The following is a 52,579-nucleotide window of genomic DNA, read 5'->3' as shown; positions in this document are numbered from 1 at the left end:
ACGAGGGGCTGCGTCGAGGCGGCGAGCCGCTCCGGTCCGAGCGCCGCGAGCAGCCCGGCGCCGACGACGGTGTAGAGCAGGACCGCGAGCACGAGGGCGCCGAGGATCGCGCGCGGGATCGTGCGGGCGGGGTCGCGCACCTCCTCCCCCATCGTCGCGAGGCGGGCGTAGCCGGCGAAGGCGAAGAACAGCAGACCGGCCGACTGCAGCACGCCGTAGGCGTCGAACGGCCGATCGGCGCCGGTGACGGACGCCGGTCCGGACGCCGCTGCCGCCGCCATCGCGACGACGAGCACCACGAGCACGATCGAGAGCAGGATCCGCGTCGCGAGCGCCGTGCGGGTCACCCCGAGGACGTTCACCGCGACGAGCGCCACGACCGCGGCGACCGCGACCGGTCGCTCCCAGCCCGCGGGCGCGGCGTAGGCGGCGACGGTCAGCGCCATCGCGGCGCAGCTCGCGGTCTTGCCGACGACGAAGCTCCAGCCGGCCAGGAAGCCGGGCCACTCGCCCAGCCGCTCCCGGCCGGAGAGGTAGGCGCCGCCCGAGCGGGGGTACTGCGCGGCGAGCTGCGCCGTGGAGGAGGCGTTCGCCCAGGCGACGATCGCGGCCAGCGCGAGGCCGACCAGCAGCCACGGCCCGGCCGCCGCGGCGGCGGGGGCGAAGGCCGAGAAGAGACCGGCGCCGATCATCGAGCCGAGCCCGATCACGACGGCGTCGCGGAGGCCGAGGCGGCGGGCGAGGGAGGCGTCGGCTGTCACCGGACCGTCTTAGCGCACGCGGGGAACGCGCGGGTTAACCTGGGCGTCCGCGCCGAGACCGGGAGGCTCCCATCCGCATCCTCATCGTCGACGACGAGATCAACCTGCTGGGCGCGCTCGAGGCGGGACTGCAGGGCGAGGGCTTCGCGGTCGACACGGCGACGAACGGCACCGACGCGCTCTGGCTCGCGCAGGAGGCGGAGTACGCGGCGATCGTGCTCGACCTGATGCTCCCCGACATCAGCGGCTTCCGCGTCTGCGAGCGGCTGCGCGCGGCCGAGGACTGGACGCCGATCCTGATGCTCACCGCGAAGGACGGCGACCTCGACCAGGTCGAGGCGCTCGACACCGGCGCGGACGACTACCTGACCAAGCCGTTCTCCTTCCCCGTGCTGGTCGCGCGGCTGCGGGCGCTGATCCGCCGCGGCGCCGCCGAACGGCCGACCGTGCTGACCGTCGGCGACCTCGTGCTCGATCCGGCCGCGCGCCGGGTGGAGCGGGGCGGGGTCGCGATCCCGCTCACGGCCCGCGAGTTCAGCGTGCTGGAGTACCTCGTCTCGCGGGCGGGCGACGTCGTGTCCAAGCGCGACGTGCTCGGCGCGGTCTGGGACTTCGACTTCGACGGCGATCCCAACATCGTCGAGGTCTACATCCGGACCCTCCGCAACAAGATCGACCGGCCGTTCGGCCGCGAGACGATCCGCACCCAGCGCGGCGCGGGCTACTCGGTGCTGCCGTGACGAGCCGCGCCGGCGGGACGACGCGGCGGCGCTCCCTGCGCTCCCGGATCACGCTCGCGGCGACCGCCGTGGTCGCCCTCGCGGCGGTGCTCGGTGCGGCCGGCTTCCTGCTGGTGCTCTCCTCCGTGCTCGCCGGCAGCGCCGCGACGGCCGCCGAGACCGAGGCCGAGCGGGTCGCGACGCTGGTCGAGCGCGGCGGTGCCGACGCGGTCCGGGCCTCGGAGGGCGTGGTCCAGCTGGTCGTCGAAGGGCGCGTGGTCGCCGCGGGCGAGGACGCCGACGACCTGCCGGCGCTCGCGACCGAGGAGCGCGACGAGCCGTTCACGACGACGCCCGCGGACGAGGATCCGCTGGTCGTCGCGACCCAGGAGCTCGACGACGGCGCGCTCCTGGTCGTCGGCGTGCCCGACGAGGGCCGCGCGGAGGCGCTCGCGACGACCGCCGGTCTGCTGGCCGTCGCCGTCCCGCTGCTGGTCGCCTTCGTCGCGATCGTCTGCTGGATCGTCGTCGGCCGGGCGCTGCGGCCGGTGGACCGGATGCGCGCGGAGGCGGACGCGGTGACCGCCGCGGCCCTCTATCGCCGCGTCGCGGAGCCCGGCTCCGGTGACGAGATCGACCGGCTCGCGCAGACCCTGAACCGGATGCTCGGCCGCCTCGAGGACGGCCAGGAGCGGCAGCGCCGGTTCGTCTCGGACGCCTCGCACGAGCTGCGCTCGCCGGTCGCGGCCCTGCGGCAGAGCGCCGAGGTCGCGCTCGCGCACCCCGACCGGCTCGACGCGGCCCGGCTGGCGACGACGGTCGCCGAGGAGTCGGTGCGGATGGGCGGGCTGATCGAGGGCCTGCTGCTGCTCGCGCGCGCCGACGAGGCGCGGCTGGCGGTGCTCGCGGCCCCGGTCGACCTCGACGACCTGGCGCTGCGCGAGGTGCGGCGGCTGCGCGACTCCGGGATCGCCGTGGACGCCTCGGGCGTCTCACCGGTGCAGGCGGTGGCGGACGAGGCGCTGCTCGGGCGGGCGCTGCGGAACCTCGTCGACAACGCGGTGCGGCACCGGGCCGCGCGGCTGGCGATCGCGACCCGCGGGGAGGGCGACTCCGCGGTGCTGGCCGTCGACGACGACGGGCCGGGGATCCCCGCGGCCGACCGCGAGCGGGTGCTGGAGCGCTTCGTGCGGCTGGACGAGGGGCGCGCTCGCGACGCCGGCGGCTCGGGTCTCGGGCTCGCGATCGTCGCCGAGATCGCGGCGGCGCACGGCGGGAGCGTCGCGATCGAGGAGTCGCCGTGGGGCGGCGCGCGAGTGACGCTGCGGGTGCCGCTGCGCTGACCGGCGCCGGGTCCGCTCCGCTTCAGGCTGGCTTCAGCGGCGCCGCGGGACAGTGGCTGCGGCGTCGAGGAACGGCGCCGGAGACGGAGCGGATCATGAAGAAGAAGACCGGGATCATCGTCGGAGTCGCGGGCGCGATCGTGCTCGTCGGAGCCGGCACGGGCATCGCCTTCGCCACGACCGACGGCTTCGAGCGCTCGGACGCGCTGACCGGCGCCGATTTCGACCGCGCCAGTGAGGTCGCGATCGCCGAGATCGGCGGCGGGACCGTCACCTCGGCCGAGCGCGACGACGACGGCACGCCGGGCTACGAGCTCGAGCTGCGCGGCGACGACGGCCTCGAGTACGACGTGCGGCTCGACGACTCCTTCGGCGTGCTGGTCGTCGACCCGGACGACGACGCGGTGCGCGGCACCGGCAGTGCGAACGGCGGCACGAACGGCAGCACGGACGACGGCACGACCGGCACCACCGAGGACAGCACCACCGGCACCACCGACGCGGTCGACCCCGACGACCTCGTCGGCGACGAGCTGACCCGCGCGAGCGAGGCCGCGATCGCCGCGATCGGCGGCGGCACGGTCACCGAGGCCGAGCGCAGCGACGACGCCGACCACGCCTTCGACGTCGAGGTCACCCGCGCCGACGGCACGGACGTGGACGTCGACCTCGACGCGTCCTACGCGGTCGTCCGCACGGAGGAGTAGGTCGCGGGAGCGGAGGGGCTCAGCCCTTCCCCGGGCCGTTCCCGTTGCCGGGGTTCTGACCGCTCTCCGGGCTGCGGCCATTGCCGTTCCCGCCGCCGTTCCCGCCGGAGTCCCCCGGCCCCTCGACCGGCTCCTCGACCGGAGCCTGCGTCGCGGGCGCCTGCACGGCGGGCGCACCGGCGGCCGGCGTCGTCGCGGCAGGTGCCGGCGACTCCTCCTCCGGAGGCTCGGTCGGCTCCACCGGCTCGGTCTCCTCGGGCGTCGGCGACGGCTCCTCCTCGGGAGTCTCGACCGGGGCCGGCGTCTCCTCCTCCGGGGTCTCCTCGGCCGGTGGCTCCTCCTCGACGGGAGTGGTCTCCTCCGGCTCGGGCTCGGTCGACTCCTCGGGCTCCGGCACGGCGGCGATCAGCGCCGCGAGGTCGGCGCGCACGAGGTCGGCCTGAGCCTGGATCGACGTGGCCCGGTCCTCCCGGACGTTCCCGCCGGCGACCGCCGCGTCGAGCGTCGCCTGGAGCGCGTCGAGCTCGGTGAGCGCTCCGGCCCAGTCGTCGGCCGACGCCTTCTCGGCGACCGCCACGACCGCGTCGTCGAGGGCCTGCGCGGTGCCGTCGTCGATGGACGGATCCGCGGCGGAGCAGCCCGACAGCACGAGGACGGCGGCGAGCACCGCACCCCCGGCCCGCAGTCGCAGACCTGTCCGATTCGCGCCCCTCACGAGCGGATGCTCTCGCGCAGCTGACGGAGGTGCTCGCCGAGTTCCCCGTCGACGGCGGGCAGCGGCGACTGCGGACCGTCGAACAGGACGATCACGAGGCCGACCGCGACGGCGACCAGCGCGAGCACCACGACGATCAGCCACGGGCTCGGCCCGGTGCGGCGACGCGCGACGGAGGCGGGCGGGGTGACCGGCGCGCTCGGCGCGACCCGCGTGGTCGTCGCGGTCGCGGGAGCGGCGCCGGGCAGCAGCTCGGTCGCCCCCACGGGCAGCACCGACGTCGCGTCCAGCAGCTCGGTCGCGGCCGCGGTCGGAGCGAAGCGCTCGGTCGCGGGCATCCGCTCGGTCGGCGGCGGCCCGGCGGGCTCCCGGACCGGCACGTCGGGGACGACGATCGCCGTCGGCGGTCCGTCGCGGCGCGGATCGATCAGCGCGCGCGCCGACTCCGCGACCTCGATCGCCGTGGGCCGCTCGGCCGGCTCGCGCCGCGTCATCGCGTTCAGCAGCGCCGACCAGCCGCCGCCGAGCGAGTCCGACACCTCTGGGTCGCGCAGCAGGCGCGCGAGAGTGACCTCGATCGCCGATCCGGTGAAGGGGCGGCGCCCGGTCAGCGACTCGAGCAGCACCAGGCCGAGGGAGTAGACGTCGCTCGCCGAGGTCAGCACGTCGCCGTGCGCCTGCTCGGGGCTGAGGTACGCGGCGGTGCCGATCAGGGTGCCGGGCGAGGTGATCCGGGTGGCGTCGATCAGGTAGGCGATGCCGAAGTCGGCGAGCTTGGGGCGGAACTCGCGGCTCGTCAGCGGGCTCGGCACGAGCAGCACGTTGGAGGGCTTCACGTCGCGGTGCACCACTCCGGCCGCGTGCACCGTGTGCAGGGCCTCGCCGAGGTCGGCGGCCATCGACGCGACGTCGTTCGGCAGGACGGGCCCGCTGGCCAGCCGCTCCGCGAGACTCGGCCCCTCGGCGAGCTCCATCACCATGTAGGCCTGGCCGCCGGTATCGTCGCCGCCGTCGTCGGCGTCGTACAGGGTCACCAGCGCGGGGTGGTTGAGGGCCGCGAGCAGCCGGATCTCGGAGGACTTGCGCTGGAGGTCCTGCGCGTCGTCGATGCCCGGCGCGAACATCTTCAGCGCCACCGAGCGGCCGAGGATCCCGTCGCGGGCCCGGTACACGGTGGCCATCCCGCCCCGGCCGATCAGCTCCTCGATCGTGTAGCGACCGCCGATCGTCGTGCCGACGACGCGGTTCTCGCCCGTTCGGTGGGATGACACGGTTCCTCCTCGGGCGGATGCTGCGGCAACGCCGCGCCCCCCGGTGCGACCGTCTCCCCAGGGTAGTACGTCCGTCTTCCGAGCCGCAGGGCTCGACTCGGGGCCCGCGAGCTGTCAAGCGGGTGCTCGCCCGAGAGGCCGCGCGTAGCGTGGCTGGTCCCGACGAAAGGCAGAGGCACATGGACGAGCACGAGCAGGGATCGACGATCGGCGCGACGGACGGCGCGGCTCCGGCGACGCGGACCAGCAGCGAGCAGGTCGAGAAGGACCGCGCCGAATCCCCCGGCAGCGAGCGCGAGACTGAGGTCCGCCAGGAGCAGGACCCCACCACCAGCCGGACGGAGGTCTCCGGCTCGGCCGAGGTCGTCTCCGTCCCCGGCACCGGCGGCGCCGACGACGTCGGCACCGCCGAGGTCGACCCCGACGAGGTCTCGCTCAACGGCAAGCCGTTCCCGGGCCACGCCGGAACAAAGTAACGCGACTTGCCCCCCGGGTGACCACGTCGTCGCCCGGGGATGCCTCAGGGCCTTCCGAGGTTTCGAGCCGCTCGTGCATACGCGTCGAGATCGGCACGGCGACCGACAGCCACCGCCTGCACCCGCGTCGCTCGGTCTTCGTTCGGCAGGAGCCGGTAGACGAGTCTGAACCGTGGCCGCAGTTCACGCGGATCGAGGTCGAAGTAGATCTTGCGGCAGTCGCTCAGGTCGGCTGTGGACTTCCGCCCCTCGAGAGGGAGACCTGCGAGATCGCCGGAGGCCACCAGTGCGAGCAGGCCTATGACGCGGACGGCGAGAGGGTGCGGAGAAGCTGCACCGCCGCCTTCACGTGCGATGAGATCGTCGAGGTCGTCGCCGAAGCCGGGCTTCAGAGCGTCGAGCTTCATTCTCACGATTCGTCGAGGAATACGCCGAATCGAGCGGCGACGTCCGAGAGCGGCTCGCTCTCCATGTCCCGGCGCTCCCGCACGAGTGCCGCGATCTCCTCGTCGTCCAGACGAGAGAGGAGCTGGTCGACCACGGCGATCGGCACGATCGCCGCTTCCGCTCGCCGATGCGACCCGAACACGACGATCTCGGCGTCGGCGTCCTCGCGGAAGCGGCCGACGGCACGGCCGAGTTCGTCGCGCGCCTCGCGGAAGGACAGCACGGGCACGGCACGAGACGTAGGCAGGCTGCGGGAAGTCATGGCCTCAGCGTACAGTTGCGTACGCAAATGCGTGCGCATTCGCGTTTCGCCTGACGCGGTGTGCTTCACGCGCAATTCCCGTCGAGCGTCGCTTATGGAAAGCTCGCCGACCAGAACGCGGCGACCGCGATCGAGGGCCTCCCTCGAGGGGAAATGGTCGGCGAGCTGCTGGCCCTTCTCGATCTCGGCCATGATCTCGTCGGTCAGAGCCGACGGATCCGCCTCAGCACAGATGTCGGGTGCGGGGACGGGGAAAGACAGGCGCGCGAAACACATCCGGCGAGGGTATTCGCGACGGTCACCGACAGACCGGGCGGAGTGCTGCCTGGCGCGAGATGTGGCGACCGCCCCCGCTCTCCGGCAAGGCGTGCCTCAGAGGACCGGGTCGAGCAGGCCCGGGTCGTGGCGGTCGACCGTCCGGGCGTTGTTGACGCGGCGGTCGACCGGGTAGGCGGTGATGGTCGAGGCGACCGCGACCGACGCGCGGTCGAGGGTCGCGAGCATCTCCTCGCTGGAGGCGAGCGGCTCCGGGCTCAGCCAGGCGTCGCGGACGTCGGGCGTGAGGAAGACGGGCATCCGGTCGTGCACCTCGCCGGAGGCGTCCCGCGCCTCGCGGGTGATGATCGTGAAGGAGACCCGCCACTCGTCGCCCTCCTTGCGCGCCGCGTACAGGCCCGCCGCGGCGAGGATCGGCTCCTCGCCGTGCAGGAACCACGGCTGCTTGCCGTCGGCGCGCGCCTCCCACTCGTAGTAGCCGCGCATCGGCACGATGGCGCGCTGCTTGGCGAACGCCCCGCGGAACAGACCGTTCGAGGCGACCGTCTCGAGCCGCGCGTTGATCGGCGACGGCCCCTTCCCCTTCGCCCAGGACGGCCGGAACCCCCAGGAGGCGAGCTCGATCTCGCGCTCCAGCGACTCCTCGTGCCTGTGCTCGCGCACGATCGGCGCCGCATCGGTCGGCGCGACGCTGAAGTCGGGCGCCCAGTCGGCCGCCCGGCCGCCCGCCGCGACGAACTCCGCGATCAGGGCGTCGGTCTCGGAATCCATCGCGAAGCGTCCGCACATGCGGGCGACACTACGCCGGACCGCCGACAGCGGCGAGGACGGGATCGCGCCGGCCGCGGCGGATCGTCGCGACCGCGAGGCCCGCGACCATCACCGCGCCGCCGATCAGCACGCCGGCCGACGGGACCTCGCCCAGCAGCACCCACGCCGACAGCACGCCGACCACCGGCACCAGCAGCGTGAACGGCACGACCGACGCGGCCGGGTAGCGGGCGAGCAGCGAGTTCCAGATGCCGTAGCCGATCAGCGACGCGAACACCGCCGTGTAGAGCGTGCTGAGGACCGCCAGGAGCGAGAGCCCTTGGAGCGCCGTCGCGATCGCGGGCCCGCCGTCGACCAGCAGCGAGAGCAGCAGCGCCGGGATCGGCACGACCAGCGCCGACCAGACCACCAGCGAGAGCCCCGAGGCGCCCTTCGCCCGCCGGGTCAGCACGTTGCCGATCGCCCAGGAGAGCGCGCCGCCGAGGCAGACCACGAACGGCAGCCAGGGCGCGACGGCCCCGTGCGAGAGGGCGACGACCACGAGCCCCGCGACGCCGACCACCAGGCCGATGCTCTGCCGCCGCGTCGGCCGCTCCCGGAGCAGCACCGCCGCGATCAGCACCGTCAGCACGATCTGCGCCTGCACCACCAGCGACGCGAGCCCCGCGGGCATCCCCAGCGCCAGCGCCAGGTAGAGCAGCGCGAACTGCCCCAGGCTCATGAACGCGCCGATGGTCGCGACCGTCCGCAGCGGCGCCTGCGGCCGCGGCACGAGGAACACGGCCGGCACCGCGACCACCGTGAACCGCATCGCCAGGAACAGCAGCGGCGGCACGTCCGCGAGCCCCACGTCGATCACGACGAAGTTCAGCCCCCAGAGCAGCACGACGAGGAGGGCGAGGAGGCTGTGCCGGCGGGTCATGCCCCCAGACAAGCGCGGATGACCCGGCAGCACCAGCGCCGGTCCGCACCGTCGACCCGGTAGCGTCGCTGCATGATCGAACGCGCTGCAGGGATCGCGAGCCCCGCATGATCGAGCCGTCCGCGCTCCGCGCCCTGATCGCCGTCCGCGACTGCGGCACGGTCGCGGCCGCGGCCGACGCGCTCGGCTACACCCCGTCGGCCGTCTCGCAGCAGCTCAAGCGCCTCGAGCGCCAGTCCGGCGGCGCCGTCGCCGAGCGCTCCGGCCGCGGCGTGCTGCTCACCGAGCACGGCCGCGCCCTGGCCGACCGCGGCGAGCGCCTCCTCGCCGAGCTGGAGGCGCTCGGGCACCTCGGCACCGTCCCCGCGGAGGAGGTGACCGGCACACTGCGGGTCGTCGCGTTCTCGACCGCGATGCGCGGCCTGCTCGTCCCCGCCCTCGCGCGGATCCGCGAGCGGGCGCCGCGGCTCCGGCTCACCCTCGACGAGCTCGACCCGTGGGAGGCGTCGCGGCGGCTCGAGCGCGGCGCCGCCGACCTGGCGATCCTGCACGACTGGCCGGGCCTGGCCCTCGAGCTCCCGCCGGACACCGTCGAGACCGAGATCCTGCTTGAGGACCGCGCCGACGTCCTCCTGAACCGGGCGCACCCCCTCGCCGGCAGCGCCGAGATCGCGCCGAGCCGGCTCGCGGACGAGACCTGGGTGAGCATCCCGGCGGGTGCGATCTGCCACGCCTGGCTGCTGCGCACCTTCGCCGGCACCGGGCGCCAGCCCGACATCGCCTACTACGACGAGGACTTCAGCACCCACATCGCCCTGGTCGAGGCGGGCGCCGCCGTCGCGCTGGTCCCGCGGCTCGGCCGCGAGCCGCTCCCGGAGGCGGTGGTCGCCGTCCCCGCGGTCGACCCGGTCTCGACCAGGGTCGTCAGCGCCGCCTGGCGCCGCTCGGGCCGCGGGAACCCCGCGCGGGCGGTCGTCCTCGAGGCGCTGCGCGCCGTCTGCTGACGAGCGGGAGCACCGGCCGGCGAGTGTCAGCCGCCGACGACGCGGCTCTTCGCCGACCAGAAGCGCATCAGCGCACCGGCCGCGATCGAGCCGGCCGCGCCGGCCGCGAGGTCGCCCAGCGTGTCCTCGTAGCCGACGAAGATCGACGGGTCGACGAAGCGGTGCCCGGCCCACTCGCCCCACTCCCAGACCACGCCCATCGACAGGCCGAAGCAGGCGCAGAGCACGATCGCCGGGGCGAGCGGACCGCGGTCGCCGGCGACCGTCGGAACCACGCCGGCGCGCGCGGCGACGATGTAGGCGACGGCCGCGACCAGCCCGTTCAGCACGAAGTGCACGACGAGGTCCCACGACGCCCAGGCCTGGTAGAGCCCGAGCACGCTGCTCCAGGACGCGACCAGCAGAGCGAGTCCGAAGGTGGCGTCCAGCGCCGGGCGGATCCCGAGGAACCGCGGCAGCACCAGCCCGATCGCGGCGAGGGCGAGCACGGCGACGTCGACGAGATCCCAGCCGATCATCGCGGCGACGATGCTCACGGCGCCGAGGGCGCGGACCGCGTCGGCGAACCACTCGCCCCGGGTGCGCGGGGGCTCCATGAAGGTCGAGATCAGGACGGGCTCGTTCTCGGGGCGGGCTCTCACGGCGGGTCGGGTCACGGCTTCGTGAAGCGGAGGACGGCCTGGACCGCCTCGTGGTCCGAGCCCGGCGCCGTGTCGTAGCGGGTCGCGTTGATCGCCGCCGAGACGACCTCGAAGGCCCCGGCGCTGACCGTGAGCCAGTCGATGCGGCGGCCGGCCTTCGGCGGGCGGTAGTTGGAGTAGGTGCCCCAGTGCGGGGTGAGGTGCGTGCCGGCGACGACCCAGGAGTCCGCGAGCCCGCCCTCGTCCAGCAGCGCCCGGTACGGCTCCGTGCCGACGTCGGTGTTGGTGTCGCCCATCACGATCGCGGGCCGGCCGAGGTCGGTGATCCGCTCGGCGACCAGCTCGGCCGAGCGCAGTCGCGAGCGCCGCGAGAGGTGATCGAAGTGCGTCGCGACGACGGTGAACTCGCGGTTCGTCGCGTGGTCGGTCAGCTCGGCGATCACCGCGGTGCGCGGGATCCGGTTGCCCCAGCTGCGCGAGCCGGCGACGTCCGGAGTCGCGGACAGCGCGATCTGCGACCAGTCGCGCACCGCGAAGCGGCTCCGGTCGACGAAGAGCATCACCCGCTCACCGCCGCGGTCGGCGTCGCGGCCGAAGCCCATGCCCTCGAACGAGGCGCCGAGCGACTCGTGCACCCACTGCGCCTGATCGGGCAGCGCCTCCTGCACCGCAAGGATCGACGGGCTCTCCTCCTGCAGCAGCCGGCGCACGAGGGGCTTCCGGCGCTCCCACTGGTCGACCGCGCGGGCGGTCAGGCGGGGCATGCGGCGGCGGATGTTGTACGTCATGACGTGGAGCTCGGGCGCCGGGATCGGACCGATCAGGGGGGACGGGTCGGTCATGCCTCCACCCTACGGCGGCGATCGGAGCTGCCAGGGAGGCTTGCGGAGTCGCTCCCGCGCACCCCTACTCTTCGAGGATGACCCTCTCGCCCGCTCTCGCGGCCCTCTCCGACGCTTCGTTCGTCTCGCTCACGACCTTCCGGAAGACGGGCGTCGGAGTGTCGACGCCGGTGTGGATCGCCCGGGACGGCGCGGACCTGATCGTCACGACTCCCCGCAAGAGCGGCAAGGTCAAGCGCCTGCGCAACGACCCGCGGGTGACCCTCGTCCCCTGCGACCGCCGCGGCCGCGTCGCCGACGGCGCGACCGTCCTCGAGGCGGAGGCGCACATCGTCTCCGACACCGACACCGTCGAGCGCCTCGGCCGCGTCTTCCTCCGCAAGTACCGCCTCGAGTACCGCGTCTTCATGGTGATCGAGCGGATCGTCTCCCGCGGCGACCGCACCCGCGTGATGCTCCGCATCGCGGACCGCTGAGCGCCGGAACGGGTGGCGCCGGTAAAGTAGAGGAGTTCACGAGGGAGGTTGGCATGGCGCACGCACTCGGGGCGATCACGCCCGATCACGCTGAGGTCGATCAGCACCTGATGTTCGCCGAAGCTGCTCTTTCGCTGGCAGGACACGAGGTCACGGATCCCGCACTACTCGCGATCATCGAGCGTGCCGCGCGCCATGAGCTGACAGGGGACGAGGCCGTCGCTGCGATTCGGCGACACATTCAGGGCTGATGTCCCTCGGTTCCACCTTCCGTACCTGGGATGACTACTTCATTCCGGGTACGACTGTTCTGCGCAACAAGTTCACAGGACCGGGCAAGCCCTACGGCGAGACGGATCCGGTGAAGCTGCGTGCGATGGAGGAGGCGATCACTGCTGTCCGCATTCGAGAACTGCACGAGAACCCCGTCAAGGGTCGGTTCGACTACGCGCACATGAAGGCGATCCATCGTGCGATCTTCCACGACGTGTACGCGTGGGCGGGCCAGGAGCGGGTCGCTCCGGTCGGCGCGCGCATGACGAAGGACGGGCACGCCTACTACCCTGCCGGCCCGGCCCTCTCCGAAGCGGCGGATGCCGAGTACGCGAAGCTCGCTCGCAAGGATCATCTCCGTGGTCTCGGACTGGAGGAGTTCATCGATGAGCTCGCCGAGAGCTGGGGCGAGCTGAACGTGATCCACTTCGCGAGGGAGGGCAACACCCGCACACAGTTCGTGTTCTTCTCACAGCTCGCCGAACAGGCGGGCTACCAGATCGATGCAGCACTCTTCGCGCCCGGAGCGCCACTGCGCGACGCCTTCGTGGAGGCGAGGTTCCACAGCCAGGACACCGGCAGCAACGAGGACCTCGCAGCCGTCCTCCGGCAGGCCGTCGCACCCCTTCCGGGTGGTGCCGACGCAGGATCGAAGTGATCGCCGGCATTTCGCCAACAAGCTGTTGGCGAAATGCCGTGGGGACGCGGGAGCGGCCCCTCCATGCTGGTCGAGCAGCCCCGCAGGGACGCATCCATGCGGATCGAGCAGCCCCGCAGGGACGCATCCGTGCGGATCGAGCAGCCCCGCAGGGGCGTATTCATGCTGGTCGAGTAGCCCCGAAGGGGCGTATCGAGACCTACGTCCTCAGCAGGGCGGGTCTGCAGACTCTGGTGCTGACGGTGGTGGATCTCGATACGCCCGCTCCGCGGGCTACTCGATCAACATGGATGTCCCGCCTACACCCCGGCCGGCGGTGGGGGATAGGGCTTCGGCCGCGGGGCGCCGCGGCACTACGGTGGGGCGTCACCCGCCGGTGCCCATCGCGCCTCCCGCGCACGCCGGCGCACGCAGAAGGAGCACGTATGAGCATCGGAGCAGGGATCTTCCTCCTCGTCGTCGGCGCGATCCTCGCGTTCGCCGTGGACGTCCAGGTGGCCGGAGTCGACCTCAAGCTGGTCGGCTACATCCTGATGGCCGCCGGAGCCGTGGGCCTCATCCTCGGCCTCGTCCTGATGACCCGCCGCCGCCAGGCTGTCTCGACCACCCGCTCGGCGGTCGACCCCGCCAGCGGCGAGCAGGTCACCCGCCGCACCAGCGAGGGCAACGGCCCCGTCGTCTGACCTCGGAGAACGACGAGAGGGGCGTCACCGGCATCACCGGTGGCGCCCCTCGTCTCGTCGCCGAGCGTGCCGCGGCGACTACTCGTCGTCCGGCTCGCCGCCCGAGACGGTGTCCGTGTCGCCGCCGCCGCTGGAGGTGTCGGTGCCGGTGCCGTCGGGGAGGTCCTCGGTCTTCTCGGTCTTCTCGTCCTCCGTGCCGTTGCTGCTGTCGCTGCTCATCGCCGCTCTCCCTTCGCCCGGCGCTCTGCCGGAACGCCCACTCTCCTCCGCGCCGCACGGACCGCGCCAGGGGGTGGCGGCGGGCGGCCCGGGGAGGCCACGATGCCCACGCCCCCGCACAATCCCCAGCGGCGCACCCCGCGCCTCCGGTTGACTGGGGTCGCTCCGCCGACCGACGGCGGCACTCTGGAGGAGACATGGCGAACCACCGATTCGAGCTGCGGTCCGGACGCGGGATGGGCGTCTCGGCCGCCGGCGACCCGATCGCGGACCGGCTGGTCGTCTTCTGCCACCCCACTCCCGGCGCGGGCGGCTTCGACCCCGACCCGCTGGTCACCGGGCCGTGGGGCCTGCACCTGCTGATCCTCGACCGCCCCGGCTACGGCGCCTCCGATCCCGTCGACGCGCAGCACGGCCGCGTCCAGGACCGCGCCGACGACCTCGCGGAGTACCTCCGCCGCTCCGAGCGCACCGCCCGCGACGTCGACGGCGCCCGCTTCGGCAGCGTTGGCGTGGTCGGCTGGGGCTCCGGCGGCGCCTTCGCGCTCTCGCTCGCCGCACGGCACCCGGACCTGGTCGACCGCATCGCGATCGTCGGCACCCCCGCTCCCCCGCAGGCCAGCGCGCTCGTGCACCCGACGACGGCGTGGGAGCGGCGGCAGACCCTGCCCGGCGAGGACGCCGCGGGGATCGCCGCGACGCTCCCCGCCGACGTGCCCGGCCTCGACTCGCTCGGCGTCGACCCCGGCGACCCGGTCCTCGAGAGCCACGGTGGGCTGCGCAACCGGCTCGAGCGGATGCTCGGCGAGGGCTGGCGCCAGGGCCCCGGCGGCGCCGCGACCGACCTCGTCGCGCTCCGCGACGGCTCCTGGGCGGAGGAGCTCGACCGGGTCACGGCCGAGGTCCTGATCGTGAACGGCGACGCGGACCCTGTCGCCGGCTCGGAGGACGCGCGCTGGTTCCGCTCCCGGCTCGCCGACGCGCGCTCCGCGACCGTCGACGGCACCGGGCGGCTGGCGCTGGTGCGCGAGTGGCGCCGGATCCTCGACCACGTCGCTCCGCTCGAGCGCGGGGCGCAGGGACGATGAGCCGCCGCGTGCTCGGGCGACGCGCTTCCGCCCGCGCCGGGGCCGCCCGCCTCGGCGCCGGGCCGCTCGCGCTCGTCGGCGCGATGGCGGTCTCGGGCGCGATCCACCTCGCGCGCCCCGCCGTCTTCGAGCGCGCCGTCCCGCGGGCTATGCCCGGCTCGGTCCGCGGCTGGGTGCTCGTCTCGGGGGTCGCGGAGCTCGCCTGCGCCGCGACGACGCTCTGGCCGCCGACCCGCACCGCCGGCGGCCTCGCCTCCGCCGCCCTGATGGCCGGGGTCTTCCCCGCCAACGTGCAGATGGCCCTCGACGCCCGCCGCCCACGGACCCGGGCGATCACGCTGCTGCGCCTGCCGCTGCAGATCCCGCTGGTGCTCTGGGGGCTGCAGGCGGCCCGCTCGACCCCGCGCTGAGAGCGGCCGCTGAGGCCGACGCAACCCCGAGCGGCGCTCGCGATCGCGCTGCTACCGTCCAGGCATGAGCGACCAGAAGGCGGATGATCGCCGAGACCAGCTGACCAGCGCACCGAACGCGACGGAGGCCGACGCGGCCCCGCGCATCGACGTGACGACCACCCCCGCGGGCGACACCCGCATCGACATCCGCAACGACGCCGCCGTGCGCCCGGGCCGGGTCGACGCCGACGGGAACGAGCTCGACGAGGACGAGGACGGCGCCGATGTCTGAGCTCCGCCGCGCCGCGATCGTCTACAACCCCGTCAAGGTCGACCTCGAGGCCGTGAAGGCCGCCGTCGCGCGCGCCCAGGAGGCCGCCGGCTGGGACGAGACCCTCTGGTTCGAGACCTCCGTCGAGGACCCGGGAGCCGGCCAGACCAGGGAGGCGCTCGAGCAGGACGTCGACATGGTGATCGCGGCCGGCGGCGACGGCACCGTGCGCGTGGTGGCCGAGGCGCTGCAGGACTCGGACGCGTCGCTCGCGCTGCTGCCCTCCGGCACCGGCAACCTGCTCGCCCGCAATCTGAACCTCACGCTCGACGACGTCGACAACGCGCTGACCGTCGCCTTCTCGGGTGAGGACCGCGCCATCGACATCGGCGTGATCGACATCGAGACGTCGAAGGGCCGCGACCGGCGCTCCTACGTCGTGATGGCCGGTCTCGGGATCGACGCGAAGATGCTCGCGAACACCGACGACGACCTGAAGAAGCGGGCCGGCTGGCTCGCCTACGTCGACGCGCTGCGGAAGGCCCTGCTGGACAAGAACCAGCTCGAGTTCCGCTACTCCCTGAACGGCGCGAAGACGCGCAAAGTGCGCGCGCACACGATCATCGTGGGCAACTGCGGCGCCCTGCCGGCGAACATCCTGCTGCTGCCGGACGCCGCGGTCGACGACGGCGAGTTCGACATCGTGCTGCTGCGCCCGGAGGGCTTCTTCGGCTGGGTCCAGATCATCTTCAAGGTGGTCTGGGAGAACGGCGTGCTGCGCCGCAGCGGCGTGGTCGGGAAGAAGCTGATGGGCCTCACGAAGGAGGTCTCGGCGCTGCGCTACGTGAAGGGCCACGAGCTCGTGGTGCGCCTGGAGAAGCCGCAGGAGATCGAGCTGGACGGCGACCCGTTCGGGACGACGTCGGCGTTCCGCACCTGGATCGAGCCGGGCGGACTGACCGTCCGAGTCCCCGCCGCGTAGCGCGGCCGTCCTGGACGAGCGCGGACCCGCCGCCTGATCGGCAGGCGGCGGGCACCGGCGAGCGACTGCGGCGCGGGTTCGGGTCCCGCACCCCATGCGCTTGCATGGACACGGCGACCCTAGTGCGCATTCCGTCGTCGAAGCAATGGATTCCGCACCTCTGCGCGCCATTTCGCCACAGAACAGGCGATTCTGCTCAGTGGAGGCGGCCGGACGCAACCGATTCCGCACTCCACGCTCGATCCGGCCGCCGCCCGGCGACCTCCGCCACCGGGGCGACCGCGCGGTCGTCAAGCGGGAGAACCGCGCCCCGTCCCTCCACTACGGTTCCCCCCATGGGCTTCTTCGACCGCACCGTCCCCCCGGCCGCCTCCCCGGCCACTCCCCCCGCCGAGCGGCCGCCGACGGTGTGGACCGACGGACTCGGGCGCTTCGCCCTGCGCTGCCTCCAGGTGCTCGTCGTCCTGGCGCTCGCGGCGGTCCTCGTCCTCGCGATGACCCAGCTGACGCTGGTGCTGATCCCCGTGCTGATCGCGATCATCCTCGCGTCCGCGATCCACCCGGTCCTGGCCTGGATGCGCCGCAAGGGCGTGCCGTCGATCCTCGCCACCTGGATCGCCCTGATCGGACTGCTCGCGATCCTCGGCGCCATCGGCTGGCTGATCACCGTCGCGGTCCGCAACCAGTGGGACGAGCTGGTCAGCAGCGCCTCCGACGGCATCGCCTCGCTGCAGGACTACGTGCAGCACCTGCCGTTCCAGATCGACGAGCAGCAGATCGAGGACGCCCGCCAGAGCGTCGTCGACTTCCTCACCTCGAGCTCCTTCGGCTCCGGCGCCCTCGCCGGCGCGGCGGCCGCGGCGAACTTCGTCACCGGCCTGGTGCTGATGATCGTCGTCCTCTTCTTCTTCATGAAGGACGGCCCGAAGATCTGGGAGTTCCTGCTCCGCCCCTTCACCGGCTCGAGCTACGACCGCGTCAAGCGCGTCGGCGGCAAGACCGTCGACGTCCTCGGCGGCTACATCCGCGGCACGGCGACCGTCGCCGCGGTCGACGCGATCGGCATCGGCGTCGCCCTCGCGATCCTGCAGGTGCCGCTGGCCCTCCCGCTCGCCGTGATCGTCTTCCTCACCGCCTTCATCCCGATCGTCGGAGCGACCGCCGCCGGCATCCTCGCCGCGCTCGTCGCCCTCGTCTCGGGCGGCCTCGTCCCGGCGGTGATCGTCATCGGCGTGGTCGTGCTCGTCAACCAGCTCGAGGGCAACTTCCTCCAGCCGGTCGTGATGGCCCGGTCGCTGAAGCTGCACCCGCTGATCGTGCTGATCGCCCTGACCATCGGCACCGTGCTCGCCGGCATCGTCGGCGCCGTGCTCGCCGTGCCGATCGCCGCGGTCGCCTGGGGCATCGTCTCGGTCTGGAACGGCCCCGACCGCCCGGCCGAGCCGGCCCGGCAGAAGCGCGACGAGTCCGTCTGACCCGAGCCGGTCGTCGACGCACGACGGGATCGTCGGACGCGCCGCTAGGGCGTGCGGCCGATGATCCCGTCGCGCAGCGCCTGGCGGCGCAGGGCGATCTTGGTGCTCACGCCCACGCCCTCGGCGCGGTACTTCGCCCGGGCGTTCCGCAGCGAGCTGCGCGCCGCGTCCTGGGTGATCCCGAGCTCGGTCGCGACCTGCTTGAGCGAGAGCCCCTCGACGAAGAGCCCGACGATCCGGCGCTCTCGGGCCGTCAGCGGGCCCGTTCCACCGCCGCCGAGCAGCGCCCGGGTCTGCGGGGTGAGGAAGCACTCGCCGCGCGCCGCGGTGCGGATCGCCTCGAGGATCACCTCCGTCCGCTCGCTCTTCACCAGGTAGCCGCGCGCTCCGGCCTCCAGCGCCCCCGCGACGGTCTCCGCCCGGGAGTGGGTGCTGATGATGACCGGGGCCGCGCCGGCGGCGGTGATCGTGCGGATCTTCATCGCCAGGTCGAGGTCGTCGCCGAGGTCGATGTCCAGCAGCACGACGTCGGTGGGGAAGCGCGGATGCGCCAGCAGACCGGTCCAGCTCGAGGCCGTCGCGACGACGCGGATCTCGGCGCCGGAGCGGTTGATCCACTCGGTGAGCGCGCTGAGCAGGATCGGATGGTCGTCGAGGATCGCGAGGGCGATCCCGGTCTGCTCGCCGGTCGCCGTCCCGGCGTCCGCGCTCACGCCGGCCGCCCCGGCGGGCGGTGGTCCAGCTCGATCGTCGTCCCCGAGCCCGCGGGCGAGGCGCGGTGCGCCCCGATCTCGCCCAGGATCCCCCAGACGGCGGGGTCGACGTCGCGCGGGCGCAGGCCGGGCGCGCGGAGGACGATCCGCACCGGAGCCGCCGCGTCCTCGCGCTGCGCGAGCAGCAGCTCGATCGGCGGGCGGCCGGCACCCGCCTGCGTCGTCAGCAACCAGAGGACCGAGAGCAGGCGCGAGCGGTCGGGCGGAGCGAGGGCGGCGGCCACGCCGCGCGGGTCGCGGACGACGACCGCCCCGGACAGCAGCGCGGACTCCTCCACCGCGATCAGGAGCCAGGTGCGGTCGTGGCTGCGCGCCAGCACCTCGCGCAGCCGGTCGCCGAGCACACGGGCCCGCTCGCCGAGATCGGCGTCGGGGACGGCGCCTCGGGCGACGACCTCCTCGAGCAGCTCCGCGATCTCCGCGTCGACCCGGGCGAGCTCCGCGGCGGCGAGACTGCCCGGCCCGGTCCCCGGACCGTCGACCACGCTGTCGGCCAGGGTGCGGTCGAGCCCGCGGTGCACGTGACGGTCGAGCGCGGTGAGCAGGGACGCGGAGACGCCCACGGGGGCCGTCGCCAGCAGCACGTTCCCGACCGCGATGCTCGACCCCTCGCCGGTGAGCACCGCGTGCCCCAGCAGTCCCAGCAGGCTGAGCGCGACGAGCAGGACGATCGCCCCGGAGCTCCGCGACGGCGGCTGCACGCCGAGCAGCGCGATCACCGTCGCGCCGACCCCGATGCAGACCGTCGGGTAGTAGAGCGGCGCCGGCGCCGGCAGCGCGTAGTCGGCGAACTCCAGCACGAGCGCAACGGCGTCGACGGCGAGCACCCCCGCGAACACGGAGCGGGGCAGCTCGCCGCGCCGCGTCGCCACGACGGCGATCCCCACGGCGAGCGCCCCGAGCACCAGCACCCAGGAGACGCCGGAGAGCCAGGTGGCCGACCGGTCGTTCAGCGCCCAGAGGAAGGAGGCGAGCCCGCGGACGACCAGCGCCACGGTGATCGTGAGGAAGCCGACACTGAAGTAGCTCGCGGTCAGGCGGTGGGTGCGGGTGATCCGCTGGCGGACGGAGTCGAGCGTCCGAGGACCCTCGCCGGCCGCGCGGACCAGCTCGACGAGCGTGCCCTCTCCGGCGCGGTCGGCGCGGTCGGATCCGGCGGAGTGGTCGCCGGCCTCGATCGGCGCGGTCATCGCGGCACGCTCAGCAGGACGGTGGTGCCCGCGCCGACCGCGGAGAAGATCCGCACCGTGCCGCCGACGGCCTCGATCCGCCCGACGACCGACTGCGCGAGCCCGAGCCGCGCGCCGGGGACGGCCGCGGGGTCGAAGCCGCGCCCCGCGTCCGAGACGGTCACGCGGACCGAGTCCGGCCCCTCGTCGAGCGTGACGTGGGCCGTCGTGGCCCCGGAGTGACGCCGCACGTTCTCGAGGGACTCCCCCGCCGCGCCCGCGAGCGCCTCGAGCGACGCGCCGCCGAGGGGCGACGCGCCGGGGGCGGCCGTGCCGGCGTGCCAGCGCACCTCCACCCCCAGCGCCTCCGCTCGGCGGCCGACCTCGGCCAGCACCGAGGCAGCGGTGCTGGCGTCGGCACCGGACGCCCGGCTCGCCTCGGCGCAGTCGCGCGGCGCCGGATCGAGGTCGGCCCGGTCGAGCCTGCGCAGCAGCGCGAGGTCCGCCTCCGCCTGGGAGCGCAGGGTCGCGGCGGAAACGCCCTCGCCGCGGTGGGCGACGAGGGTGAGCGTGGCGAGGATGGTGTCGTGCATCAGTCGAGCCTCGCGACGGCGCTGCGCCTCGCTCTCGCTCGAGCGGCGCTCGGCGGCGTGGGCCGTGCGCAGGCGCGCGGTGCCGGCGTGGGCGCGCTCGACACTCGAGGCGAGCCAGCGGGCGCCGAGGACCGCGATGACCCAGCAGACCACGACCGAGAGCCCGACGAAGAGCGCCCGCCCCGACCCCCACGTCGCCGCCGTGCCGAGGGCCAGCGCGGGGACGCCGCCGAGCACCGCCGCCCCGAGGAGCCGCGCCGACGAGCCGATCGCGAGCAGTGGAGCCGGCAGGGCCATCGAGGCGAGCATGGTCACGCAGCTGAGCACGGTGCGGTCGCCGTCCGGGACGCCCGGGCCGAGGAACGCCGCGAGCGCGACGACGCCGAGCACGAGGCCGGCGATCACGGCCCGCGCGCCGCTCGGACCGGCGCGGCGCGAGGAGAGCTGGATCGCGGCGCTGATCACGAGCAGGAGGGCGCTCGGCAGCACGGCGGGCAGCTCGGTCGGCACGAGCATCACCAGGTGCAGGGCGGACGTGCCTGCGAAGACTCCGCCGGCCCGCCGCGCACAGGCGATGCCGACCTCGCTCTGCTCGCGCCGGAGCTCGAGCGCGTCCGCGGCGGAGACCTCGGCACCCGCGGTCCCGGCACTCGTGAGCAGCATCGGCACCTCGTCGTGAGGGGTGCGCGAGCCGCACCCGGAGTTGCATCGTGGCACAGGCACGGGCCGCGCGAGCAGCGGGTCTGGACCCGACGGTCGCGCTCGGGCGCTCCTCTCCCGTAGAGTGGAGACATCTCCTGGGCGATCGCCCGAATTCCACGGCTGAGAAGTCGCACGACGACGAAGAGACTCAGCCCCTGATAGAGACCGCAACGATCGAGTGCATCGCCCTCGATCCGCCGGTTCGAACGCCCGCCTCATCCGCGGGTACCGCCCTTCACAGGACGCCGCGGAAGCCGCGCCGTTCCTCGTTCGACCCCCGCTTCTCCGACTCCGTCGGTGAGCGGGACGTTCTCCCCCGCGCAGTCGCACTCCCCACGAGGAGCCGCGCTCTCCGCCCCCAGACGACCCGGATCGACCGGCCGACGCGTGTTTCACCCGCGGCGGACGAGCGGACCGGGTACCGCACAGCTGTGCGAAATCTAACGACGGCCGCTCACGCGGGCGTCACCATCACGTAAGGAAAAGAAATGCCTACTGGCACCGTTAAGTGGTTCAACTCCGAAAAGGGCTTCGGCTTCATCGCTCCCGACGACGGAGGCGCCGACGTGTTCGCGCACTTCTCCGCCATCGCCAAGGAGGGCTACCGCGAGCTCGTCGAGAACCAGCACGTCGAGTACGACGTCGAGCAGGGCCGCAAGGGCCCGCAGGCCGCGAACATCCGCGGCGTCGGCGAGTAATCACCGACCTCAGCGTCACACGGCCTCCGGGTCGCAACGACCTCTGAACGCCCCGTCCACCGCGATCCTCGGATCCGCTGGGCGGGGCGTTCGCCGTTCCCGGTCCGACCCGTCCGGAGCGCGCCGCGGCGGTATATTCACGAGCATGGGACGACTGATCTACGGGCCGCAGTCACTCGAGATCGACTTCGACGATCGACTGCTCGCCCACCTCAAGGTGGCGATGTTCGCGAAGATGCGGCGGAACGAGTCGTTCAGCCTCTCCTGGACCGAGCCGGAGTCGAGCGGCTACGGCCGCAGCTCCGTCTGGATCCACCCGACCACGCCGCTGCACTTCCGCTTCCACGGCGGCCGGCGCCCGGCGCTCAACCGCGCGTGGATCGACGAGCTGATCGCCCACGCGAACGCCACCGGCGAGATGGTCCTGAGCGCGGAGCCCGACGAGCACGCCTGACGCCCGGTCTCGATACGCCCCTTCGGGGCTACTCGACCAGCATGACTACGGCGCGCTGACGAACGCGGCTCAGACCACGCGGGGGCGGGCGGTGTGCACGAGCTCGTCGTGGGGCAGGGCGCGCAGGCGGGACGCGATCTCCTCGCGGGCGGTGGTGTCGACCGAGGCCCAGGCGTACTCCTCGGGCCAGAGCGGGGTGACGCTCACCAGCTCGACGTCGCCCGTCGCCAGCTCGAGGCGCTCGGGGAGTCCGCCGCCGCGCAGGCCCAGCAGCACGCCGACCGAGCCGCGCTCGTCCGCCCACGCGGCCGGTGCGGCCGCGCCCGGCAGGGTGGCCGTGTCGACGCCCGTGCGGCAGCAGACGCCCTGCAGCGCCGCGAGCCGAGCCGCCTCGTAGAGGACGCGGAACTGCCAGTGGTTCCAGAGATCGGCCGCGGGGATGCCGCGCAGCGCCGAGGTCTCGAGGCACAGCTCGAGCCCGAGGCCGGTGCCGGGGCGGGCGAGGCGGTCGAAGGGATCACTGAGGCCGTCGGTGGCCAGCACCACGGAGGGGCCGCGCTCGACGCGGAGGAAGGCGCGGTGATCGGTGGGCCAGCGGGCGCCTCCGCGGACGCCCGGGTCTTCGGTCGAGACGACGACCGTGCGGTCCAGGTCGCCGACGCTGCGCCACAGCTGCGCGCGATCCTCGGCCACGGCCTCCGCGAGGGCCTTCCGCTCGTCCGGGGTCCAGCGGAGCTCCCGGGTGCGGTTGAACAGCAACGACATGAGACTCTCCGTCCACGCGGCGGGCCTGCCGCGTCCTCCGGAACCGTACGGGGCCCGCCAGGGGGGCTCCTCCGAGCAACCGGAGTAGTTCCTGGACGCGGGGCCCCGCGCGGGAGGGCGTCAGCCGAGCGGATCGACGCCGTTCTGCCGCCAGCGCTCGTCGGCGAGCTGGCCCGAGCCGACCTCGCCGTCGTGCGCGCCGAGCGGCTCGGCCTCGCGCCGCGCCTCGGCCGGGACGGCCCCGAGCGAGGTGCCCGCGCCCTCGGCCGTGCTGCCGGGGGCGAGCAGCCCCTCCTCGTCCTCGCGCGAGCCGACCTCGTCCTCCGGGGCGTTCTCGGTGCCGCTCTCGGCCATCGAGTCGTAGGGGTGGTCGGGGTCGGCACTCTCGTCGGGGGTCGTGCTCTCCTCGTTGTCGGCGTCGGCCGGCTGCACGTCGTCCGGGTGCTCGACGTTCGCCGAGCCTCCGCTGGTGAATCCGGCGAACTCGGGGCTGTCGTCTGCGCTCATGGCCGCCACGGTAGCACCGGGCGGCCAGCGCCTAGGCTCGGAGGATGACCGCCTCGGCGGCGCGACGACGGGAGCGGGAATTGCGACGACTCGGTTACGAGCGGTTCGGCGGACCGGACGTGCTGTCCTGGCGGGAGGCCCCGGTGCCGATGCCCGGACGCGGCGAGGTGCTGGTGCGCACGCGCGCCGCGAGCATCAACGCGACCGACGAGAAGATCCTCTCCGGTGCCGCCAGGATCATGGCGGTCGGCCGGAAGCGCCCCTACGGCTTCGGACTCGACATCGCCGGCACGGTCGAGGCGCTCGGCCCCGGCGACCACTCCGTCTCGATCGGCGACCGCGTCGTCGGCATGACCCGCGACGGCGACGCCTTCGCCGACGCCGCGATCGTCCGCGGCCGCTCGCTGGTTCCGCTGCCCGACGCCCTCGACGACGTGCAGGGGGTGACGCTGGCGATGTCCGGCGGCACCGCGATCGGCACGGTCGACGCCCTGCGGGTCCGCGCCGGCGAGCAGATCCTGGTGGGCGGCGGCTCCGGCGCGATCGGGAACCTCGTCGTGCAGCTGCTGCTCCGCGCGGGCTGCACCGTCGCGGCGACCGGCTCGGCCGCGTCCGCCGACACCCTGCGCGCACTCGGCGCCGAGCCGCACGACTACCGCCTGCTCGACCTCGGCGTGCTCGGCGGGCGCTTCGACGCGGTGCTCGACGTCTCCGGGCACCTGCCGGCGAAGGACGCCGCGCTCCTGCTCGCCGACGGCGGCCGCTACGCCACCCTCGTGCCGAGCGGCCCGAACCTCGGCGCCCAGGCGGCGAGCCTCGTCCGGCGCAGTCGGCCGAAGGTGAGCAACCTGATCGTCACGGCGAGTGCCGAGCGCATCGGCCGGGCCGTCTCGCTGGCCGTCTCGGGCGAGCTCGTCCCCGCGGCCGGCGCCGTGCATCCGCTCGAGGACGTCATCGCCGTGCTCTCGCGGCGGGCGCAGGGCACCGACCGGACGATCGGCAAGATCGTCTTCACCGCCGACGACGCGGCGCCGCTGAGCTGATCGAACCCGAGCCGACCGGCTCGGCGGACTCGCCCTTCTCCTCGCGCGGCGCCGCGGCGCCGAGGGAGAGGGTCGCCGCGAAGCCGACGGCGAGGAAGCCCGCCGCGGCGAACGCGGCGAAGCGCGTGCCGTCCGAGAGCGCCTCCCCGGCCGCGCGGGCGACGTCCGCCGACGCGGGGTCGGCCGCGAGTCCGGCGATGGCCGCTCCCGAGGAGTCGACGACCGCGTCCACCGTGCTGCTGACCTGCGCGGCCGGCAGGCCCTGCTCCTCCAGCGACGAGGTGAGCACGCCCGCGGTCGAGGTGTAGAGGATGGTGCCCAGCACCGCGATGCCGAGTGCCGAGCCGATCTGCCGGGCGGTCGACTGGGTGCCGGAGCCCTGGCCGCTGAGCTCGACGGGCACGTCGCGGAGGACCACTCCGGTCAGCTGCGCGGTGGCGAGGCCGACGCCGAAGCCGTAGACGGCGAGGAAGGGCACGAGCGCCCACCACGGCGTCGTGTCGGAGACGACGGCGCCGATGCCGACGACGCCCACGATCTCGGCCGCGAGCCCGACCCGGACGATCAGCACGGCGGAGACGCGGTTGCCGAGCGCGCCCGCGAAGCCGGAGGCGACGAACGAGCCGAGCGCGAGGGCGATCAGCACCAGCCCGGTCTGCACCGCGGTGTAGCCGAGCACGTTCTGCAGCCAGATCGGCAGGGCGAGGATGATGCCGAACTCGCCGAGCGAGACGATCATCGCGGCGATGCTGCCGTTGCGGAACGAGGCCAGCCGGAACAGCCGGAGCGAGAGCATCGCCGAGCGGCCGGCGCGCTCGCGGGCCCGGCCCCAGAGCACGAACGCGATCGTGGCGAGGACGGCGACGACGAAGGCGACCGGCACCGGCGAGGGCAGCCACCAGCCGAGGCTCCGGCCCTCGATCAGGCCGAAGACCAGGCCGGCGGAGGCGACGACCGAGAGCAGCGCGCCGACCAGGTCGACGCGGCCCGCGTCCGGCTGCTTCGACTCGTCGACGAAGAGCAGCGCGCCGACGACGATGACGATCCCGAGCGGGATGTTGATCCCGAAGGCCCAGCGCCAGGAGAAGTCGGTGGTGAGCCAGCCGCCGAGCAGCGGACCGACGGCGGTCATGCCGCCGATGGTCGAGCCCCAGACGGCGAACGCGATCGCCCGCTCCTTGCCGCGGAACGTCGCGTTGATCAGCGACAGCGTCGACGGCAGAACCATCGCGCCGCCGACGCCCTGCACCACCCGGGACAGGATCAGCAGGTCGCCGGTGGCCGCGAGCGAGGCGGCCACGGACGAGAGCGCGAACAGCGCGATGCCGACGACGAGCATCCGGCGCCGGCCCCAGCGGTCGGCGAGGGTGCCGAAGGCGAGCAGGAGCGCCGCGAAGACGAGCGTGTACGACTCCTGCACCCACTGCACCTGGGTCGAGGTGATGCCGAGGTCGGCGACGATCGACGGGATCGCCACGTTCACGATCGTCGAGTCGACGATGATCGTCGCCACGCCGAGGCTGATCACGATCAGTCCGATCCAGCGGCGCCGAGCTGCTGCGAGAGCCATGATGCCGTCCTCCTCCGCCCCGGAACCGGTCCAGAGCTCCATTAGTAAGCCAGCTGACTATATGCCTCGGCGGGCCGATGGCGCCAGGGTGGCGCGTGGAGAGGGGTCCGGAACAGTACCGGCCCGTGCCCCGCCGGACAAGGGCGAGAACCGCTCAGGGAGCGTTCGTCAGGATGGTCGCATGCCCGCATCTCCCCGTTCCTTCCCCTATCCCCTCGGCGTCTCCCTCCGCGGCGACGCCGGCGCGAACGTCGCCGTCTACTCCGAGACCGCGGACAGTGTCGAGGTCTGCCTCTTCGACTCCTCCGGCGCCGAGACCCGCGTCGCGCTCACCGAGCGCACCGGACACGTCTTCCACGGAATCGTCCCCGAGATGACGGTCGGCACCCGCTACGGCCTGCGCGTCGACGGCCCCTGGGATCCCGCCAACGGCCTCCGCCACAACGCCGCGAAGCTCCTGCTCGACCCGCACGCCACCGCGATCGAGGGCGGCTACGACTGGAGCGAGGACGTCTTCGGCCAGTTCTACGAGGACGCCGACAAGCGCAACGACGCCGACGACGCGGCCGCCGTGCCGCGCTGCGTCGTCACCGATCCCGACTCCTTCGACTGGACCGGCGACGAGGCCCCGCGCATCCCGCTGGACGAGACGGTCGTCTACGAGGTGCACGTGAAGGGGTTCACCCAGCTGCACCCGGACGTGCCCGAGAACGTCCGCGGCACCTACCGCGGCCTCGCGCACCCCGCGTCGATCAAGCACTTCACCGACCTCGGCGTGACCTCGGTCGAGCTGCTGCCGGTGCACCAGTTCGTGCAGGACTCGCACCTGGTCGAGAAAGGCCTGCGCAACTACTGGGGCTACAACTCGCTCGGCTTCTTCGCGCCGCACAACGAGTACTCCCACGCCGGCGACGACGGCTCGCAGGTCGACGAGTTCAAGGCGATGGTCAAGGCGTTCCACGAGGCGGGCCTCGAGGTCATCCTCGACGTGGTCTACAACCACACCGCCGAGGGCAACGACAAGGGACCGACCCTCTCCTTCAAGGGCATCGACAACGGCTCCTACTACCGCCTCGTCGAGGACGACCGCGCCAACTACTTCGACACCACCGGCACCGGCAACAGCCTCAACGTCGCGCACCCCGCGGCGCTGGGACTGATCATGGACTCGCTGCGCTACTGGGTGACCGAGATGCACGTCGACGGCTTCCGCTTCGACCTCGCCACCACGCTCACCCGCCAGACCGGCGAGGCCGAGGTGCACAGCGCCTTCCTCGACCTGATCGCGCAGGACCCGGTGCTCGCGCCCGTCAAGATGATCGCCGAGCCGTGGGACACCGCCGGCTACCAGGTGGGCGGCTTCCCCGCCGACTGGTCGGAGTGGAACGGGAAGTTCCGCGACGACGTGCGCGACTTCTGGCACGGCGCCGACTCCGTGCTCGGCACCACCGCGCAGCGGATCCTCGGCTCGCCGGACGTCTACGAGGCCGACAAGCGCTCCCCCGTCTCGAGCGTCAACTTCGTCACCGCGCACGACGGCTTCACCCTCGCCGACCTCACCGCCTACTCCCGCAAGCACAACGCGGCCAACGGCGAGGACAACAACGACGGCGAGAGCGACAACCGCTCCTCGAACAACGGCGCGGAGGGCGCGACCGACAACGGCGCCGTCAACGAGCGCCGGGCCCGGATGCGCCGCAACTTCCTCGCGACGCTGCTGCTCTCGGCCGGCGTGCCGATGATCCTCGGCGGCGACGAGATCGCGCGCACCCAGGGCGGCAACAACAACGCCTACTGCCAGGACGACGAGATCTCGTGGTTCGACTGGGAGAACGCGGACCTCAACCTGCTCGCCTTCACCCGCGAGCTGATCGCGCTGCGGAAGGCCGAGCCGGCCCTGCGGCCGAAGTGGTTCCGCCGTGCCCCCGGCGACGGCCCCGAGACCGTCGACATCCTGCGCTCGGACGCCGCCGGCTTCGCCGACGAGGACTGGGACAACCCGGACGCCCGCTCGATCACGTTCGTCTTCCGCTCCGAGGGCAGCGCCAGCTTCGCGCTGCTGATGAACTCGGCCGAGAACGGCGTCGAGTTCACGGTGCCGGACGCACCCGGCGCCGAGTGGCAGCTGGCCGCCTCGAGCGACCCGGAGCAGGTCGTCGAGGGCGAGGTCACCACGCTGATCGTGCGCGACGCGTCCTTCACGCTGCTGCGCTCCGCCGCCTCCTGATGACCGGGCCGGGCCGGACCTCGCGGCGCCTGCGCTTCAGTGGGCGCATCGCGGGGTTCGGCACGGCCTCCGGCACCCGGATCGTGCTCGGGCTGTGGGAGAGCACGCCGTTCGGCGCGTTCGCCGACGCCATGGTCGAGCGGGCGGACGGGCACCGGCTCCTGATCGCGCCGACGGACGAGGTCGCGGACTTCATCGGGTCGACCTACTCGTTCGACGAGGTGCGGCTCGCGCCGGTCGCCTGGCACCGCGGCGCCGGCGGGATCGACGCCACGGCCGGCCCGCTCTCGCTCGCGCTGCGCCTCGGCGGGCTCACTCCGCTGGGCCGCCTGCTGCGCATCGTGCCGCGGCCGCTCGCCGAGCACCCGGCCTGGCTGACCGCGATCTCCCCGGTCGCCTCCGTGCTGGTGCGCGGCGTGAGCACCGCGGGCTCGGCCGGCCACGGCAGGCGGGAGTACTACGGCGTCCGCGCCATCCGCTCGATCCTCGGGGTCACCGCCTCGCTCGACGGCGCGGACCTCGGCGCGCTCGGCCCGCTGTCGCCGCCGGTCCGCTTCGGCTTCTCGTCGGCACCGGCCACGCCGGCCCTCGTCGACGTCACCACCACCATCACGCTGCCCCGGACCCCCGGTGCGGCACGAGAGAGAGGAAGCGCCTCGTGAAGAAGGGCGACAAGATCAGCTGGAACACCTCGCAGGGCGAGACCCACGGCGAGCTGGTCGAGAAGAAGACGAAGGAGTTCCAGTTCGAGGGGCAGAAGTTCAACGCCTCGGACGACGAGCCCTACTGGATCGTGCAGAGCGACAAGACCGACGCGAAGGCCGCCCACAAGGAGTCCTCGCTGAAGAAGAAGTAGCGGCGCACACTGGGGAGCATGAGCAACGACGACGATGTGCGCCGGCTGGCGCTCCTGCTCCCCGGCGCCGAGGAGCGGACCGCCTACGGCACCCCGGCCTTCTACGCCGGCCCGAAGATGTTCGCCCGGCTGCACCAGCGGCCGGGTGTCCTGCTCGTCTGGCGGGCCGATCTCGGCGAGCGCGAGGCGCTGCTGCAGAGCGACCCGGACACGTACTTCACGACGAGCCACTACGACGGGCATCCGAGCGTGCTCGTGCGGCTGGAGCGCATCGCCGTGGACGAGCTCGGCGAGCTGCTGCGCGAGGCGTGGGCCGCGAGGGCGCCGCGCCGGCTACTCGACGGCGAGGCCTGACTCCTCGGTCCCCCGGCGACGAGTCACAGCTGTGCGCCGCGGCGCACCGTTTCGTGCACCCAGGCGAGCTTCTCGGCGATCGCGGGCGTGATGACGAAGGGGTAGAGGTCGTCCTTGCCCATCGAGCGGTTCACGCTGTTGAGGGCGAGCGAGAAGCCGTGCCAGCGGGCGAGGATCTCGGGCGTCTCCAGATCGGCGACGCGCTGCGCGCCGGTCGCCTGCACGCTGCCGACCAGCGACTCGGGGAGGCGGCCCCAGGGTCCGGCGACGGTCAGGCCGACCGTCGCGGTCGTCTCCAGCGCGTCGGCGATGTGCAGGTAGTGCGCGAAGGTCTCGGCGAAGTCCTCCCACGGGTGCGTCGTCGCGTACTGCGAGATGTGGTCGCGGGCCCAGTCCTCGGTCGACGCCCCGCCGTAGTGCGCGTCGAGCGCCGCACCGTAGTCGGCCCGCTCGTCGCCGAACAGCGCGCGGAACGCGGGCAGGAGCGGCGTGCCGTCGACGAGCAGCTGCCAGTAGTAGTGGCCGATCTCGTGCCGGAAGTGGCCGAGCATCGTCCGGTACGGCTCGCCGAGCCGCGCCTTGAGCGCCTCGCGGTGCGCGTCGTTCCCCTCGGCGAGGTCGACGGTGATCACGCCGTCGGCGTGCCCGGTCGTCACGGAGCCCTGTGCGGAGGAGAGCAGCTCGAAGGACAGCCGCCGACCGCGATGCACCGGCAGGTCGAGGTGCCGCAGCTGGCGCAGCAGCCGCCGCTTGGCGAACTCGGCGACCGTCAGCTGGCTCAGCGTCGCCGCGTCGTACACCGGCGGCCGGGCGCTCGTCAGCGCGCAGGAGGCGCAGGCGCCGCCGGTGCCCTCCGCCGCGAGCCAGGTGCAGTCGATCGTGCCGCGGTACACGCAGAGCGCCCGCCCCTCGGCCTCGACGAGCTCGTCCGCCTCGACGTCGTACGCGAGCGCCGTGCCGCAGCGCAGGCACCGCGCGTCCTCGAACTCCACCCGCGCCTCGCAGTGCGGACAGCCGAAGACGCGCATGACGGGCGAGCTTACCCGCCTTCTGGCCCGACGAGCCTCGAGTTCTCGCCTGCGCCGGCGCCGGCCATGTCGGCGAGGACATCGGCGACGATGAGCCGGATCCCCGAGAACGCCTCCGCCGATGAGTCCGCTGCCCAGGAGAGCGAGGGGAACTCCGCCACGGTGCCGAGGAACTGCTCGTCCTCCTGCGACCACTGGACCCGATAGGTGCAGCGCTCCGCGTCGGTCATGGTCGCCCCCCTTCCCCTTCTCGGTCGCCGCGAGCACCTGCTCGACGTGACCGGACGAGTATCACGGGCGATCTCAGCGAGGCAGTGATCGTGCGCCAGGCCACGTCACCGCGAACGGCGTCTCTCCAGACCTCGCCTGCGTGGAGACGGTGGGCCGGGCGCAGGACGCGCTCCTCACCGAACGGGGAGCGACCCGAGCCGAGGATGCTCGACCGCCGAGCGGTACGGTTGTGTCATGGACGTCAAGCAGGCCGCCGAGCGACTCGGGGTGACTCCGCGCCGCGTCGTGGCGCTGATCGCCGCCGGCCGGATCGAGGCGACGAAACTCGGCCGCCGCTGGGAGGTCACGGAGGTGTCCGGCGCACGTTCGCGCCGTCCTCTCTCGGTCAGGTCGCGGCAGTCGCTGGCGCACGCCCTGCACGAGCGGACCCTGTCGGGCCTCGAGGGGCAGGAGCTCGCCAGGACCGCCGCGCGCATCCGCCGGCTCCGCGCGTCGCAGGACCCCGCCGGGTTGCTGGCGGACTGGTGGGGTGGAGAGGTGGAGTCCGGGCTCGTCGACTTCGGCACCAATCTCGTGCAGCACGCACTCCACGGTGATCCGGACTACGTGCGAGAGGCACTGCACCGTCCGCGACGCGAGTACCTGCGACGCCTGGAAGACCTGGCGGATGCCGTGAGCTCGGAGCGACGCATCATGGGACTCTCGATCGACGACCTCGCGCGAGCCGCGGAGGTGGACGTCTCCGACGTCCGACGCCTCGAACGCGGTCTGCCGGTGTCGCGGCCCTCGACCGCCCGGCGCGTGCTGGACGCCCTGGGCGTCGAGCCGACCGCACTTCCCGATCTGGTGCTCCGGTGACGGAACGACTCGAAGCGTGGCTCGAGGGCAGACATGCCGGGCAGTTCACCCGGGACGCCGACGGCAGGATCGGCTTCAGCTACTCCGACGACGCACCGTCGACGCCGATCTCCCTGTCGCTGCCGCGCGAGGGCACGACGACGCGCGCGGCGGCGGCGAGGTTCCTCGACAACCTGCTGCCCGACCAGGAGCACACGCGACGCCGGATGGCACAGGCGTACGGGGTCGCGAGCACGGGGACGTTCGAACTCCTGCGGACGGTCGGCGGTGACGTCGCCGGCGGCCTGGTGCTCCTCCCCGACGGCGAGGCACCGCCGACGGGACTGGCGCGGCTGAATCCGGCTCTCGATCGGGACGTCGCCGACCGCATCACCAGCATCAAGCTCGATCCGGACGCCTGGGTGCCGCGACAGACTCCCGCGCGCTTCTCCCTGGCGGGAACGCAGGGGAAGTTCGCCCTGGCTCGAGTGGACCGGAACTGGTACTGGTCGAACGCCGCCGTGCCCTCGACGCACATCGTCAAGCCCGCGCGCCCGGAGCATCTCCACCTCGAGGAAGCGGAAGCGTCCGCGCTCGCGCTGGCCGCGGAGGCCGGCCTCCCGGCTCCCCGGGCGGCCGTCCTGCAGATGACGGATCAGACGGCGTTCGTCGTGGAGCGCTTCGACCGCGTCGTCGACGACGACACCGTGTTCGCGACACGACTCCACGCAGAGGACCTCGCTCAGGCGCTGGGCGTCGACGTCGCACGGAAGTACTCCGTGACGGCCGTGCAGATCGTGGAGAAGCTCCGGTCGGTCGACGCGACCGGCGGGGTGGTGCGCGCCTTCCTCCGGCAGCTGGCCTTCAACGTCCTCCTCGGCAACGCTGACGCGCATGCCAAGAACTACTCCGTCCTCCTCCGGCCCGACGCCGTCGGCCTCGCCCCGATCTACGACGCGGTTCCGACCGGCCTGTTCCCGGCGTTCGACCAGGAGCTGGCGATGCGCATCGCCGGCGCGCGGTTCCCGCAGGCGGTGACGCAGAACCACTGGCGGAAGCTCGCGAGGAGCACGGGGATCGACGAGGAGGAGGTCGTCACTCTCGTGGAGGAGGTGGCGCGCGGCGTCATCGCGAGGAACGACACCGCGTGGGCGACCCTCGACGACGATCAGGCGAGGCGACTGACCGAGACCGTGGAGCGCAACGTCGCCGTCGCGCTGGCACGGCCCCGCCGGGCGACGACCTAGGCGATGCGGATCAGCTTCTTGTTGACGAACTCCTCGAGGGCGCTGCGGCCCATCTCGCGGCCGGTGCCGGAGCGTTTGACACCGCCGAAGGGGAGCTCGGCCGCGTCGCCCAGGACGAGGTTGATCCAGACCATGCCGGCGTCGATGCGGTCGGCCAGGCGGAGGGCCTGCTCCGAGTCGGTCGTGTAGAGGTAGGAGCCCAGGCCGTAGGGGGTGTCGTTGGCGAGCGCGATCGCCTCGTCCTCGTCGTGCACGCGATAGAGCGCGGCGACGGGGCCGAAGAACTCCTCGCGGTAGGCGTTCATCTCGGGGGTGACGTCCTCGAGGACGGCCGGCGGGAAGAAGTTGCCGGTCACCTCGCCGCTCGCGCGGACGGTCGCGCCCTGCTCGCGGGCGACGGCGAGCTGCTGCTCGAGGCGCGCGGTCGCGGCGGCGGAGGAGAGCGGGCCGAGGAGGGTCCCCGAAGCGTGGGGATCCGCGGGCTGTGCGGCGGTGAAGGCCGCGGTGAACTTCTCCGCGAAGGCGTCGTATAGAGCGTCGATCACGATGAAGCGCTTGGCGGCGTTGCAGGACTGGCCGTTGTTGTCCAGGCGGGCGGCGACCGCGTCCTCGACGGCCTTGTCGAGGTCGTCGGTGGAGAGCAGCATGAACGGGTCGGAGCCGCCCAGCTCGAGGACGACCTTCTTGAGGTTCCGGCCGGCGATCTCGGCGACGGCCGCTCCTGCGCGCTCGGAGCCGGTGACGGAGACGCCCTGCACGCGCGGGTCGGCGATGACGGTCGCGGCCTGGTCGTTGCTGGCGTAGAGGTTCACGTAGACGCCGGCCGGGGCGCCGAGCTCCTCAGCGGCGGTGCGGAAGATGTCGGCGATCGCGGCGGCCGACTCCGGGCACTGCGGCGCGTGCTTGAGCAGGATCGTGTTGCCGTTCACCACGTTCGGGCCGGCGAAGCGGGCGACCTGGTAGTAGGGGAAGTTCCAGGGCATGATCCCCAGCAGCACGCCCAGGCCCGAGCGGCGGACGAACGCCGAGCCGGTGCCGTCGGCCAGCGCGATCGGCTCGTCCTTCAGGAACTCCTCGCCGTTCTCGGCGTAGTAGCGGTAGATGTCGGCCGCGAAGCCGACCTCGCCCTGCGCCTGGTCGAGCGGCTTGCCCATCTCGCGGACGATGATCTCGGCGAGGGCGTCGGCGCGCTCGACGTGCAGGTCCGCGACGCGGGCGATCAGCGCGGCGCGGGTGGCGACGGGCACGGTGCGCGACCAGGTGGAGTACGCGTCGTGGGCCGAGGCGATGGCGTCGGCGAGCTCGGCGTCGGTGATGCCGGGGTACTCGCTCAGCGTCTCGCCCGAGGCCGGGTCGATGACGGCGTAGCTGCTGCTGCTCATGCGGGGAGTGCTCCTTCACGGTCGCGGGCCGGCGCGGTCGCGTCGGTGGTGTCGTGCTGTGTCTCGGCGTCGGCGGTGTCCTCGTCGAGGATCTCCTGCGCCAGGCGCCGGCCGACGCGGATCGCGCCGTCGACGTGCTGGTAGCCCTCGGCCGCGAGGTCGCTCGAGCCGAAGCGGAGCGGGCCCACCGGCTCGAGCTGCAGCGCGCCGTAGCGGGTCAGTCCGCCGAGGTCGAAGCTCGCGGCGTACGCGCCCTGCGTCCACTCCTCCGACGCCCAGTCGCTCTCGTAGTAGACGACGGGGTCGAGCGCGGCCGGGCCGTAGTAGGCGGCGAGCGAGTCGAGGATCGCGGCCTTCCGCTCGGCCTCGGGCAGCGCGAGGACGCGGTCGGCCTTCTCGTCCGAGACGAAGCCGACGAGGGTTCCGCGCTCCTCCCCCGCGTTGGAGTTGTCGTAGGCCTCGTGCACGAGGGCGTGCGGGCTGAACGCGGTGCCGGAGAGGCCGTCGGCGCGCCAGAACGGGGTCGCGTAGGTCGCGTGCACCTTGATGACCAGGCCGAGGGACTGGTGCTGGAGCGCCTGCTGGCGGAGCCGGGGCAGCGGCGGGTCGAAGGTGATCCGGTTGACGAGGTTCGGCGGCACGGCGACGATCGCGCGGCGGGCCCGCACGGTGACGCCGTCGGCGCGGACGATCACGCCGTCGTCGCCGTACTCCACGGAGCGGACCGGCCGGCCGAGCAGGACGCGCTCGGCGCCCACGCGCTCGGCGAGCCGCTCCGGGACCTGCTGCAGACCGCCGAGGACGCGCTTGTCGAGGATGAAGTCGGCGTCGACGAGGTTGCCGAAGCTGCCCGCGCTCGCCGCCATCAGCAGGGCCTGCAGCAGCGAGAAGGAGTGCGCGGGCTTGGTGAGCATGGCGTCGGCGATGAAGAGCGCGATGTTCGCGCGGGCCTCGGCGTCGTCGCTCTGCGCCTCCAGCCAGGCGCTGAAGCTGATCCGGTCGTAGTCGTGCGCCCGCGGATGCGACCACGGAGCGGACGGGTCGGTCTCGGCGACGAGGCCGTCGAGGATCCCGATCAGGCGCTCGATCTCGGCCTCGGTGTCCGCGCCGCCGGGGAAGATGTCGCCGGTGAAGCGCCGGGCGCCGCCGTCGGCGCCGATGTAGACGCTCTCGCCCTCGCGGTAGCGGGAGTAGGTGTCGAGGCCGAGTTCGTCGAGCGTCTCGAGCAGGGCGGTCTGATCCGGCGAGACCCACTGCCCGCCGAGCTCGAGCATCTGGCCGTCGACCACGCGGGTCTCGAGGCGGCCGCCGACGCGCTCGCGCGCCTCGAGGACGACGACGCGGCGGCCCTGCTCCTGCAGCCGGAGGGCGGCGGTCAGGCCGGTGGCGCCGGCGCCGATCACGACCACGTCGCAGTCGAGATCGGATTCGGGGGCGGTCGCGCTGGACTCCACCACGCTGTGCATGACAACTCTTTCCGTCGGTGATCCCCGCTTTCGACGAGGGATTGCGAACAATCCTGGCACAGCAACGGTGGAGAAGGGCAGTGCGGGACGTGACGGATCGGTCTTTCCCGCGATACATAGGCGTGCTATGTTTAAGCACGTGCTCGAACCGTCCGCTCCCGTCCGCCTCGCCTCCGCCGCCACCGCGCTCGCGCGGTACGCGGGCCGCTCCAGCGGCGCCACCGGGCTCGGCGCGCAGTCCGGCGCCGTCTGGTCGACGCTCGCCGAGCTGCGCACCGCCTCCCCGATCCGATTGGGCGAGCTCGCCGAGCGCGTCCGGGTCACCCAGCCGACGATGACCGGCATCATCGCGCGCCTCGACGAGGCCGGCTGGATCCGCCGCGTGCACGACGAGAGCGACGGCCGCGCCTGGCTGATCGAGGGCACCGAGGCGGGAGCCGCGGCGCTCGCCGAGCACCGCCTCCGCCTCGACGCCGCCCTCGCCCCGCTGTTCGACGACCTCGACGACGACGACCGCCGCGCCCTCGAGCGCGCTGCGTCCCTCGTCGAGGAGCGCGTCCTGCGCGTCGCCGGCGGCCCCGCCTCCTGACTCCCCCTCCCCGCACGACCCCTCCCCCGAAAGGCCCCTCCGTGTCCACTCCCCACTCCCCCGCCGCGGGCGGCTCGATCCTCCGGCAGCCGCTCGCCGTCTGGGCCGTCGCCTTCGCCGCCGTCATCGCCTTCATGGGCATCGGCCTCGTCGACCCGATCCTCCCGGCCATCGCCGAGAGCCTCGAGGCGACGCCGACCGAGACCTCGCTGCTGTTCACCAGCTACCTCGTCATCACCGGCGTCGTGATGTTCTTCACCAGCTGGCTCTCCAGCCGCATCGGCGCGAAGAAGACGCTGATGATCGGCCTGGTGCTGATCGTGGTCTTCGCCGCGCTGGCCGGCACGGCCGGCAGCGTCGAGGGCGTCATCGGCTTCCGCGCCGGCTGGGGCTTCGGCAACGCGCTCTTCATCTCGACCGCGCTCTCGACGATCGTCGGCGCGGCCAGCGGAGGCTCCTCCGCGGCGATCGTGCTCTACGAGGCCGCGCTCGGCGTCGGCATCGCGATCGGCCCGCTGCTCGGCGGCCTCCTCGGGTCCGTCTCCTGGCGCGGACCGTTCTTCGGCACGGCCGTGCTGATGGCCGTCGGCTTCATCGCCATCGCGACCCTGCTGCGCGAGGACGGCCCGCGGCCCACCCCGACGCCGCTCTCCGCGCCGTTCAAGGCGCTGGCCGTGCCCGCGATCCGGACCCTCGCCGGTGCGGCGCTGTTCTACAACATCGGCTTCTTCGTGCTGCTGGCCTACACGCCGTACCCGCTCGGACTCGACGAGATGGGGCTCGGCTTCACCTTCTTCGGCTGGGGCCTCGGCGTCGCGATCACCTCGGTCTTCGTCGCTCCGCTGCTGACAGCGCGGCTGCCGCGCACCGTCGTGCTCCGCTCGGTGCTGGTGCTGCTCGCGCTCGACCTCGTCGCCGGCGGACTGCTGATCTCCTCGCGGGTCGGCCTGATCGTCTGCATCATCGTCGGCGGCCTGCTGCTGGGCGTCGTCAACACCGTGCTGACCGAGTGCGTGATGGAGGCGACCGACCTGCCGCGTTCCGTGGCCTCGTCCTCCTACTCGGGCGTGCGCTTCCTCGGCGGCGCGATCGCCCCGCCCGCCGCCTCGGCGCTGGCCGCGGCGATCTCGCCGGCCTTCCCGATGTACGCGGCGGCGGGCGCGGTGCTGATCGCCTCGCTGATCGTGTTCCTCGGGCGGCGGACCCTGGCGCGCGCGGACGCGCACGGCGCCGAGAGCGCCGCAGTCGAGGCCCAGTCCATCGCGGTGGGCGAGAGCCTCTGACGGTGCTCACCGGGAGGGGCGTCCCTGCCGCCCCTCCCGCAGTCGGCTCCCGGCGCGACCGGGTCCCGCGGAGCGTCTCGCGTTCGCTGCGCGGAATCGCTTGGCACGCGATTCCGCGGGATGCTCCTGCGCCCTGCTTGCGGGGATGCTCCGAACGAAGCAGTACCTGAGCACGGGTGCCGCTGTGAGGGCCGTTCATGCTGATCGAGTAGCACGCGCAGCGGGCGTATCGAGATCCACCGTCGTCCGGGCTCGGGCCGTCAGGGCGCGACCTCGAACATCCGGGGGCGGAGCGGTGCGGTGCGCGGATCCGCGGCGCAGGCCTCGAGGGCGGCGGCGAGCACGCCCGGCGCCGGCCGCGCGTCGCGGACGTACACGTCCACGCCTGCCGGGGTGAACGGCGTGCGGGCGAAGCGGGTCAGCGCCCAGCCCGCTTCGGCGTCGGCCGCGACGAAGGACCAGCGGCTGCGGGCCAGCAGCGTCAGCGGCTCGACGCCGCGCCAGCGGAAGCCGTCGGGATCCGCGGGGTCGGGGGCGTCGATCCCGACCACGTAGCGGGTCGAGCGCCGGCCGCGCCAGCTGACGACGTCGCCGACCTCTCCGCTCGGCAGCGGCGCGTAGGTGATCGCCACCCCCTCGCGCCCCCGCCACAGTGGCAGGCTCGAGCCGCGCACGAACCAGGTCCCCGTCGCCAGGGCGGCACGATCGATCGCGGGAGCGTCGATCACGGCAGCGCGTGCTTCACGTTGGAGCGGGCCAGCGCGATCGCCTCGCCCGCGCCGCCGTTCATCACCATCTTCGACATCGCCAGCGCGAAGCCCTTCACCTGCGCGCCGGTGACCGTCGGCGGCAGCGAGAGCGCGAGCGGATCCGTGACCACGTCCACGAGCACCGGCCCCGGGTCGGCGAGCGCCTCGCGCAGGGCGGACTCCACCTCGCGCGGGTCCTCGACCCGGATCCCCCGGATGCCGACCGCCGTCGCCACCTGCGCGTAGTCGACCATCGGCACGTCCACCGCGAAGTCGGGGAAGCCGTCGACGAGCATCTCCACCTTCACCAGGCCGAGCGTCGAGTTGTTGAAGACGACGATCGTCACCGGCAGCTTGTAGGCCGCGACCGTCACCAGCTCGCCCATCAGCATCGAGAGCCCGCCGTCGCCGCTCAGCGAGACGACCTGGCGGCCCGGCTGCGCCAGTTGGGCGCCGACGGCCTGCGGCAGCGCGTTCGCCATCGAGCCGTGCGAGTACGAACCGAGCAGCCGGCGGCGCCCGTTCGGCGTGACGTAGCGGGCCTGCCAGACGTTGCCCATGCCGGTGTCGGCGGTGACGATCGCGTCGTCGGCGAGCAGCTCGTCGAGCGTCGACGCGACCAGCTCCGGATGGATCGGCTGCTTCGTGGCGACCTCGGTGTACTTGCCCACGACTCCCGTGACGAGCTTCTCGTGCTTCTTCAGGAGCTTGTCGAGGAAGCGGTGGTCCTTGCGCGTGACCAGCGGGGTCAGCGCGTCCAGGGTCGTGGCGACGTCGCCGTGCACGGGATGCGCGACGCTCACGCGGCGGCCGAGCTTGGACGCATCGCTGTCGACCTGCGCGATGACGACCTTCGTCGCGTCCGGCAGGAACTGCTCGTAGGGGAAGTCGGTCCCGAGCAGGATCAGCAGGTCGGCGTCGTGCATGCCCGCGTGGGCGGCGCCGTAGCCGAGCAGCCCGGTCATGCCGACGTCGTAGGGGTTGTCGTACTGGATCCACTCCTTGCCGCGCAGGCTGTGCCCGATCGGCGCTCCGATCAGCTCGGCGAACGCGACGACCTCGTCGTGGGCGTCCCGCACGCCCGCGCCGGCGAAGATCGCGACCGTCTTCGCCTCGTCGATCGCCTGCGCGAGCGCGCGGACGTCGGCCGCGGCGGGCACCAGGGCCGGCCGCTCCGGAAGCACGAAGGACGGGAAGTCGCCCTCCGCCTCGAACTCGGCGACGTCGCCCGGGAGGGTCACCACGGCCACGCCGCGGAGCGCGACGGCACTGCGCATCGCCGCGTTGACGACCCGCGGGGCCTGCGCCGCCGTCGAGACCAGCTCGCGGTAGTGCGAGCACTCGACGAAGAGGCGGTCGGGGTGCGTCTCCTGGAAGTAGCCGGAGCCGATCTCGCCGCTCGGGATGTGGCTCGCGATGGCGAGCACGGGCGCACCCGAGCGGTGCGCGTCGTACAGGCCGTTGATCAGGTGCAGGTTGCCGGGGCCGCAGCTCCCGGCGCAGACCGCCAGCTTCCCGGTGATCTGCGCCTCCGCGCCGGCCGCGAAGGCGGCGGCCTCCTCGTTGCGGACGTGGATCCAGTCGATCCCGCCCTTCGCCGAGCCGCCGCTGCGGCGCACCGCGTCGACGATCGGATTGAGCGAGTCCCCGACGATCCCGTAGATCCGGGCGACCCCGGCGTCGATGAGCTGGGCGATGAGCTGGTCTGCGACGGTCTTCTGAGCCATGACCCCATTCGACTCCACCCGGCTGGACTTCGTCTGCCCCCCGCGGGGCCTTGCCGGGCGGCGGCGATCGGAGTAGCGGGCCGCACCGCAGGGGGGGTGCCCGAGCGGCCCTCGCCGCCCCTACCCTGGAGCCGACCCCGCCACCGCCGCTGTCTGGAGCCCTCGATGAACCGCCGCCGTTCCGCCCTCGTCCTCGCCGCCGCCGCCGCTCTCGCCCTCGGCCTCACCGGCTGCTCGGGGATCAACAGCATGATGGGCGGCGAGACCCGCGACGACACCTCGGGCGAGATCGTCGACGGCGGCACGACCGACGTCTTCCAGCTCCGCGTCGGCGACTGCCTGAACGACGAGCTGAGCGAGACCGCGACCGAGGTCACCGACGTCCCGACCGTGCCGTGCTCCGACGCGCACAGCTACGAGGTCTTCCAGAACATCACGATGGCCGACGCGGACGAGTACCCCGGCGAGACGGCGACCACCGAGCAGGCCGACTCCGAGTGCCAGGCCGCGTTCGAGGGCTTCGTCGGCCTCAGCTACGAGGAGTCGCAGTACGACTTCAGCTACTACTACCCGACCCAGGAGAGCTGGGACGGCGGCGACCGCGTCATCAACTGCCTGATCACCGACCCCGCGGGCCCGAGCACCGGCACCCTCTCGGGCGCCGCCGCCTGACCGCCTGACCCACCCCGCGAGATGCCACTTGTGCACGCTTTTCACGGCGTGTCGCGCTCATAAGTGGCATCTCGCGGTGGGGATCAGCGCGGGCCCGCGGGGCGGGGGAAGAGGGTGAGGAGCAGGCCCGAGGCGATCCAGACGGCGGCGATGCCGAGGACGAGCCAGCCGGCGTCGAGGCCGGAGGCGGCGCCCGCGAGCGCGGCGCCGACCGCGGCGGCGGCGGCGCGCAGGCCCGCGCCGATGGTGAAGACCTGGGAGCGGACGGCGGCCGGGCTCTCCTGATCGCGCAGCAGCAGCATCGCGGCGTTCGCGGGCGCGGTGAAGACCCCGGCGACGGCGAACGCGACGAGGGCCACGACGATCCCGAGGTCGGGCGCGGCGGCGAGCAGGGCGACGCCGGTCGCGGCGAAGCCCGCGCCCATCACCCAGGCCGGCGGGCGGTGGGTCCAGCGCCGCACGGCGACCGCGATCGCGCCGAGCAGCCCGCCGACGGCGAACGCGGTGAGCAGCCCGGCCGCCGCATCCGTGCTGCCCACCCGCTCGAGCGACAGGCCGATCGCCGCGACTCCGGCCGCACCGCCGCCGATCTGGCTGATCGTCCCGGAGAGGGTGACGATCGCGATCGGCCGGTGCCGCACGAGGTGCGTGACGCCGGCCGCGATGGTGCGCCGGACGCCGACGGTGGGCGTCGGCCGCGCCTCCATCCGCAGGGCGAGCGAGCCGAGGACACCGACGAGCGCGAGGGCCGCCATCGCGAGCATCGCGAAGCGGGCCGAGGCGACGGCGATCACCAGCCCGGCGATCGCGGGGCCGCCGATGGAGGCGACGGTGTAGGACAGCGAGTCCTGGGCGTAGGCGCGGCGCGGGTCGGCGATCGCGCTGGTCACGAAGCTCGACATGCCGCCCATGTAGACCGGGGTCGCCAGGCCCGCGATCACCAGCAGCAGCGCGATCAGCGCCGTCGGCGCGTCACCGAGGAAGGACGCGAGCGCGAAGGAGGCGGCGGTGGCCAGCGCCGCGCCGACCAGCAGCCGACGCGGTGCGCGCACCCGGTCGAGCACGGTGCCGACCAGCGGAGCCGCGATCACGCTCGGGAACAGGGCGGCGCCGGTCAGCAGCCCGCCGAGGGCGACGTCGTCGAGGCGCTCGACGGCGAGGACGGGCAGGGCGACGACCATCCCCGCGCTCGCGAGGCGCAGGGGGATCGAGGCGGTCAGGTAGGTGGCGGCGCTCATGCGGCTCGGGAGGACATCGCCTGCCATTTTTCCACGCTCTCGAGGGCCGACTACCCGGCCGCGGCGATCAGGGCAGCAGGATCACCTTGCCGTCGAGCGTCCGCGACTCCGCGAGCTCCATCGCCGCCACGATCCCGGTCAGCGGGAAGCGCGCGGCGATGTTGGCCGTGAGCGAGCCGTCCGCGAGCAGCGCGAGCACGCGGCCCAGGTCCTCCTCGAGCCGCGCGCGGAACCGGGCGGGACGGAGCGAGTGCCCGGACCAGAGGTCGTAGAAGACGGCGCGCTTCCCGTTCGGCGCCAGCTGGTACGCCTGCACGCGGGCGAGCTACTTCAGGAACGGCGGCCAGATGCTGCCGGTGCTCGCGCTGACGATCGCGTAGGCGACGAGGGTGCCGCCGGGCGCGAGCAGCGACCAGGCCAGGCGGGTGGTCTCGCCGCCGATGTTGTCGAAGACGGCCTGCACGCCGCCTGGCGCGAGCTCGCGGACGCGGGCTTCGAGCTCCGGGTCGGCGTAGTCGACCGGCTCGACGCCGGCCGCGCGGAGGGCGTCGTGGTGCCGCGGCGAGGCGGCGCCGATCACCCGGATGCCCTCGAGCGAGGCCAGCCGGTGCACGAGGCCGCCGACGCCGCCGTTCGCTCCGAACAGGAGGATCGTGTCGCCGCGGGAGAGCCGGGCCGAGCGGTGCAGCATCTGCCAGGCCGTCACTCCGTTCACCACCACGGCCTCGGCGTCCTCGGGCGCGACGCCCTCGGGGACGAGGACGCAGTCGCGCGCGGCGACCCGGGCGTGGCCGGTCCAGCCGCCGGTCTTGGTGAGCGCGGCGACGCGGCGGCCCTCGAGCGAGGCGTCGCCGCCGGGGCCGACCGCGAGCACCCGCCCGACCAGGTCGTAGCCGGGCGTGAACGGGAACGCGGGCTGGGCGAAGTAGCGGCCGCGGCGCATCGACTGCTCGGCGAAGGAGATGCCGGTGGCCTCGACGGCGACGAGCAGCTCGCCGGCCGCGGGCGGCTCGACCGGCGCCTGCTCGAGGAGCAGTCCGGACGGCTCGACGAGCCCCGGGAGGACGACGCGGGTGGTGGTGCGCGGGAGGGCGGTGGTCATGGGGTGCTCCTTGCGGGTAGGGGTGGTGTGAGTGACTGAACAGTCACTTTTATGGACATGGAGAAGTCGGTCATGCAGTGTCGGGCCCCCCATGCTGATCGAGTAGCCCGCGCCGCGGGCGTATCGAGATCCACCAGCGTCAGAGGACGAGTCTGCAGGTCCGCCCTGCTGAAGACGGTGGGTCTCGATACGCCCCTGCGGGGCTACTCGACCAGCATGGGTCGACCAGCAGGAGTCGACCAGCATGTGGCTGCGCGACGGCTCAGTCGTGGTGCCGGATGCCCGCGGAGACGATGCGCGCCCACTCGGAGTCGACGCCGCCGAGGTCGGTCTGCACGATCAGGTGGCAGAGCTGGCCGTAGGCGATGAAGCGCTGCACGGCCGGGCCGTCGGCGCCGGACACGACGCTCACCGTGCGGACGACCGTCGAGATCCCGCGGCGGACGGCCTCGCGGATCTCCGGCACCCCGCTCGCACTCTGCGCCTGCGACTGCAGCATGATCAGGTCGCGGTCGGCGATCAGGTCGATGTAGGCGAGGGTCATCGCCTCGAGCCGGTCGGCCGGGTCCGACGAGACCGAGGCCTCCCCCGCCGCGGCGAGCGTCGACGCCACCAGCTCGTAGCAGCGGTCGACCGCGGCGACGAAGACGCCGAGCTTGCCCGGGAAGAGCCGGAAGACGTAGGCCGGCGAGACTCCCGCCTCGGCCGCGACCTCGGTGATCGGGGTCGCGGAGTAGCCGGTGCGCGCGAAGACGTGCACGGCGGCCGCGGTGATCCGCTCGCGCTGAGCTTCTGCGGTGGAGCGGGGGGTCGTGGTCGGCATGTGACTGATTGAACACTTACAACAGCGGGGTGTCAAGAGGCGAGCGGTGCGAAGCGCCCATCAGGACCGCTTCCGCCGCCCCTTCAGCGCGAGCTGCAGTGCCGCGAGGAGCAGCAGCGCGGCGAACAGCACGCCCGAGATCCGCGCCGGCAGCAGGAACGACAGCGCGACGCCGGCGAAGGAGAACCCCGTCGCGCAGAGGCCGACCACGAGCCCGGCCCGGACGTCGAGCAGTCCGCGGCGCGCGTTCGCGATCGAGCCGCTGATCGCCGTCGGGATCATCGCGGCGAGCGAGGTGCCCTTGGCGAGCAGATCGGCGAGACCGAACGCGCCGACGAGCACGGGCACGGCGATCGCGCCGCCGCCGATCCCGAAGAGCCCCGAGGCCACTCCCATCGCCAGGCCCAGCCCGCCGAAGCCGGGCCAGACGCCCCAGCCCTCGGCGACGTCGCCGGTCTCGTTCGAGCCGAACACCGCCATCCGCACCGCCGCGGCCACCAGCAGGGCGACGAACAGCCAGCGGAGCACGCCGAGCGGCAGGCGCGCCAGCAGCCAGGAGCCGAGGACCGCGCCGATCATCGCGGCCGCGGCGATCACGGCGGCGGGAAGCCAGGCGACCTGCCCGCCGAGGGCGTAGCCGAAGGCGCCCGCCACCGCGGTCGGCGCGATCGCCAGCAGCGAGGTCGCGGAGGCGCGGCGCTGGTCCATCCCGGCCCAGGCGATCAGCATCGGCACCATCACGATGCCGCCGCCGACGCCGAACGCACCCGAGAGCACCCCGCCGATCGCGCCGATCAGTGCCAGCACGAGCATCGCCCTCGGGCGGAGGGCCTTCGGGCGGGTCGCCGGCGCGCTCGCCGCCGTCTCCGGGGCGGCCTGCGCGCTCGTCTCGTCCGTCACCCGTCCAGCCTGCCACCTGCGCCGTCGCACGGCGGAAACATGCGGTGCGTACCCTTCGTGATGCGTCGCCGGTGGGGGCCGGGCGATCGACGCGAGGAGGGGGCACCGTGCGTGCGACGCCGATCCGGGCCGCGTCCTGGCCCGCTGCCCTGGCGGTCCGCGCGGTCTTCGAGCGCGAGGCGCGGCGGACGGCCGCGGCGATGCTGCCGTTCGCTCCGGAGGGGATCCAGCGGGTCGCCGAGCCGATCCCGGCGCGTCCGGACGCTCCGGCCACGACGGCCGACGTCCTCCGCTCCGCGGGCGCCGGCTCGCGCCCGACCGTGGTCTGGATCCACGGCGGCGGCTGGGTCTCCGGCCACCGGCGCGACGTGGATCCCTACCTGCGCCTGCTCGCCGAGGCCGGCTACACCGTCGTCTCGCTCGACTACAGCCGCGGGCCCGAGGCGGTGCACCCGACCGCGCCGCGGCAGCTCCTCGCCGCACTCGAGCACCTGCGCCGCAGCGCCGGCCGCCTCGGGATCGCGCGGGACCGCCTCGTCCTGGCCGGCGACTCCGCAGGCGCGCAGCTCGCGAGCCAGCTCGCCACCGCGATCACGAACCCCTCCTACGCCCGCGCGGCCGGGCTCACGACGACCCTGCCCGTCGACGCCGTGCGGGCGGTGATCCTGCACTGCGGGGTCTTCGACCTCGCCGCCCTCGCCCGCGCCACCGGTCTCGCCGGCCGCGGGCTGCGCGCCGCCCTCTGGGCGTACACCGGCCGACGCGCGTGGTGGACCTCCGACGCCGCCCGGTGGATGTCGACGATCGAGCACGTGACGCCGCGGTTCCCGCCGACGTTCCTCAGCGGCGGCAACGCCGACCCGCTCACCGCGCAGCAGTCGCGCCCGTTCGCGGCGCAGCTGCGCTCGCTCGGCGTCCCGGTCACGGCGCTGCTCTGGGGCGACGGGCACGAGAGCGAGCTCGGCCACGAGTACCAGTTCCACCTCGAGCTGCCGGAGGCGCGCGAGGCGCTGGAGCGGACCCTCGCGTTCCTGGCGCAGCAGACGGCGCGATGAGGCCCGCCTCCCTCCCGACCCTGGCAGTCCCCTGGGCAGCCGGGACTCCACCGTGACGTTCGCCGTGCACGCTCCGTCCTACCTCTGAACCGCCCGATCGACCGACCGGGCACCGAGACGAAAGAGGAGATCATGGCCGAGAGCACCGCGAACACCACGATGACGAACGGGACCGGACGCACGGTCATCGACGACGGCGTCATCGCGAAGGTGGCCGGCATCGCGGCCCGCGAGGTGCCCGGCGTGCACGCCCTCGGCAACGGCGCCGCCCGCGCCCTCGGCGCCATCCGCGGCGCGCTCGGCAGCGACGACCGCGCCCAGGGCGTCAAGGTCGAGGTCGGCGAGCGCCAGGTCGCCGCCGACGTCACGATCGTCGCCGAATACCCGGCCGCGCTGCAGGACGTCGCGGAGGGCGTGCGCTCCGCCGTCGGCCGCGCGATCCGCGAGATCGTCGGCATGGACGTCGCCGAGATCAACGTCACCGTGCAGGACGTCCACATCCCCGAGGACGACGCCCCCGAGGCCGAGCCGCGCGTCGCCTGATCACCCCGCAGCACCCCTGACGCCCCGCGGTCGATCCGGCCGCGGGGCGTCTCGATGCCTCCGGCCCCGAAGCCGGTCGCCCCCCTCGCTCGCCCCACCCGCCCCAGACCGCGTCCCCCGCGCGGCACCGAACCCCTGGAGATGCGCATGGAGAACAACTGCGCCCGACCCCTCGACGTCGACGACGCCGTCGCGCTCATCGGAGTCCTCACCACCCTCGAGGTGCTCACCTCCGCCGGCCGCCTCGGCACCCCCGAGCTCGACTCCCTCCGGCACAGCCTCGCGCAGGGCGGCGCGGTCCTGCCCGGCGCCGACGACGTCGAGATCGCCGCCGCCCTCGCGGCCCTGAATGCGCGACTTCGCGACAGCATCTCCTAGCCGCCGACATCGGCTCTCCGCAAGAGCGTGTTTGTGACAGGCTTGTCAATGCGCGCCACTGCGCGACGATGAAGGAGCAGCCATGAGCGTCGGTCACTACGTGCTCTCGACCACCGGGCCGTTCGCGGACGAGACCGAGATCCTCGGCGTCTACTCCACCGAGTCCTGGGCACGGGAGGCCGCCGCCAGCTGGCTGGACGCCCTCGATCTCGAGGCCTTCCCGCAGTGCGTGATCGAGAACTGGAACGGGTCGCACCTGCTCCACCGCGAGGTCCTCGGCGGCCTCGGCCTCGACGACGACGGCTCGGCCGCCGGCACCGTCGAGGGCTGACCCTCAGCGTCCGCTGCTCGCCGCCCAGTGCGACGGGCGCTCGAAGTCCGGCGGCAGCGCCGTCCGCGCGTCGCCGCGGGTGCTGCTGACCTGCGCCTGCGTGAGGTAGATCGCCGTCGAGAGATCGGCCCCCGCCACATCCGCGTCCCGCAGATCGGCGCCGAGGACGTCGCAGCCGCGGAGATCCGCGCTCCGGAGATCCGCGGCGATCAGCAGGGAGCCGCGCAGGTCGGCACCCCGGAGATCGGCGTCCTCGAGGGCGGCCGCCACGAGGTCGGCACCGGGCTGCAGGCGCAGCCGGCCGTGCCGCCGCCGCCGTGGCCCGTCGTTCCGCGCGGCTGCGCTCGCCGCGATCAGCAGCGGACGGGCGGCGCCGTACTCCGCGTCGACGTCGGCCGCGAGGATCGCGTCGGCGTCGGCGAGCGTCAGGGTGTGCACCGCGTCGAAGCGGACGCGCACCGCGTCCCGCAGGGCGGCGTCGATCCCGCGCAGGCCGAGGGCGACGTCGAGGTACCAGAGCAGCTCGTGCAGGCGACGCATCAGTGGGAAGACCGCGAACATCCGCGCGCGCACCTCCGCGTCGCTGCGCCAGGAGACGCCGCCGAACGTCTGCATCGAGACCTTCTGGCCCGCGCCGAAGCAGTCGAAGACGGTGCAGCCGGCGAAGCCCTCGGGGCGCAGCCGCCGGTGGATCGTGCAGGCGTCCTCGGTGTCGAGGTTCGTGCACGGCTCGCCGGCCGGCTTGTCGACGGGGAAGTCGGCGGAGCGGGTGAACGCGAGGGCGACGCAGCAGAGGCCGAAGCAGTTCGCGCAGTCGGCGCCGAGGTCCTCCCGGCGGCCGAGCTCGACGCGGGTGCGGGTGCCGGTCACGATCGCCGGCCCCTCAGTGCGACAGGGCGAGCACGCCGACGACGGCGGCTCCCAGTCCGACGAGGCCGAGCAGGCCGATGATGCTCTGCGCGAGGCCGAGGCCGGCCCGGACGACAGCGATCAGGGCGATGCCGGCGAGGGTCGCGACGTAGACGCCGACGCCGATCCGCAGCGCGACCACGTCGTCGATCCAGCCGAGCGCCGAGGCGATCAGCACCAGGACGGGGAGCGAGGCGGAGGCGAGCGCGCCGCCCGCGATCCGGAGCATGACGCGCGCCTCGGCCGCGGTGGGGGTCGCCGCGTGGGCGACCTGGTGCGCGATGACGTCGGCGACGAAGCCGGCGGCGGAGATGCCGACGATCGCGATGACGAGGCTGCGCAGGGCGTGCGCGGAGTCGGCCTGCTCGTCGACGGCGTAGATCATCACGACGGCGAGCCCGGTGAAGGCGGCGTAGACCCGCTCCTTCAGCGCCTTGGCGACGACGTCGAGGGACCGGCCCTCCGCCGCCGCGCGCCGACCGGACGGCCCTCCCCCGCGCACGGCGCTCAGTACGACGCGGTGTCGACGCGGGCGGCGGAGGCGTCTCCCGACTGGCGCGCGGTCAGGTCGCCGAGGATGACGGCCGAGCCGCTGGTGCCGAAGCGGGTGACCCCGAGCTCGCGGAAGGCGAGGAGCGTGTCGAGGTCGCGGACGCCTCCCGAGGCCTTGACCTGGACGGCGTCGGAGACGGCGCCGCGCATCAGGCGCAGGTCGTGCTCGTTCGCGCCGCCGCCGCCGAAGCCGGTCGCGGTCTTGACGAAGTCGGCGCCCGCACGCTCGGCGGCCTCGCTGCCGGCGACGATCTGCTCGTCGTCGAGGTAGCTGGTCTCGAGGATGACCTTGACGACGTGCCCCTCGGCGGCCTCGACGACCGCGCGGATGTCGGCCTCGACGTCGTCGAGCAGGCCGCTGCGCAGGCGCCCGATGTTGACGACCATGTCGAGCTCGACCGCACCGTCGGCGAGGGCCTGCGTCGACTCCGCGACCTTCGCCGCGGTGGAGGTCGTGCCGTGCGGGAAGCCGATGACCGTGCCGACGAGGACGCCCGAGCCCTCGAGCCGGCGGACGGCGTGCGCGATGTCGGAGGGGCGCACGCAGACGCTGAAGACGCCGGCCGCGCGGGCCTCGTCGAGCTGCGCGTCGACCTCGGTGCGGGTCAGCTCGGGCTTGAGGATCGCGTGGTCGATGAGCGCCGCGATCTCGGCGACGGTCGGAAGGCTGCTTGTCATGCGCCCATTTTACGCGGCGCCCGGAGGCCGGATCTCGATACGCCCGCTGCGCGGGCTCCTCGATCAGCATGCTGAGGGCCATCCAGCCTGTGCGAGGCATCGCCCATCCGTCACGAGCGGCTGCCTGAGAGCGAACGAAGGAGCCGTTCGCGTCGGATCACCGTCCGGAACGAGGAGCGCCAGCGGGAACCGCGAGCGCATCGCGCAATCGCGTGCCAAGCGATTGAGCGCAGCGTACGCAGGACGCTCTACGGGAACCGACCACCTCAGGTAGCCGACTGCGGGAGGGGCGGCAGGGACGCCCCGACCCGGGAACACCGAAAGGCCCCGCGATCGCGAGATCGTGGGGCCTTTCGGTGTTCACGCAGAAATGCGGGCGTCGATTACCAGCTCGACTTGGTGATGCCGGGCAGCTCGCCGCGGTGGGCCATGTCACGGAAGCGGACACGCGAGATGCCGAACTTCGAGAGGTTGCCGCGGGGGCGGCCGTCGACGGCGTCGCGCGAGCGGACGCGGACGGGCGAGGCGTTGCGGGGGAGCTTCTGGAGGCCCGTGCGGGCGGCCTCGCGGGACTCGTCGGTCCCGGCGGGGTCGACGAGGGCCTTCTTCAGCTCGAGGCGCTTGGCGGCGTAGCGGTCGACGACCACCTTGCGCTGCTCATTGCGGGCGATCTTGCTCTTCTTGGCCATACTTAGCGCTCCTCGCGGAAGTCGACGTGCTTGCGCACTACGGGGTCGTACTTCTTGAGCACGAGACGGTCGGGGTCGTTGCGGCGGTTCTTCTTGGTCACGTAGGTGTAACCGGTTCCGGCCGTCGAGCGGAGCTTGATGATCGGACGGACGTCCTGCTGCTTGGCCATTAGATCTTCACCCCACGAGCGAGAACATCCTTCACGACGGACTCGATGCCACGGGCGTCGATGACCTTGATGCCCTTGGCCGACAGCGTCAGCGTGACGTTACGGCGCAGGGACGGGACGTAGTACGTCTTCTTCTGCACGTTCGGGTCGAAGCGGCGCTTGGTGCGCCGGTGCGAGTGCGAGATGGCGTGTCCGAAGCCGGGAACGGCTCCGGTCACCTGGCAGACTGCTGCCATGGTTTCCTCCATGTGTGGGTACCGTGGGCCACGCGCGGCACGAGGCCTCGCCCGACCCACCCAAGGTCACTTGTCGGCGCACCGCCCGCCTGTCGAGGAGGACCGGGGTCCCGCCCGGAGGGCAGCGCGCAAGAGCGTGCAGATGCACGCAACCCGAGTAGCTTAGGCGACACGCGCGCACCCTGCAAGACACGCCGGTGCTACGGTCGCTCCGGTGCACCGGGGGGTCCGGGTCGCCACGGGGGGAATCATGAGCGGCTCGAGGCCGGATGCACTGCGGCGCCGTGCGCTGCTGCTGGGGATCGCCTCCGCCGCCGTCGGCCTGGCCGGGTGCACGAGCACCGCGCGGCTCACGCCGACCGCGACGCCGGTGGCCGCGACCACGACTCCCACCCCCACTCCCCCGCCGCGCCCCGTGCCGACGGCGACGGCCGCGCCCGTGCCGGTCCGCGCGCGCTTCCCGCTGCCGGAGGGCACGATCACCGAGCTGCCCGGCGACGGGAACCTGATGGCGTGGACGGTCGACGACGGCGCCGACACCGACGTCGTCGCCGCCTACGCGCAGTTCGCGAAGGACACCGGGACCCGGCTCACCTTTTTCCTCAACGGGAAGTACGACTCCTGGACCGTGAACGCGCCGGCACTCGCGCCGCTCGTCGCGAGCGGGCAGGTGCAGCTCGCGAACCACACCTGGTCGCACGCCGACCTCACCTCGCTCTCGGACGACGGGATCCAGGAGGAGCTCGGCCGCAACGGCGACTTCATCCGCGCGACCTACGGGGTGGAGGCGGCTCCCTTCTACCGCCCGCCGTTCGGCTACACCGACGCGCGCAGCCGGGCGGCCGCGGCGGCCGTCGGCTACACGGCGACGACGCTCTGGTACGGCTCGCTCTCGGACTCGGGGCGGATCACGCCGGAGCAGCTGCTCGGCTTCGCGGACGAGTGGTTCCGGCCGCAGCGCATCGTGATCGGGCACGCGAACTTCGACCCGGTCACGACGGTCTACGCGCAGCTGGTCGACCTCCTCCGCGCCCGCTCCCTCGAGACGGTGACCCTCCGCGACGTCTTCGCCGTCTGACCCCCGCCCCGTCGGCTCCGCGAGATGCCACTTGTGCACGCTTTTCACGGCGTGTCGCGTGCACAAGTGGCATCTCGCGGCGGGGATCAGACGCGCAGGGTCGCGTGGGCGGCGGTGGTGATGGCGGCGGCGACCGCGTCGAGGCTCGGGGTGTGCAGGGACCACTGCTGCCAGTAGAGGGGGACGTCGACGGGGGCGCCGCCGAGGGGGACGAGGCCCGGCGCGCCGACGGGGGCCTGCAGCTCGGGAAGCATGCCCCAGCCGAGGCCCAGGCGCACGGCCTGCTCGAAGTCGGCCGAGCCGGGCACGCGGTGCTGCGGCGGGCGGGCCTCGACGCCGGCCGTGGCGAGGAAGCGGGTCTGCAGGCGGTCCTTCTCGTCGAAGACGACGACGGGGGCGACGGCGAGCGCCGCCGCGTCCGGCCCCTCCGGGAACCAGCGTTCGGCGAAGGCGGGGGCGGCCATCGCCCGGTAGCGCATCACGCCGAGCGGGGCGACGGTGCAGCCGAGCACCGCCTCCGCCTCGGCCGTCACCGCGGCGAGGACGGTGCCGTCGCGGAGGAACGCGGTGGTGTGCTCCTGGTCCTCGCGGTGCAGCTCGACGACGACCTCGGGGACGGTCGCGAGCGCGGGCAGGACCCAGGTCGCGAGCGAGTCGGCGTTGACTGCCATCGGCACGGTCACCGGTCCGCGGCCCTCGCGCGCACCGCCGTCGAGCGCGCGCACGGCGTCCTCGGTGAGCAGCTCGATCTGGCGGGCGAGACGGAGGAGGCCGGCGCCCGCCTCGGTCGCGACGACGGGGCGCGAGCGCACCAGCAGCACCCGGCCGGCGGCGGACTCGAGCGCCTTGATCCGCTGGCTGAGTGCCGAGGGCGTGACGTGCAGCTCGCGCGCGGCGGCGTCGAACGAGCCGAAGCGCACCGCGGCGGCGAGGGCGCGGAGGCGGGCGAGGTCGAGGTCGTCGGTCAGCATCGAGTTCCCATCAGTTCCGCTTACGGTACTGAAGGAGCGTGAGCTGGTCTACAGACGCGGTCGCCCCTAGCGTCGGAGTCGTGTCCCCCCTCCTCGCCGCCGTGTCCGGCCTCGGCTTCGGCCTCTCGCTCATCATCGCCATCGGCGCACAGAACGCCTTCGTGCTGCGGCAGGGGCTCCGCCGCGAGCACGTGCTCGCCGTCGTCGCGATCTGCGCCCTGGCGGATGCGGCGCTGATCATCCTCGGCATCGCCGGGATCGGCGCGGTGCTCGAGTCGGCGCCGTGGCTGCTGGTGGTCATCCGCTGGGGCGGGATCGCCTTCCTCCTCG

At 73.3% G+C, this 52,579-nt stretch carries 66 protein-coding genes (2 of these 66 cut by a window edge); 32 read left to right on the top strand and 34 right to left on the bottom strand.

Going from position 1 to position 52,579, the window contains the following annotated elements; translation table 11 throughout:
• Nucleotides 1-761 carry the 5' portion of an APC family permease gene (locus tag EDF22_RS00860; RefSeq protein ID WP_123701687.1) on the bottom strand. 520 nt of this gene lie to the left of the window's left edge, so the window shows 761 of its 1,281 coding nt (coding positions 1-761); the start codon lies at nt 759-761; the stop codon falls past the left edge of the window.
• Between the two features lie 71 nt (nt 762-832).
• Here EDF22_RS00860 and EDF22_RS00855 point away from each other — a divergent pair, with 71 nt between their 5' ends.
• The 3 genes from EDF22_RS00855 (at nt 833) to EDF22_RS00845 (ending at nt 3,530) form a co-directional block, all read left to right on the top strand.
• Entirely contained in the window at nt 833-1,501 is a 669-nt protein-coding gene (locus EDF22_RS00855) for a response regulator transcription factor (protein ID WP_123701685.1), read from the top strand.
• Nucleotides 1,498-2,823, top strand: coding sequence for a cell wall metabolism sensor histidine kinase WalK (locus EDF22_RS00850; protein WP_123701683.1), 1,326 nt, complete (start codon nt 1,498-1,500; stop codon nt 2,821-2,823). Before EDF22_RS00855 ends, EDF22_RS00850 begins: the two co-directional genes overlap by 4 nt.
• 95 nt (nt 2,824-2,918) lie before the next feature.
• Entirely contained in the window at nt 2,919-3,530 is a 612-nt protein-coding gene (locus tag EDF22_RS00845; RefSeq protein WP_123701680.1) for a PepSY domain-containing protein, read from the top strand.
• A 19-nt stretch (nt 3,531-3,549) separates the two neighbouring features.
• Here the strand turns inward: EDF22_RS00845 and EDF22_RS00840 are convergent, their stop codons facing one another.
• Both EDF22_RS00840 and EDF22_RS00835 read right to left on the bottom strand, forming a co-directional pair.
• Nucleotides 3,550-4,245 (bottom strand): hypothetical protein, encoded by a 696-nt coding sequence (locus EDF22_RS00840; protein ID WP_148059070.1) that lies wholly within the window; start codon nt 4,243-4,245, stop codon nt 3,550-3,552.
• Nucleotides 4,242-5,516: a serine/threonine-protein kinase gene (locus EDF22_RS00835; protein WP_123701676.1), complete on the bottom strand. Its 1,275-nt coding sequence runs from the start codon at nt 5,514-5,516 to the stop codon at nt 4,242-4,244. Before EDF22_RS00835 ends, EDF22_RS00840 begins: the two co-directional genes overlap by 4 nt.
• Before the next feature lie 179 nt (nt 5,517-5,695).
• On the opposite strand from EDF22_RS00835, the gene EDF22_RS00830 reads away from it, so the two are divergent.
• Nucleotides 5,696-5,992 (top strand): hypothetical protein, encoded by a 297-nt coding sequence (locus tag EDF22_RS00830; protein WP_123701674.1) that lies wholly within the window; start codon nt 5,696-5,698, stop codon nt 5,990-5,992.
• A gap of 44 nt (nt 5,993-6,036) precedes the next feature.
• Here EDF22_RS00830 and EDF22_RS00825 read toward each other — a convergent pair whose 3' ends face one another.
• The 4 genes from EDF22_RS00825 to EDF22_RS00810 form a co-directional block, all read right to left on the bottom strand.
• Entirely contained in the window at nt 6,037-6,399 is a 363-nt protein-coding gene (locus EDF22_RS00825) for a hypothetical protein (protein ID WP_260301966.1), read from the bottom strand.
• Between the two features lie 2 nt (nt 6,400-6,401).
• Nucleotides 6,402-6,977 (bottom strand): hypothetical protein, encoded by a 576-nt coding sequence (locus tag EDF22_RS00820; RefSeq protein ID WP_123701672.1) that lies wholly within the window; start codon nt 6,975-6,977, stop codon nt 6,402-6,404.
• A gap of 96 nt (nt 6,978-7,073) precedes the next feature.
• Nucleotides 7,074-7,766 (bottom strand): SOS response-associated peptidase, encoded by a 693-nt coding sequence (locus EDF22_RS00815; RefSeq protein WP_123701670.1) that lies wholly within the window; start codon nt 7,764-7,766, stop codon nt 7,074-7,076.
• A gap of 10 nt (nt 7,767-7,776) precedes the next feature.
• A complete protein-coding gene (locus tag EDF22_RS00810) occupies nt 7,777-8,670 on the bottom strand; it encodes an EamA family transporter (RefSeq protein WP_123701668.1) in 894 nt (297 codons plus the stop codon).
• A gap of 107 nt (nt 8,671-8,777) precedes the next feature.
• Between EDF22_RS00810 and EDF22_RS00805 the strand changes: the two genes are divergently transcribed.
• A complete protein-coding gene (locus EDF22_RS00805; protein ID WP_123701665.1) occupies nt 8,778-9,674 on the top strand; it encodes a LysR family transcriptional regulator in 897 nt (298 codons plus the stop codon).
• A 26-nt stretch (nt 9,675-9,700) separates the two neighbouring features.
• On the opposite strand, the gene EDF22_RS00800 is transcribed toward EDF22_RS00805, so the two are convergent.
• Both EDF22_RS00800 and EDF22_RS00795 read right to left on the bottom strand, forming a co-directional pair.
• The gene (locus tag EDF22_RS00800; RefSeq protein WP_123701664.1) at nt 9,701-10,330 is read right to left on the bottom strand and encodes a hypothetical protein; all 630 of its coding nucleotides are present in this window, start codon (nt 10,328-10,330) and stop codon (nt 9,701-9,703) included.
• Nucleotides 10,327-11,157: an endonuclease/exonuclease/phosphatase family protein gene (locus tag EDF22_RS00795; protein WP_123701662.1), complete on the bottom strand. Its 831-nt coding sequence runs from the start codon at nt 11,155-11,157 to the stop codon at nt 10,327-10,329. Before EDF22_RS00795 ends, EDF22_RS00800 begins: the two co-directional genes overlap by 4 nt.
• Before the next feature lie 77 nt (nt 11,158-11,234).
• Here EDF22_RS00795 and EDF22_RS00790 point away from each other — a divergent pair, with 77 nt between their 5' ends.
• The 4 genes from EDF22_RS00790 (at nt 11,235) to EDF22_RS00775 (ending at nt 13,247) form a co-directional block, all read left to right on the top strand.
• Nucleotides 11,235-11,633: a PPOX class F420-dependent oxidoreductase gene (locus tag EDF22_RS00790; protein WP_123701660.1), complete on the top strand. Its 399-nt coding sequence runs from the start codon at nt 11,235-11,237 to the stop codon at nt 11,631-11,633.
• Between the two features lie 53 nt (nt 11,634-11,686).
• Complete coding sequence (locus EDF22_RS00785; RefSeq protein ID WP_123701658.1) at nt 11,687-11,884, top strand: antitoxin VbhA family protein; 198 nt, start codon at nt 11,687-11,689, stop codon at nt 11,882-11,884.
• Nucleotides 11,884-12,564 (top strand): Fic family protein, encoded by a 681-nt coding sequence (locus EDF22_RS00780; RefSeq protein ID WP_123701656.1) that lies wholly within the window; start codon nt 11,884-11,886, stop codon nt 12,562-12,564. The genes EDF22_RS00785 and EDF22_RS00780 overlap by 1 nt, the downstream gene beginning before the upstream one ends.
• 425 nt (nt 12,565-12,989) lie before the next feature.
• Nucleotides 12,990-13,247: a DUF6458 family protein gene (locus EDF22_RS00775; protein ID WP_123701654.1), complete on the top strand. Its 258-nt coding sequence runs from the start codon at nt 12,990-12,992 to the stop codon at nt 13,245-13,247.
• A 78-nt stretch (nt 13,248-13,325) separates the two neighbouring features.
• Here the strand turns inward: EDF22_RS00775 and EDF22_RS20615 are convergent, their stop codons facing one another.
• Nucleotides 13,326-13,466, bottom strand: coding sequence for a hypothetical protein (locus EDF22_RS20615; RefSeq protein WP_159423548.1), 141 nt, complete (start codon nt 13,464-13,466; stop codon nt 13,326-13,328).
• Between the two features lie 197 nt (nt 13,467-13,663).
• Between EDF22_RS20615 and EDF22_RS00770 the strand changes: the two genes are divergently transcribed.
• The 5 genes from EDF22_RS00770 to EDF22_RS00750 all read left to right on the top strand — a co-directional run bounded on the left by EDF22_RS00770 (nt 13,664) and on the right by EDF22_RS00750 (nt 17,674).
• Nucleotides 13,664-14,554, top strand: a complete 891-nt coding sequence (locus EDF22_RS00770; RefSeq protein WP_123701652.1) for an alpha/beta fold hydrolase — start codon at nt 13,664-13,666, stop codon at nt 14,552-14,554.
• An 8-nt stretch (nt 14,555-14,562) separates the two neighbouring features.
• Nucleotides 14,563-14,964, top strand: a complete 402-nt coding sequence (locus EDF22_RS00765; RefSeq protein WP_260301951.1) for a hypothetical protein — start codon at nt 14,563-14,565, stop codon at nt 14,962-14,964.
• A gap of 64 nt (nt 14,965-15,028) precedes the next feature.
• Nucleotides 15,029-15,238, top strand: coding sequence for a multidrug transporter (locus EDF22_RS00760; protein ID WP_123701650.1), 210 nt, complete (start codon nt 15,029-15,031; stop codon nt 15,236-15,238).
• Nucleotides 15,231-16,199, top strand: coding sequence for a diacylglycerol kinase family protein (locus tag EDF22_RS00755; protein WP_123701648.1), 969 nt, complete (start codon nt 15,231-15,233; stop codon nt 16,197-16,199). The genes EDF22_RS00760 and EDF22_RS00755 overlap by 8 nt, the downstream gene beginning before the upstream one ends.
• Nucleotides 16,200-16,534: 335 nt before the next feature.
• The gene (locus EDF22_RS00750; protein WP_123701646.1) at nt 16,535-17,674 is read left to right on the top strand and encodes an AI-2E family transporter; all 1,140 of its coding nucleotides are present in this window, start codon (nt 16,535-16,537) and stop codon (nt 17,672-17,674) included.
• A 44-nt stretch (nt 17,675-17,718) separates the two neighbouring features.
• On the opposite strand, the gene EDF22_RS00745 is transcribed toward EDF22_RS00750, so the two are convergent.
• From EDF22_RS00745 to EDF22_RS00735, 3 genes are read right to left on the bottom strand one after another with little or no spacing between them, the layout of a single operon-like run.
• Nucleotides 17,719-18,387, bottom strand: coding sequence for a response regulator transcription factor (locus EDF22_RS00745; protein WP_123701644.1), 669 nt, complete (start codon nt 18,385-18,387; stop codon nt 17,719-17,721).
• Nucleotides 18,384-19,637 carry a hypothetical protein gene (locus EDF22_RS00740; RefSeq protein WP_123701642.1) on the bottom strand — a complete coding sequence of 418 codons (1,254 nt, stop codon included), beginning with the start codon at nt 19,635-19,637 and terminating at the stop codon, nt 18,384-18,386. Before EDF22_RS00740 ends, EDF22_RS00745 begins: the two co-directional genes overlap by 4 nt.
• A complete protein-coding gene (locus tag EDF22_RS00735) occupies nt 19,634-20,872 on the bottom strand; it encodes an ATP-binding protein (RefSeq protein WP_123701640.1) in 1,239 nt (412 codons plus the stop codon). Before EDF22_RS00735 ends, EDF22_RS00740 begins: the two co-directional genes overlap by 4 nt.
• A 527-nt stretch (nt 20,873-21,399) precedes the next feature.
• Between EDF22_RS00735 and EDF22_RS00730 the strand changes: the two genes are divergently transcribed.
• Both EDF22_RS00730 and EDF22_RS00725 read left to right on the top strand, forming a co-directional pair.
• Nucleotides 21,400-21,609 (top strand): cold-shock protein, encoded by a 210-nt coding sequence (locus EDF22_RS00730; protein WP_123444803.1) that lies wholly within the window; start codon nt 21,400-21,402, stop codon nt 21,607-21,609.
• Nucleotides 21,610-21,754: 145 nt separating this feature from the next.
• Nucleotides 21,755-22,063, top strand: coding sequence for a hypothetical protein (locus EDF22_RS00725; RefSeq protein WP_123701638.1), 309 nt, complete (start codon nt 21,755-21,757; stop codon nt 22,061-22,063).
• A gap of 69 nt (nt 22,064-22,132) precedes the next feature.
• Here the strand turns inward: EDF22_RS00725 and EDF22_RS00720 are convergent, their stop codons facing one another.
• Nucleotides 22,133-22,828: a suppressor of fused domain protein gene (locus EDF22_RS00720; protein WP_123701636.1), complete on the bottom strand. Its 696-nt coding sequence runs from the start codon at nt 22,826-22,828 to the stop codon at nt 22,133-22,135.
• A gap of 120 nt (nt 22,829-22,948) precedes the next feature.
• Nucleotides 22,949-23,335 carry a hypothetical protein gene (locus tag EDF22_RS00715; RefSeq protein WP_148059069.1) on the bottom strand — a complete coding sequence of 129 codons (387 nt, stop codon included), beginning with the start codon at nt 23,333-23,335 and terminating at the stop codon, nt 22,949-22,951.
• 44 nt (nt 23,336-23,379) lie between these two features.
• Between EDF22_RS00715 and EDF22_RS00710 the strand changes: the two genes are divergently transcribed.
• A complete protein-coding gene (locus EDF22_RS00710) occupies nt 23,380-24,378 on the top strand; it encodes an NADP-dependent oxidoreductase (RefSeq protein WP_123701632.1) in 999 nt (332 codons plus the stop codon).
• On the opposite strand, the gene EDF22_RS00705 is transcribed toward EDF22_RS00710, so the two are convergent.
• Nucleotides 24,347-25,948 carry a DHA2 family efflux MFS transporter permease subunit gene (locus EDF22_RS00705; protein WP_123704580.1) on the bottom strand — a complete coding sequence of 534 codons (1,602 nt, stop codon included), beginning with the start codon at nt 25,946-25,948 and terminating at the stop codon, nt 24,347-24,349. The two genes, EDF22_RS00710 and EDF22_RS00705, sit on opposite strands and share 32 nt — an antisense overlap.
• Before the next feature lie 181 nt (nt 25,949-26,129).
• On the opposite strand from EDF22_RS00705, the gene glgX reads away from it, so the two are divergent.
• Genes glgX through EDF22_RS00685 form a run of 4 tightly spaced genes read left to right on the top strand, consistent with a single transcriptional unit; the run spans nt 26,130 to nt 29,385 of the window.
• On the top strand, nt 26,130-28,175 hold the full coding sequence (gene glgX / locus EDF22_RS00700) for a glycogen debranching protein GlgX (RefSeq protein WP_123701631.1): 2,046 nt from the start codon (nt 26,130-26,132) through the stop codon (nt 28,173-28,175).
• The gene (locus EDF22_RS00695) at nt 28,175-28,837 is read left to right on the top strand and encodes a hypothetical protein (RefSeq protein WP_123701629.1); all 663 of its coding nucleotides are present in this window, start codon (nt 28,175-28,177) and stop codon (nt 28,835-28,837) included. The genes glgX and EDF22_RS00695 overlap by 1 nt, the downstream gene beginning before the upstream one ends.
• Entirely contained in the window at nt 28,834-29,031 is a 198-nt protein-coding gene (locus tag EDF22_RS00690) for a DUF2945 domain-containing protein (RefSeq protein ID WP_123701627.1), read from the top strand. The genes EDF22_RS00695 and EDF22_RS00690 overlap by 4 nt, the downstream gene beginning before the upstream one ends.
• Nucleotides 29,032-29,049: 18 nt before the next feature.
• Complete coding sequence (locus tag EDF22_RS00685) at nt 29,050-29,385, top strand: MmcQ/YjbR family DNA-binding protein (protein WP_123701625.1); 336 nt, start codon at nt 29,050-29,052, stop codon at nt 29,383-29,385.
• Between the two features lie 23 nt (nt 29,386-29,408).
• On the opposite strand, the gene EDF22_RS00680 is transcribed toward EDF22_RS00685, so the two are convergent.
• A complete protein-coding gene (locus tag EDF22_RS00680) occupies nt 29,409-30,413 on the bottom strand; it encodes a putative zinc-binding metallopeptidase (RefSeq protein WP_123701623.1) in 1,005 nt (334 codons plus the stop codon).
• A gap of 11 nt (nt 30,414-30,424) precedes the next feature.
• A complete protein-coding gene (locus tag EDF22_RS00675; RefSeq protein ID WP_123701621.1) occupies nt 30,425-30,643 on the bottom strand; it encodes a hypothetical protein in 219 nt (72 codons plus the stop codon).
• A 235-nt stretch (nt 30,644-30,878) separates the two neighbouring features.
• Here EDF22_RS00675 and EDF22_RS00670 point away from each other — a divergent pair, with 235 nt between their 5' ends.
• Together EDF22_RS00670 and EDF22_RS00665 are read left to right on the top strand one after the other, a co-directional pair.
• Nucleotides 30,879-31,502: a helix-turn-helix domain-containing protein gene (locus tag EDF22_RS00670; protein WP_123701619.1), complete on the top strand. Its 624-nt coding sequence runs from the start codon at nt 30,879-30,881 to the stop codon at nt 31,500-31,502.
• Entirely contained in the window at nt 31,499-32,728 is a 1,230-nt protein-coding gene (locus EDF22_RS00665; protein WP_123701618.1) for a HipA domain-containing protein, read from the top strand. Before EDF22_RS00670 ends, EDF22_RS00665 begins: the two co-directional genes overlap by 4 nt.
• On the opposite strand, the gene EDF22_RS00660 is transcribed toward EDF22_RS00665, so the two are convergent.
• Entirely contained in the window at nt 32,725-34,110 is a 1,386-nt protein-coding gene (locus EDF22_RS00660; RefSeq protein WP_123701616.1) for an NAD-dependent succinate-semialdehyde dehydrogenase, read from the bottom strand. The genes EDF22_RS00665 and EDF22_RS00660 overlap by 4 nt on opposite strands.
• Nucleotides 34,107-35,576, bottom strand: coding sequence for an NAD(P)/FAD-dependent oxidoreductase (locus EDF22_RS00655; RefSeq protein ID WP_123701614.1), 1,470 nt, complete (start codon nt 35,574-35,576; stop codon nt 34,107-34,109). The genes EDF22_RS00660 and EDF22_RS00655 overlap by 4 nt, the downstream gene beginning before the upstream one ends.
• Nucleotides 35,577-35,703: 127 nt before the next feature.
• Between EDF22_RS00655 and EDF22_RS00650 the strand changes: the two genes are divergently transcribed.
• Together EDF22_RS00650 and EDF22_RS00645 are read left to right on the top strand one after the other, a co-directional pair.
• Nucleotides 35,704-36,165, top strand: coding sequence for a MarR family winged helix-turn-helix transcriptional regulator (locus EDF22_RS00650; protein ID WP_185038642.1), 462 nt, complete (start codon nt 35,704-35,706; stop codon nt 36,163-36,165).
• A gap of 41 nt (nt 36,166-36,206) precedes the next feature.
• Nucleotides 36,207-37,448: an MFS transporter gene (locus EDF22_RS00645; RefSeq protein WP_123444789.1), complete on the top strand. Its 1,242-nt coding sequence runs from the start codon at nt 36,207-36,209 to the stop codon at nt 37,446-37,448.
• 260 nt (nt 37,449-37,708) lie between these two features.
• Here EDF22_RS00645 and EDF22_RS00640 read toward each other — a convergent pair whose 3' ends face one another.
• Complete coding sequence (locus tag EDF22_RS00640) at nt 37,709-38,176, bottom strand: hypothetical protein (protein ID WP_123701610.1); 468 nt, start codon at nt 38,174-38,176, stop codon at nt 37,709-37,711.
• Nucleotides 38,173-39,924, bottom strand: coding sequence for a pyruvate dehydrogenase (locus tag EDF22_RS00635; RefSeq protein ID WP_123701608.1), 1,752 nt, complete (start codon nt 39,922-39,924; stop codon nt 38,173-38,175). Before EDF22_RS00635 ends, EDF22_RS00640 begins: the two co-directional genes overlap by 4 nt.
• Before the next feature lie 165 nt (nt 39,925-40,089).
• Here EDF22_RS00635 and EDF22_RS00630 point away from each other — a divergent pair, with 165 nt between their 5' ends.
• Nucleotides 40,090-40,596 (top strand): septum formation family protein, encoded by a 507-nt coding sequence (locus EDF22_RS00630; protein ID WP_123444786.1) that lies wholly within the window; start codon nt 40,090-40,092, stop codon nt 40,594-40,596.
• A gap of 83 nt (nt 40,597-40,679) precedes the next feature.
• Here the strand turns inward: EDF22_RS00630 and EDF22_RS00625 are convergent, their stop codons facing one another.
• The 5 genes from EDF22_RS00625 to EDF22_RS00610 form a co-directional block, all read right to left on the bottom strand.
• Complete coding sequence (locus EDF22_RS00625; RefSeq protein ID WP_123701606.1) at nt 40,680-41,861, bottom strand: MFS transporter; 1,182 nt, start codon at nt 41,859-41,861, stop codon at nt 40,680-40,682.
• Nucleotides 41,862-41,901: 40 nt separating this feature from the next.
• Nucleotides 41,902-42,150 (bottom strand): zinc-binding dehydrogenase, encoded by a 249-nt coding sequence (locus EDF22_RS21040; protein WP_221180875.1) that lies wholly within the window; start codon nt 42,148-42,150, stop codon nt 41,902-41,904.
• A 9-nt stretch (nt 42,151-42,159) separates the two neighbouring features.
• On the bottom strand, nt 42,160-42,936 hold the full coding sequence (locus tag EDF22_RS00620; protein ID WP_221180874.1) for a zinc-binding dehydrogenase: 777 nt from the start codon (nt 42,934-42,936) through the stop codon (nt 42,160-42,162).
• Nucleotides 42,937-43,198: 262 nt separating this feature from the next.
• On the bottom strand, nt 43,199-43,759 hold the full coding sequence (locus EDF22_RS00615; RefSeq protein ID WP_123701604.1) for a TetR/AcrR family transcriptional regulator: 561 nt from the start codon (nt 43,757-43,759) through the stop codon (nt 43,199-43,201).
• A 60-nt stretch (nt 43,760-43,819) separates the two neighbouring features.
• Nucleotides 43,820-44,659: a sulfite exporter TauE/SafE family protein gene (locus tag EDF22_RS00610; protein ID WP_123701602.1), complete on the bottom strand. Its 840-nt coding sequence runs from the start codon at nt 44,657-44,659 to the stop codon at nt 43,820-43,822.
• Between the two features lie 107 nt (nt 44,660-44,766).
• Here EDF22_RS00610 and EDF22_RS00605 point away from each other — a divergent pair, with 107 nt between their 5' ends.
• From EDF22_RS00605 to EDF22_RS00590, 4 genes are all read left to right on the top strand, one after another.
• On the top strand, nt 44,767-45,714 hold the full coding sequence (locus EDF22_RS00605) for an alpha/beta hydrolase (protein ID WP_123701600.1): 948 nt from the start codon (nt 44,767-44,769) through the stop codon (nt 45,712-45,714).
• Nucleotides 45,715-45,846: 132 nt separating this feature from the next.
• Complete coding sequence (locus EDF22_RS00600) at nt 45,847-46,257, top strand: Asp23/Gls24 family envelope stress response protein (RefSeq protein WP_260301881.1); 411 nt, start codon at nt 45,847-45,849, stop codon at nt 46,255-46,257.
• A 147-nt stretch (nt 46,258-46,404) separates the two neighbouring features.
• The gene (locus EDF22_RS00595) at nt 46,405-46,635 is read left to right on the top strand and encodes a hypothetical protein (protein ID WP_123701598.1); all 231 of its coding nucleotides are present in this window, start codon (nt 46,405-46,407) and stop codon (nt 46,633-46,635) included.
• An 82-nt stretch (nt 46,636-46,717) separates the two neighbouring features.
• Nucleotides 46,718-46,966, top strand: coding sequence for a hypothetical protein (locus EDF22_RS00590; protein ID WP_123444778.1), 249 nt, complete (start codon nt 46,718-46,720; stop codon nt 46,964-46,966).
• A gap of 3 nt (nt 46,967-46,969) precedes the next feature.
• Here the strand turns inward: EDF22_RS00590 and EDF22_RS00585 are convergent, their stop codons facing one another.
• From EDF22_RS00585 to rpmB, 6 genes are all read right to left on the bottom strand, one after another.
• On the bottom strand, nt 46,970-47,836 hold the full coding sequence (locus EDF22_RS00585; RefSeq protein ID WP_123701596.1) for a pentapeptide repeat-containing protein: 867 nt from the start codon (nt 47,834-47,836) through the stop codon (nt 46,970-46,972).
• A gap of 13 nt (nt 47,837-47,849) precedes the next feature.
• On the bottom strand, nt 47,850-48,377 hold the full coding sequence (locus EDF22_RS00580; protein ID WP_123701594.1) for a hypothetical protein: 528 nt from the start codon (nt 48,375-48,377) through the stop codon (nt 47,850-47,852).
• A 5-nt stretch (nt 48,378-48,382) separates the two neighbouring features.
• Nucleotides 48,383-49,105, bottom strand: a complete 723-nt coding sequence (gene deoC / locus EDF22_RS00575) for a deoxyribose-phosphate aldolase (RefSeq protein WP_123701592.1) — start codon at nt 49,103-49,105, stop codon at nt 48,383-48,385.
• Nucleotides 49,106-49,488: 383 nt separating this feature from the next.
• Complete coding sequence (gene rpsN / locus EDF22_RS00570; protein WP_123444774.1) at nt 49,489-49,794, bottom strand: 30S ribosomal protein S14; 306 nt, start codon at nt 49,792-49,794, stop codon at nt 49,489-49,491.
• A gap of 2 nt (nt 49,795-49,796) precedes the next feature.
• On the bottom strand, nt 49,797-49,964 hold the full coding sequence (rpmG, locus tag EDF22_RS00565; RefSeq protein ID WP_027692168.1) for a 50S ribosomal protein L33: 168 nt from the start codon (nt 49,962-49,964) through the stop codon (nt 49,797-49,799).
• Nucleotides 49,964-50,200: a 50S ribosomal protein L28 gene (gene rpmB, locus EDF22_RS00560; RefSeq protein ID WP_056038148.1), complete on the bottom strand. Its 237-nt coding sequence runs from the start codon at nt 50,198-50,200 to the stop codon at nt 49,964-49,966. Before rpmB ends, rpmG begins: the two co-directional genes overlap by 1 nt.
• 250 nt (nt 50,201-50,450) lie before the next feature.
• Here rpmB and EDF22_RS00555 point away from each other — a divergent pair, with 250 nt between their 5' ends.
• A complete protein-coding gene (locus EDF22_RS00555; RefSeq protein ID WP_123701590.1) occupies nt 50,451-51,278 on the top strand; it encodes a polysaccharide deacetylase family protein in 828 nt (275 codons plus the stop codon).
• 86 nt (nt 51,279-51,364) lie between these two features.
• Here the strand turns inward: EDF22_RS00555 and EDF22_RS00550 are convergent, their stop codons facing one another.
• Nucleotides 51,365-52,249, bottom strand: coding sequence for an ArgP/LysG family DNA-binding transcriptional regulator (locus EDF22_RS00550; RefSeq protein WP_123701588.1), 885 nt, complete (start codon nt 52,247-52,249; stop codon nt 51,365-51,367).
• Between the two features lie 80 nt (nt 52,250-52,329).
• On the opposite strand from EDF22_RS00550, the gene EDF22_RS00545 reads away from it, so the two are divergent.
• Nucleotides 52,330-52,579: the start of a LysE/ArgO family amino acid transporter gene (locus EDF22_RS00545; protein WP_208323005.1), read on the top strand. 362 nt of this gene lie beyond the right edge of the window; 250 of the gene's 612 nt are visible here — the first part of the coding sequence; its start codon is at nt 52,330-52,332; its stop codon lies beyond the right edge, outside the window.

Origin of the sequence: Rathayibacter sp. PhB127, from assembly GCF_003751665.1 — a bacterium.
GTDB lineage: Bacteria > Actinomycetota > Actinomycetes > Actinomycetales > Microbacteriaceae > Rathayibacter > Rathayibacter festucae.
This window is presented reverse-complemented; position numbering and strand designations above follow the sequence as displayed.

Bases quoted from the DNA above. Each gene is read 5' to 3' on its own strand.
- EDF22_RS00845 (WP_123701680.1), top strand. From the start codon at position 2,919: ATGAAGAAGAAGACCGGGATCATCGTCGGAGTCGCGGGCGCGATCGTG.
- EDF22_RS00830 (WP_123701674.1), top strand. From the start codon at position 5,696: ATGGACGAGCACGAGCAGGGATCGACGATCGGCGCGACGGACGGCGCG.
- EDF22_RS00825 (WP_260301966.1), bottom strand. From the start codon at position 6,399: ATGAAGCTCGACGCTCTGAAGCCCGGCTTCGGCGACGACCTCGACGAT.
- EDF22_RS00820 (WP_123701672.1), bottom strand. From the start codon at position 6,977: ATGTGTTTCGCGCGCCTGTCTTTCCCCGTCCCCGCACCCGACATCTGT.
- EDF22_RS00815 (WP_123701670.1), bottom strand. From the start codon at position 7,766: ATGTGCGGACGCTTCGCGATGGATTCCGAGACCGACGCCCTGATCGCG.
- EDF22_RS00810 (WP_123701668.1), bottom strand. From the start codon at position 8,670: ATGACCCGCCGGCACAGCCTCCTCGCCCTCCTCGTCGTGCTGCTCTGG.
- EDF22_RS00805 (WP_123701665.1), top strand. From the start codon at position 8,778: ATGATCGAGCCGTCCGCGCTCCGCGCCCTGATCGCCGTCCGCGACTGC.
- EDF22_RS00795 (WP_123701662.1), bottom strand. From the start codon at position 11,157: ATGACCGACCCGTCCCCCCTGATCGGTCCGATCCCGGCGCCCGAGCTC.
- EDF22_RS00790 (WP_123701660.1), top strand. From the start codon at position 11,235: ATGACCCTCTCGCCCGCTCTCGCGGCCCTCTCCGACGCTTCGTTCGTC.
- EDF22_RS00785 (WP_123701658.1), top strand. From the start codon at position 11,687: ATGGCGCACGCACTCGGGGCGATCACGCCCGATCACGCTGAGGTCGAT.
- EDF22_RS00780 (WP_123701656.1), top strand. From the start codon at position 11,884: ATGTCCCTCGGTTCCACCTTCCGTACCTGGGATGACTACTTCATTCCG.
- EDF22_RS00775 (WP_123701654.1), top strand. From the start codon at position 12,990: ATGAGCATCGGAGCAGGGATCTTCCTCCTCGTCGTCGGCGCGATCCTC.
- EDF22_RS20615 (WP_159423548.1), bottom strand. From the start codon at position 13,466: ATGAGCAGCGACAGCAGCAACGGCACGGAGGACGAGAAGACCGAGAAG.
- EDF22_RS00770 (WP_123701652.1), top strand. From the start codon at position 13,664: ATGGCGAACCACCGATTCGAGCTGCGGTCCGGACGCGGGATGGGCGTC.
- EDF22_RS00760 (WP_123701650.1), top strand. From the start codon at position 15,029: ATGAGCGACCAGAAGGCGGATGATCGCCGAGACCAGCTGACCAGCGCA.
- EDF22_RS00755 (WP_123701648.1), top strand. From the start codon at position 15,231: ATGTCTGAGCTCCGCCGCGCCGCGATCGTCTACAACCCCGTCAAGGTC.
- EDF22_RS00750 (WP_123701646.1), top strand. From the start codon at position 16,535: ATGGGCTTCTTCGACCGCACCGTCCCCCCGGCCGCCTCCCCGGCCACT.
- EDF22_RS00740 (WP_123701642.1), bottom strand. From the start codon at position 19,637: ATGACCGCGCCGATCGAGGCCGGCGACCACTCCGCCGGATCCGACCGC.
- EDF22_RS00735 (WP_123701640.1), bottom strand. From the start codon at position 20,872: ATGCTGCTCACGAGTGCCGGGACCGCGGGTGCCGAGGTCTCCGCCGCG.
- EDF22_RS00730 (WP_123444803.1), top strand. From the start codon at position 21,400: ATGCCTACTGGCACCGTTAAGTGGTTCAACTCCGAAAAGGGCTTCGGC.
- EDF22_RS00725 (WP_123701638.1), top strand. From the start codon at position 21,755: ATGGGACGACTGATCTACGGGCCGCAGTCACTCGAGATCGACTTCGAC.
- EDF22_RS00720 (WP_123701636.1), bottom strand. From the start codon at position 22,828: ATGTCGTTGCTGTTCAACCGCACCCGGGAGCTCCGCTGGACCCCGGAC.
- EDF22_RS00715 (WP_148059069.1), bottom strand. From the start codon at position 23,335: ATGAGCGCAGACGACAGCCCCGAGTTCGCCGGATTCACCAGCGGAGGC.
- EDF22_RS00710 (WP_123701632.1), top strand. From the start codon at position 23,380: ATGACCGCCTCGGCGGCGCGACGACGGGAGCGGGAATTGCGACGACTC.
- EDF22_RS00705 (WP_123704580.1), bottom strand. From the start codon at position 25,948: ATGGCTCTCGCAGCAGCTCGGCGCCGCTGGATCGGACTGATCGTGATC.
- glgX (WP_123701631.1), top strand. From the start codon at position 26,130: ATGCCCGCATCTCCCCGTTCCTTCCCCTATCCCCTCGGCGTCTCCCTC.
- EDF22_RS00695 (WP_123701629.1), top strand. From the start codon at position 28,175: ATGACCGGGCCGGGCCGGACCTCGCGGCGCCTGCGCTTCAGTGGGCGC.
- EDF22_RS00685 (WP_123701625.1), top strand. From the start codon at position 29,050: ATGAGCAACGACGACGATGTGCGCCGGCTGGCGCTCCTGCTCCCCGGC.
- EDF22_RS00680 (WP_123701623.1), bottom strand. From the start codon at position 30,413: ATGCGCGTCTTCGGCTGTCCGCACTGCGAGGCGCGGGTGGAGTTCGAG.
- EDF22_RS00675 (WP_123701621.1), bottom strand. From the start codon at position 30,643: ATGACCGACGCGGAGCGCTGCACCTATCGGGTCCAGTGGTCGCAGGAG.
- EDF22_RS00670 (WP_123701619.1), top strand. From the start codon at position 30,879: ATGGACGTCAAGCAGGCCGCCGAGCGACTCGGGGTGACTCCGCGCCGC.
- EDF22_RS00660 (WP_123701616.1), bottom strand. From the start codon at position 34,110: ATGAGCAGCAGCAGCTACGCCGTCATCGACCCGGCCTCGGGCGAGACG.
- EDF22_RS00655 (WP_123701614.1), bottom strand. From the start codon at position 35,576: ATGCACAGCGTGGTGGAGTCCAGCGCGACCGCCCCCGAATCCGATCTC.
- EDF22_RS00650 (WP_185038642.1), top strand. From the start codon at position 35,704: ATGTTTAAGCACGTGCTCGAACCGTCCGCTCCCGTCCGCCTCGCCTCC.
- EDF22_RS00635 (WP_123701608.1), bottom strand. From the start codon at position 39,924: ATGGCTCAGAAGACCGTCGCAGACCAGCTCATCGCCCAGCTCATCGAC.
- EDF22_RS00630 (WP_123444786.1), top strand. From the start codon at position 40,090: ATGAACCGCCGCCGTTCCGCCCTCGTCCTCGCCGCCGCCGCCGCTCTC.
- EDF22_RS00625 (WP_123701606.1), bottom strand. From the start codon at position 41,861: ATGGCAGGCGATGTCCTCCCGAGCCGCATGAGCGCCGCCACCTACCTG.
- EDF22_RS00620 (WP_221180874.1), bottom strand. From the start codon at position 42,936: ATGACCACCGCCCTCCCGCGCACCACCACCCGCGTCGTCCTCCCGGGG.
- EDF22_RS00615 (WP_123701604.1), bottom strand. From the start codon at position 43,759: ATGCCGACCACGACCCCCCGCTCCACCGCAGAAGCTCAGCGCGAGCGG.
- EDF22_RS00600 (WP_260301881.1), top strand. From the start codon at position 45,847: ATGGCCGAGAGCACCGCGAACACCACGATGACGAACGGGACCGGACGC.
- EDF22_RS00595 (WP_123701598.1), top strand. From the start codon at position 46,405: ATGGAGAACAACTGCGCCCGACCCCTCGACGTCGACGACGCCGTCGCG.
- EDF22_RS00590 (WP_123444778.1), top strand. From the start codon at position 46,718: ATGAGCGTCGGTCACTACGTGCTCTCGACCACCGGGCCGTTCGCGGAC.
- deoC (WP_123701592.1), bottom strand. From the start codon at position 49,105: ATGACAAGCAGCCTTCCGACCGTCGCCGAGATCGCGGCGCTCATCGAC.
- rpsN (WP_123444774.1), bottom strand. From the start codon at position 49,794: ATGGCCAAGAAGAGCAAGATCGCCCGCAATGAGCAGCGCAAGGTGGTC.
- rpmG (WP_027692168.1), bottom strand. From the start codon at position 49,964: ATGGCCAAGCAGCAGGACGTCCGTCCGATCATCAAGCTCCGCTCGACG.
- rpmB (WP_056038148.1), bottom strand. From the start codon at position 50,200: ATGGCAGCAGTCTGCCAGGTGACCGGAGCCGTTCCCGGCTTCGGACAC.
- EDF22_RS00555 (WP_123701590.1), top strand. From the start codon at position 50,451: ATGAGCGGCTCGAGGCCGGATGCACTGCGGCGCCGTGCGCTGCTGCTG.
- EDF22_RS00550 (WP_123701588.1), bottom strand. From the start codon at position 52,249: ATGCTGACCGACGACCTCGACCTCGCCCGCCTCCGCGCCCTCGCCGCC.